37 protein-coding genes and 1 pseudogene (1 of these 38 cut by a window edge) are annotated in these 57,671 nt (G+C 69.7%); 21 read left to right on the top strand and 17 right to left on the bottom strand.

Annotation, left to right across the window (positions count from 1 at the left end; genetic code table 11):
* Positions 1-176 precede the first annotated feature (176 nt).
* Positions 177-2,894 (top strand): aconitate hydratase AcnA, encoded by a 2,718-nt coding sequence (acnA, locus tag IE153_RS18635; protein WP_189590803.1) that lies wholly within the window; start codon positions 177-179, stop codon positions 2,892-2,894.
* Positions 2,895-2,980: 86 nt separating this feature from the next.
* Here the strand turns inward: acnA and IE153_RS18630 are convergent, their stop codons facing one another.
* The 7 genes and pseudogenes from IE153_RS18630 to IE153_RS18600 all read right to left on the bottom strand — a co-directional run bounded on the left by IE153_RS18630 (position 2,981) and on the right by IE153_RS18600 (position 13,912).
* Positions 2,981-4,336, bottom strand: a complete 1,356-nt coding sequence (locus IE153_RS18630) for an ABC transporter substrate-binding protein (RefSeq protein WP_189590802.1) — start codon at positions 4,334-4,336, stop codon at positions 2,981-2,983.
* Positions 4,337-4,443: 107 nt separating this feature from the next.
* Positions 4,444-5,742 carry a sugar ABC transporter permease gene (locus IE153_RS18625; protein WP_189590801.1) on the bottom strand — a complete coding sequence of 433 codons (1,299 nt, stop codon included), beginning with the start codon at positions 5,740-5,742 and terminating at the stop codon, positions 4,444-4,446.
* On the bottom strand, positions 5,739-6,518 hold the full coding sequence (locus IE153_RS18620) for an ATP-binding cassette domain-containing protein (RefSeq protein ID WP_189590800.1): 780 nt from the start codon (positions 6,516-6,518) through the stop codon (positions 5,739-5,741). Before IE153_RS18620 ends, IE153_RS18625 begins: the two co-directional genes overlap by 4 nt.
* A 14-nt stretch (positions 6,519-6,532) precedes the next feature.
* Positions 6,533-7,615 carry a sugar ABC transporter substrate-binding protein gene (locus tag IE153_RS18615; RefSeq protein ID WP_189590799.1) on the bottom strand — a complete coding sequence of 361 codons (1,083 nt, stop codon included), beginning with the start codon at positions 7,613-7,615 and terminating at the stop codon, positions 6,533-6,535.
* A gap of 488 nt (positions 7,616-8,103) precedes the next feature.
* Positions 8,104-10,683, bottom strand: a pseudogene (locus tag IE153_RS18610) (SpoIIE family protein phosphatase); the annotation flags it as partial.
* A 317-nt stretch (positions 10,684-11,000) separates the two neighbouring features.
* On the bottom strand, positions 11,001-12,689 hold the full coding sequence (murJ, locus tag IE153_RS18605; RefSeq protein ID WP_189590798.1) for a murein biosynthesis integral membrane protein MurJ: 1,689 nt from the start codon (positions 12,687-12,689) through the stop codon (positions 11,001-11,003).
* 131 nt (positions 12,690-12,820) lie between these two features.
* Complete coding sequence (locus tag IE153_RS18600; protein ID WP_425912871.1) at positions 12,821-13,912, bottom strand: lytic polysaccharide monooxygenase auxiliary activity family 9 protein; 1,092 nt, start codon at positions 13,910-13,912, stop codon at positions 12,821-12,823.
* Between the two features lie 198 nt (positions 13,913-14,110).
* On the opposite strand from IE153_RS18600, the gene IE153_RS18595 reads away from it, so the two are divergent.
* Both IE153_RS18595 and IE153_RS18590 read left to right on the top strand, forming a co-directional pair.
* Positions 14,111-14,515: a hypothetical protein gene (locus IE153_RS18595; protein WP_229829044.1), complete on the top strand. Its 405-nt coding sequence runs from the start codon at positions 14,111-14,113 to the stop codon at positions 14,513-14,515.
* Between the two features lie 113 nt (positions 14,516-14,628).
* Positions 14,629-15,039 (top strand): MmpS family transport accessory protein, encoded by a 411-nt coding sequence (locus IE153_RS18590; RefSeq protein WP_189590797.1) that lies wholly within the window; start codon positions 14,629-14,631, stop codon positions 15,037-15,039.
* A 110-nt stretch (positions 15,040-15,149) separates the two neighbouring features.
* Here the strand turns inward: IE153_RS18590 and IE153_RS18585 are convergent, their stop codons facing one another.
* On the bottom strand, positions 15,150-16,229 hold the full coding sequence (locus IE153_RS18585) for an acetylxylan esterase (RefSeq protein ID WP_189590796.1): 1,080 nt from the start codon (positions 16,227-16,229) through the stop codon (positions 15,150-15,152).
* Between the two features lie 234 nt (positions 16,230-16,463).
* Here IE153_RS18585 and IE153_RS18580 point away from each other — a divergent pair, with 234 nt between their 5' ends.
* The 5 genes from IE153_RS18580 to IE153_RS18560 are packed head-to-tail and all read left to right on the top strand — an operon-like array spanning position 16,464 to position 22,742.
* Positions 16,464-17,456, top strand: a complete 993-nt coding sequence (locus tag IE153_RS18580; protein WP_189590795.1) for an ABC transporter permease — start codon at positions 16,464-16,466, stop codon at positions 17,454-17,456.
* Positions 17,450-18,322, top strand: a complete 873-nt coding sequence (locus IE153_RS18575; protein WP_031104941.1) for a carbohydrate ABC transporter permease — start codon at positions 17,450-17,452, stop codon at positions 18,320-18,322. The genes IE153_RS18580 and IE153_RS18575 overlap by 7 nt, the downstream gene beginning before the upstream one ends.
* 45 nt (positions 18,323-18,367) lie before the next feature.
* The gene (locus IE153_RS18570) at positions 18,368-20,023 is read left to right on the top strand and encodes an ABC transporter substrate-binding protein (RefSeq protein ID WP_189590794.1); all 1,656 of its coding nucleotides are present in this window, start codon (positions 18,368-18,370) and stop codon (positions 20,021-20,023) included.
* Positions 20,020-20,751: a hypothetical protein gene (locus IE153_RS18565; protein WP_229829043.1), complete on the top strand. Its 732-nt coding sequence runs from the start codon at positions 20,020-20,022 to the stop codon at positions 20,749-20,751. The genes IE153_RS18570 and IE153_RS18565 overlap by 4 nt, the downstream gene beginning before the upstream one ends.
* Positions 20,748-22,742, top strand: a complete 1,995-nt coding sequence (locus tag IE153_RS18560) for a beta-galactosidase (protein WP_189590793.1) — start codon at positions 20,748-20,750, stop codon at positions 22,740-22,742. Before IE153_RS18565 ends, IE153_RS18560 begins: the two co-directional genes overlap by 4 nt.
* Here IE153_RS18560 and IE153_RS18555 read toward each other — a convergent pair.
* Positions 22,736-24,715 (bottom strand): alpha-glucuronidase, encoded by a 1,980-nt coding sequence (locus IE153_RS18555; RefSeq protein ID WP_189590792.1) that lies wholly within the window; start codon positions 24,713-24,715, stop codon positions 22,736-22,738. The genes IE153_RS18560 and IE153_RS18555 overlap by 7 nt on opposite strands.
* Before the next feature lie 20 nt (positions 24,716-24,735).
* Entirely contained in the window at positions 24,736-28,533 is a 3,798-nt protein-coding gene (locus IE153_RS18550) for a GH92 family glycosyl hydrolase (RefSeq protein WP_189590791.1), read from the bottom strand.
* Between the two features lie 368 nt (positions 28,534-28,901).
* Between IE153_RS18550 and ngcE the strand changes: the two genes are divergently transcribed.
* From ngcE to IE153_RS18505, 9 genes are all read left to right on the top strand, one after another.
* A complete protein-coding gene (ngcE, locus tag IE153_RS18545) occupies positions 28,902-30,356 on the top strand; it encodes an N-acetylglucosamine/diacetylchitobiose ABC transporter substrate-binding protein (protein ID WP_031104948.1) in 1,455 nt (484 codons plus the stop codon).
* 42 nt (positions 30,357-30,398) lie between these two features.
* Positions 30,399-31,325, top strand: coding sequence for a carbohydrate ABC transporter permease (locus tag IE153_RS18540; protein ID WP_189590790.1), 927 nt, complete (start codon positions 30,399-30,401; stop codon positions 31,323-31,325).
* Positions 31,326-31,328: 3 nt separating this feature from the next.
* On the top strand, positions 31,329-32,252 hold the full coding sequence (locus tag IE153_RS18535) for a carbohydrate ABC transporter permease (RefSeq protein WP_189590789.1): 924 nt from the start codon (positions 31,329-31,331) through the stop codon (positions 32,250-32,252).
* Between the two features lie 489 nt (positions 32,253-32,741).
* Entirely contained in the window at positions 32,742-33,953 is a 1,212-nt protein-coding gene (locus IE153_RS18530; RefSeq protein WP_142158439.1) for an ROK family transcriptional regulator, read from the top strand.
* 133 nt (positions 33,954-34,086) lie between these two features.
* Positions 34,087-35,187 carry an ABC transporter substrate-binding protein gene (locus IE153_RS18525; protein ID WP_189590841.1) on the top strand — a complete coding sequence of 367 codons (1,101 nt, stop codon included), beginning with the start codon at positions 34,087-34,089 and terminating at the stop codon, positions 35,185-35,187.
* A 188-nt stretch (positions 35,188-35,375) separates the two neighbouring features.
* Positions 35,376-36,167, top strand: coding sequence for an ATP-binding cassette domain-containing protein (locus IE153_RS18520; protein WP_031134513.1), 792 nt, complete (start codon positions 35,376-35,378; stop codon positions 36,165-36,167).
* A complete protein-coding gene (locus IE153_RS18515) occupies positions 36,164-37,456 on the top strand; it encodes a sugar ABC transporter permease (protein WP_189590788.1) in 1,293 nt (430 codons plus the stop codon). Before IE153_RS18520 ends, IE153_RS18515 begins: the two co-directional genes overlap by 4 nt.
* Positions 37,457-37,637: 181 nt before the next feature.
* Positions 37,638-39,569 (top strand): 1-deoxy-D-xylulose-5-phosphate synthase, encoded by a 1,932-nt coding sequence (dxs, locus tag IE153_RS18510; protein ID WP_189590787.1) that lies wholly within the window; start codon positions 37,638-37,640, stop codon positions 39,567-39,569.
* A gap of 163 nt (positions 39,570-39,732) precedes the next feature.
* Positions 39,733-41,247 (top strand): amino acid permease, encoded by a 1,515-nt coding sequence (locus IE153_RS18505; RefSeq protein ID WP_189590786.1) that lies wholly within the window; start codon positions 39,733-39,735, stop codon positions 41,245-41,247.
* 362 nt (positions 41,248-41,609) lie between these two features.
* Here IE153_RS18505 and IE153_RS18500 read toward each other — a convergent pair whose 3' ends face one another.
* The gene (locus tag IE153_RS18500) at positions 41,610-41,981 is read right to left on the bottom strand and encodes a PIN domain-containing protein (RefSeq protein ID WP_189590785.1); all 372 of its coding nucleotides are present in this window, start codon (positions 41,979-41,981) and stop codon (positions 41,610-41,612) included.
* Between the two features lie 82 nt (positions 41,982-42,063).
* Here IE153_RS18500 and IE153_RS18495 point away from each other — a divergent pair, with 82 nt between their 5' ends.
* The 3 genes from IE153_RS18495 to IE153_RS18485 all read left to right on the top strand — a co-directional run bounded on the left by IE153_RS18495 (position 42,064) and on the right by IE153_RS18485 (position 46,339).
* Complete coding sequence (locus tag IE153_RS18495) at positions 42,064-43,083, top strand: hypothetical protein (protein WP_189590784.1); 1,020 nt, start codon at positions 42,064-42,066, stop codon at positions 43,081-43,083.
* 230 nt (positions 43,084-43,313) lie between these two features.
* Positions 43,314-44,585 carry a nucleotide sugar dehydrogenase gene (locus tag IE153_RS18490; RefSeq protein ID WP_189590783.1) on the top strand — a complete coding sequence of 424 codons (1,272 nt, stop codon included), beginning with the start codon at positions 43,314-43,316 and terminating at the stop codon, positions 44,583-44,585.
* Positions 44,582-46,339 carry a glycosyltransferase gene (locus tag IE153_RS18485; protein ID WP_189590782.1) on the top strand — a complete coding sequence of 586 codons (1,758 nt, stop codon included), beginning with the start codon at positions 44,582-44,584 and terminating at the stop codon, positions 46,337-46,339. The genes IE153_RS18490 and IE153_RS18485 overlap by 4 nt, the downstream gene beginning before the upstream one ends.
* A 75-nt stretch (positions 46,340-46,414) precedes the next feature.
* Here the strand turns inward: IE153_RS18485 and IE153_RS18480 are convergent, their stop codons facing one another.
* From IE153_RS18480 to IE153_RS18455, 6 genes are all read right to left on the bottom strand, one after another.
* Complete coding sequence (locus IE153_RS18480) at positions 46,415-47,839, bottom strand: polysaccharide deacetylase family protein (protein ID WP_229829042.1); 1,425 nt, start codon at positions 47,837-47,839, stop codon at positions 46,415-46,417.
* Between the two features lie 59 nt (positions 47,840-47,898).
* A complete protein-coding gene (locus IE153_RS18475; RefSeq protein ID WP_189590780.1) occupies positions 47,899-49,350 on the bottom strand; it encodes a cellulose binding domain-containing protein in 1,452 nt (483 codons plus the stop codon).
* 162 nt (positions 49,351-49,512) lie between these two features.
* Positions 49,513-51,642: a 3-hydroxyacyl-CoA dehydrogenase NAD-binding domain-containing protein gene (locus IE153_RS18470; protein ID WP_189590779.1), complete on the bottom strand. Its 2,130-nt coding sequence runs from the start codon at positions 51,640-51,642 to the stop codon at positions 49,513-49,515.
* Positions 51,639-52,856, bottom strand: coding sequence for a thiolase family protein (locus IE153_RS18465; protein ID WP_189590778.1), 1,218 nt, complete (start codon positions 52,854-52,856; stop codon positions 51,639-51,641). Before IE153_RS18465 ends, IE153_RS18470 begins: the two co-directional genes overlap by 4 nt.
* Positions 52,857-52,976: 120 nt before the next feature.
* Complete coding sequence (locus tag IE153_RS18460; RefSeq protein ID WP_189590777.1) at positions 52,977-54,014, bottom strand: LacI family DNA-binding transcriptional regulator; 1,038 nt, start codon at positions 54,012-54,014, stop codon at positions 52,977-52,979.
* Complete coding sequence (locus tag IE153_RS18455; RefSeq protein ID WP_189590776.1) at positions 54,011-56,398, bottom strand: glycoside hydrolase family 2 protein; 2,388 nt, start codon at positions 56,396-56,398, stop codon at positions 54,011-54,013. The genes IE153_RS18460 and IE153_RS18455 overlap by 4 nt, the downstream gene beginning before the upstream one ends.
* Before the next feature lie 163 nt (positions 56,399-56,561).
* On the opposite strand from IE153_RS18455, the gene IE153_RS18450 reads away from it, so the two are divergent.
* On the top strand, positions 56,562-57,671 hold the 5' portion of the coding sequence (locus IE153_RS18450) for an ABC transporter substrate-binding protein (RefSeq protein WP_189590775.1). Its footprint extends 204 nt past the window's final position; 1,110 of the gene's 1,314 nt are visible here — the first part of the coding sequence; its start codon is at positions 56,562-56,564; the stop codon falls past the right edge of the window.

Genomic DNA, 57,671 nt, shown 5'->3' with positions numbered 1-57,671 from the left:
TGACCATCCGGCGCTCGTGTACTAGAGTTATCTCGACATCGAGATATCTGCCGAGAGAGCACTCCAGCCGCCACCCCGGTAAGGGTTACCTAACTTAGCCTTACCTTAGCGGATCGGCCAAGATGCCGTGGCGGCAGGATCGTGGTGGTACGCGCACATCAATGAAGGAGACTGTCGTGTCGGCGAACAGCTTCGACGCCCGCAGCACGCTGCAGGTGGGCGACGAGTCGTACGAGATCTTCCGGCTGGACAAGGTGGAGGGCTCGGCTCGCCTGCCCTACAGCCTCAAGGTCCTGCTGGAGAACCTGCTCCGCACGGAGGACGGCGCGAACATCACCGCCGACCACATCCGTGCCCTCGGCGGATGGGACTCGCAGGCCCAGCCCAGCCAGGAGATCCAGTTCACGCCGGCCCGCGTGATCATGCAGGACTTCACCGGCGTTCCCTGTGTCGTGGACCTCGCGACCATGCGTGAGGCCGTGAAGGAGCTGGGCGGCGACCCGGCGAAGATCAACCCGCTGGCGCCGGCCGAGCTGGTCATCGACCACTCCGTCATCGCCGACAAGTTCGGCACGAACGACGCCTTCAAGCAGAACGTCGACCTGGAGTACGGCCGCAACAAGGAGCGCTACCAGTTCCTGCGCTGGGGCCAGACCGCCTTCGACGAGTTCAAGGTCGTCCCGCCCGGCACCGGCATCGTCCACCAGGTGAACATCGAGCACCTGGCCCGTGTCGTGATGGTCCGCGACGGCAAGGCCTACCCGGACACCCTGGTCGGCACCGACTCGCACACCACCATGGTCAACGGCCTCGGCGTGCTCGGCTGGGGCGTCGGCGGCATCGAGGCCGAGGCCGCCATGCTCGGCCAGCCGGTCTCCATGCTCATCCCGCGCGTCGTCGGCTTCAAGCTGACCGGTGAGCTCCAGGCCGGCACCACCGCCACCGACCTCGTCCTCACGATCACCGAGATGCTGCGCAAGCACGGCGTCGTCGGCAAGTTCGTCGAGTTCTACGGCGAGGGCGTCGCCGCCACCTCGCTGGCCAACCGCGCCACCATCGGCAACATGTCGCCGGAGTTCGGCTCCACCGCCGCGATCTTCCCGATCGACGACGAGACCATCAACTACATGCGGCTCACCGGCCGCAGCGAGCAGCAGCTCGCGCTGGTCGAGGCCTACGCCAAGGAGCAGGGCCTCTGGCTCGACCCGGCCGCCGAGCCCGACTTCTCCGAGAAGCTCGAGCTCGACCTGGCGACGGTCGTCCCGTCCATCGCCGGCCCGAAGCGCCCGCAGGACCGCATCGTCCTCGCGAACGCCGCCGAGCAGTTCAAGACGGACGTACGCAACTACGTCGACACCGTGGACGAGGCCGGCCAGGAGTCCTTCCCGGCCTCCGACGCCCCGGCCGTCGCGCCGAACGGCGCGCCGTCCAACCCGGTCACCGTGACGGCCCCCGACGGCACGTCGTACGAGATCGACCACGGCGCGGTGACGGTCGCGGCCATCACGTCCTGCACCAACACCTCCAACCCGTACGTCATGGTCGCCGCCGCGCTGGTGGCCAAGAAGGCGGTGGAGAAGGGCCTGACCCGCAAGCCCTGGGTCAAGACCACCCTCGCCCCGGGCTCCAAGGTCGTCACCGACTACTTCGAGAAGGCGGGCCTGACCCCCTACCTCGACAAGGTCGGCTTCAACCTCGTCGGCTACGGCTGCACCACCTGCATCGGCAACTCCGGCCCGCTGCCGGAGGAGGTCTCCAAGGCCGTCAACGACCACGACCTCGCGGTCACCTCGGTCCTCTCCGGCAACCGGAACTTCGAGGGCCGTATCAACCCCGACGTCAAGATGAACTACCTGGCGTCCCCGCCGCTGGTCGTGGCCTACGCGCTCGCCGGCTCCATGAAGGTCGACATCACCCGGGACGCCCTGGGCGCCGACCAGGACGGCAACCCGGTCTTCCTGAAGGACATCTGGCCCTCCGAGGCCGAGGTGAACGACGTGGTCGCCAACGCCATCGGCGAGGACATGTTCGCCAAGTCCTACGCGGACGTCTTCGCGGGCGACGCCCAGTGGCAGGCGCTGCCGATCCCGACCGGCAACACCTTCGAGTGGGACGCCGAGTCCACCTACGTCCGCAAGCCCCCGTACTTCGAGGGCATGGCCCACGAGCCGGCCCCGGTCGAGAACATCTCCGGCGCCCGCGTGCTCGCCAAGCTGGGCGACTCGGTCACCACCGACCACATCTCCCCGGCCGGCGCCATCAAGGCCGACACCCCGGCCGGCAAGTACCTCACCGAGCACGGTGTGGAGCGTCGTGACTTCAACTCCTACGGCTCGCGCCGAGGCAACCACGAGGTCATGATCCGCGGCACGTTCGCCAACATCCGCCTGCGCAACCAGATCGCGCCGGGCACCGAGGGCGGCTACACCCGCGACTTCACCCAGGCCGACGCGCCGGTGTCGTTCATCTACGACGCCTCGCAGAACTACCAGGCCGCCGGCATCCCGCTGGTCGTCCTGGCCGGCAAGGAGTACGGCTCCGGCTCGTCCCGCGACTGGGCCGCCAAGGGCACCGCGCTCCTCGGCGTCAAGGCCGTCATCGCCGAGTCCTACGAGCGCATCCACCGCTCGAACCTCATCGGCATGGGCGTGCTCCCGCTCCAGTTCCCGGAGGGCCAGTCGGCCGCGTCCCTCGGCCTCACCGGTGAGGAGACCTTCGACTTCACCGGCGTCGAGGAGCTCAACAACGGCACCACCCCGCGCACGGTGAAGGTCACCACCGACACCGGCGTCGAGTTCGACGCGGTCGTCCGCATCGACACCCCCGGCGAGGCGGACTACTACCGCAACGGCGGCATCATGCAGTACGTGCTGCGCAGCCTGATCCGCAAGTAAGCGGACCGCCACGGCAGTTCGAGGGCCGCGTTCCCGGGTGACCGGGGGCGCGGCCCGCGCCGTTCACTCGTCGCGTTGTGGGCGGGTCACCCGCCCCGGTACTTCGCCGCCGCGGCCTGGGCCAGGTCCTGGGACTTGTCCAGGGCCGCGTCCACCGACTGCTGCCCGGCGATGGCCGCGGCGATCTGTTCGGAGACCGCCGTCCCCAGCACGGCGAACTCGGGGATGCCCAGGAAGCCGATGCCGTCGTAGGGGCGGGGGCCGACGCCCGGGTTCTTCGGGTCGGCGGAGTCCGTCGCCGCCGTGAACTCCTGCCGGTACCAGGCACCGGCGGCCTGCTGGTACTCGGGCTTCTCGTAGAGCGACATGCGGTTACCGGCGGGCGCCGAGGTCCAGCCCACCTCCTGGCCGACCAGCTCCTGGAACTCCTTGGAGGAGGCCCAGGAGATGAACTCCCAGGCGGCGTCCTTGTGCTCGGACGCCTGCTGGATACCCCAGGCCCAGGTCCACAGCCAGCCGGCCTTGTCGGTCCTGTCGTGCGGGGCGGGGACGTAGCCCACCTTGCCCTTGACCGAGGAGCTGTCGGCCTCGATCGACGAGGCCAGCGACGTGGCGTCGTACATCATGGCGCACTTGCCCTCGACGAAGCGGTCCAGGATCTCCAGCACGCCCATCCGCTCGGCGCCGGGCTGGCCGTGGGTGCGGAGCAGGTCGACGTAGAACCCGACGGCCTTCTTGAACTCCGGTGAGGTCAGACGGGCGTTCCAGTCCATGTCGTACCAGGCGCCGCCGAAGGTGTTGACGACCGTGTTGATCGGGGCGAGGTTCTGGCCCCAGCCGGGCAGGCCACGCAGGCAGATGCCGCTCGCGCCCTCGGAGCCGTCGACCCGGGCCGCGAGGTCGGCGACCTGTTCCCAGGTCGGGTCCGGCGGCATGGTCAGCCCGTCCTTGCGGAAGAGGTCCTTGCGGTACATCAGGAAGGAGCCCTCGCCGTAGAAGGGTTCGGCGTAGAGCTTGCCGTCCTCCCCGGTCAGCGAGGACGCCAGGTTCGGGAAGACGTCGCCCTGGTCGAAGTCCGCGTCGGCCTTCACATAGGAGTCCAGCGGGGCTAGCCAGCCGTTGTCCGCGTAGATCGGCACCTCGTACGCGCTGACGCTCGCCACGTCGTAGGTGCCGGCCTGGGTGGCGAACTCGCGGTTCATCTTCTCCCGCGCCTCGTTCTCCGGCAGCAGCGTGTAGTCGACGGTGATGCCGGTCTCCGCCGTGAAGTGCTTCTTGGTGAGCTTCTTGAGGGTCTGGATCTGCGGCACGTCCGTCGCGAGCACACTGAGGTCGGCCTGCTCCTCGCCGCCGGACAGATCGGCGTCGCCGCACCCGGCGAGGACCAGACCGGCGGCGGCCGTGAGGGCCACGGCCGCCTGGGTGAGGCGGCTGCGTTTCATGACATCTCGGCCCTTACCCACCTTTGCCATTTGTTAGGCATTTCGTATGAAATGGAATCTTGGGTGAATTTCGGTGTGTCTGCGCTCAAGGTCGGCCGCGTCCGGGCTCAAGGTCGGCCGCGTCTGGCCTGAGCGCGCCGCGACAGCGCGTCGGCCGCCACGGCGGCCAGCAGCACCCCACCGGTGATCATGAACTGCACGGCGTCCTGGACCCCCAGCAGCCCCATGCCCGAGGCGATCGACTGGATGACCACCACACCGAGCAGCACCGACCAGGGCGAGCCCCGCCCGCCGAACAGACTCGTCCCGCCGATGACGGCCGCCGCGATCGCGTTGATCAGCAGCATCCCCGAACCGGCGGCACGCGCCGTCGTGGGGCTCGCCGAGGTCAGCCCCGACGCCACGAACAGCCCGCCGAACGCGGCCAGCGTCCCCGACACCATGAACATGGCGACCCGCACCCGCTCCACCCCGATGCCGGCCCGCCGCGCCGCCTCGACCCCGCCGCCGAGCGCGTACACCCGCCGCCCGTAGCGGGTGCGGCGCAGCACGTAGTCCGAGACGACCAGGATCACCAGGAAGATCAGCAGCGCGAGCGGCAGTCCCTGGAACCGGTTGAGGGTGTGGGCCCCGGCGAAGGCGACCACCGCGAGGAGACCGGTGCGCAACCAGATCTCGCCCCCGGGCCGGTAGGGCATCCCGGTCGCCAGGTGGCGGCTCCGCCGGCGGCGGGCGGCCAGGAAGTACCCGCCCGTGCCGAGCGTCGCGACCGCGTACGCCGCGAGGTCGCTGCCGAAGTGCCGGCTGGTCAGTGAGGCGACCAGGCCCTCCTCGTCGATGTTGATCGTGCCGCTCGCCCCCAGCAGGTAGAGCGTCAGGCCGTTCCAGATCAGCAGCCCGGCCAGCGTCACCACGAACGCGGGCACGCCGAGCCAGGCGTGGAAGAACCCGTGGAAGGCGCCCACCGCCGTGCCCGCGGCCACCGCCACGATCACCGCCAGCCACTCCGGCACCCCTTGGTTCACGTTCAGCACGGCGAACGCCGCCCCCGCCAGGCCGCTGACCGAGCCGACCGACAGATCGATCTCCCGGATCAGCAGCACGAACACGATGCCGACGGCGACCAGCCCGGTCCCGACGATGTCCACGCTGAGGTTGGACAGGTTGCGCGGCGAGAGGAACTTGTCGTCCAGCCCCTGGAAGACGATCCAGATCACGATCAGACCGGCGATGACCAGCAGCGGCCCCCGCTCGCCGTCGCGCACACCACCGCGGAGGTCCCGGACGTACTCCCGCACGCTGTCCTGCCAGCCGTGGGCGGCGCGTCGCTCGCGGGTGGTGGTGACCGGCCCGGCACTGCCCGGCCCGGCGGGCCCGCCGTCCCCGTGCGGCCCGCCGCGGCTCACGGCCACGCCTCCTCGCCGCCCTTCGAACGGTGGGCCACGGCGTTGTCCGCCGCCCCGGTGACCGAGGAGATGATCTGCTCCTGGGTCACGGTGCTCACGTCGAACAGACCGTTGTTGCGGCCCAGCCGCAGCACGGCGACCCGGTCAGCGACGGCCTTGATGTCGCCCATGTTGTGACTGATGAGGATGATCGCCATCCCGCGGTCGCGCACGCCCTCGATCAGGTCGAGCAGATGACTGGTCTGCTCCACCCCCAGGGCGGCGGTCGGCTCGTCGAGCAGCAACACCTTGGGCGCGCCCATCAGCGAGCGGGAGATCGCCACGGCCTGCCGCTGCCCGGCCGACAGCGCGGCGACCGGCATCCGCACGTCGGGGATGCGGATCGACAGGGCGCGCATCAGATCGCGGGCCCGGCGCTCCATCTCGACCTCGTCGAGGACGCCCACCCGGTCGATCTCGCGGCCGAGGAAGAGATTGCCGACGACGTCCAGGTTGTCGCACATGGCGAGGTCCTGGTAGACGGTCGCGATGCCCAGGGCGTGGGCGTCGTGCGGGCGCTTGACCTGCACCGGGCGCCCCTCCCACTCGATGATGCCCCGGTCGGCGGGGCTGACTCCGGAGATCACCTTGACCAGCGTGGACTTGCCTGCTCCGTTGTCGCCCGCCAGGGCCACGACCTCCCCGGCCCGGACCTGGAGGTCGACGTCCACGAGCGCCTGGACGCCGCCGAAGCGCTTGGTGATGCCGCGCAACGCCAGTACGGGGGGATGAGCCACGGTAACCACCTCGCTCACCGGGTGAGCCCGGCCCGGTCGCAGGCCGGGCGGAGCTTGGGGGTGCAGATCTGGTCGATCGTGTAGACGCCGTCCCGCACGAGCGTCCGGCCGATCGTCTCGCGCGTCACGGCGGTCGGGGTGAGCAGGATCGCCGGGACGTCCTCGGTCGTGGGGCTGTCCACCTTCGTCGTGACCAGGGCGTCGATGTCGTTGCCGCGCGCCAGGGCGACGGCCATCGCGGCGGCCGCCTCGGTCTCCAGCTGGAACGGCTTGTAGACGGTCATGTACTGCTCGCCCTTGACGATGCGCTGCACGGCGTCGAGGTCGGCGTCCTGCCCGGTGACCGGGGGCAGCGGCGAGACACGGGCGCTCTTGAGGGCCGAGACGACACCGGCCGCGATCGAGTCGTTGGCCGCGAGCACCCCGTCGATCCGGCTCGGGCCGAGGTCGCTGATCGCGGCGGACATGTGGTCGTGCGCGTTCTCCGTGCGCCACCCCAGGGTCTTGTACGACTTCAGGATCCGCACCTCGTCCTGGAGGACGGACCGGGCTCCGCCCTCGTACCAGGCTGCGTTGGGGCTGGAGGGGTCGCCGTTCATCATGACGACACCGCCGCCGTCGGCCCGGGCCCCCATGCCCTCCAGGAGCGCCTGGCCCTGGAGCCTGCCGACCTGGGCGCCGTCGAAACTGACGAAGCCCGAGATCGGCCCCTCGGCGAGCCGGTCGTAGGCGACGACCGGGATGCCCTCGCGCTGTGCCGCGCGGACCGACGAGCGCAGGGCCTTGGGGTCGACGACGTCCAGCATCAGGACCGAGACCCCCCGGGTGATCATGGAGGTCATCTGCTGCCGCTGGCTCGCCGCGTCGTTCTCGGCGTTGGCGTACACGACCGTGCACTCGGCGCACAGCTCCTTCACCCGCTTCTCGATCAGCGGCTTGTCGGACTTCTCCCAGCGGGGCACGGCCCGGCTCGGCAGCAGCAGCCCGATGGTCAGCTCACCCTCGCCCTCCCCGCCGTTGTCGGTACACCCGGCGAGGGAGACGGCCAGGAGGACCGCCAGCAGTCCGGCGACGCCGCGCAGGCCGACGCCACGCATCAGGGACCTCCCTCGTGGGTCCGGGCCCGGCGCGAGGACGGGGGAGGGTCCTCGACGCCGTCGCCGATGTGCTCCATGGCCCGGTCGAGCCCCACGGCCTGCTCGCCCCTGCGGCCAGCCTCCCGCTCGCCGTTGCGGCCCGGCGCTCGCTCGCGGTCGGGGTCGGGGTCCGTGGCGCGGTCGTCGTCGCGGTCGGCAGCTGAGCCGCTGTCGGGGTCCGTGGCGCGGTCGTCGTCGCGGTCGGCAGCTGAGCCGCTGTCGCGGTCCGTGGCGCGGTCGTCGGCGCGGTCCGCTGCTGATCCGCCGTCGCGGTCCGCCGCCCGGTCGTCGTCACGGTGCCGGCCCTGGTCGCGGGCCCTGCGGCGGTCCCGGTTCCGGCCCAGCCCCCAGCTCCGGTCGCGGCCCAGGCCCCAGCCGCGGCCCGGCTTACGCTCCTCTTCCGGCTCAGGCACCTCGTCCGGCTCCTCGCCGTCCTCCGTCTCCCGTTCCGAGCGGGTGACGACGATCTCGCTCCACACCTGCTTGCCGCCGCCCACCGGCACCGACCCCCAGGCCGCCGACACGGCCTCGACCAGGAAAAGCCCCCGGCCGCCCGTCGACTCCCAGTCCACGACCACCGGCTTGGCCGGCGCCCGGGGCGAGGAGTCGCTCACGGTCACCCGCAGCCGGTCCGCCGCCAGGGTCAGCTCCACCCGGACCGCGCCCTGCGTGTGCACCAGCGCGTTGGTGACCAGCTCCGACACCACCAGCAGGACGGTGTCGGCCTCGTCCGCGATGCCCCACGAACGCAGCGTGCGCGCACTGAACCTGCGGGCGTGCATCACCGCGTCCGGCAGCCGCCAGACCACCCAGCCCGCCCGCACCGGCCGTACCCGCATCCCGTCGTAGCGCAGCAGCAGGATCGCCACGTCGTCCTCACGGCGCCCGTCCTCGCCGAGCAGCGCGTCGGCCATCCGCCCGGGGTCGGCGGGATCGGCCGCGGCGAGCGCCAGACGGACGAGCCGCATGCCCTCGTCCACCTGGAGATCCGCCGACTCGACCAGGCCGTCCGTCACCAGCGCGAGCACCGAGCCCGGGGCGAGCGCCAGTGCCGTGAGCGGGAACTCCGCGTCCGCCAGGACACCCAGGGGGAGCCCGCCCTCGACGGCGATCTCCGCGGTGCTGCCGTCGGGATGCCGTACGAGCGGGGCCAAATGCCCGGCCCGGACGAACAGCGCGTTGCCCTCCTCCATGTCGAGCTCGACGTAGCAGCAGGTGGCGAACAGGTCCGTCTCCATGCCGACGAGCAGCCGGTTGGCGTGCGCGACGACCACGTCCGGCGGATGCCCCTCGACGGCGTAGGCCCTGACCGCCGTACGCATCTGGCCCATGATCGTCGCGGCCCCGGCGCTGTGCCCCTGCACATCCCCGATGACCAGGGCCACCTTGCTCTCCGACAGCGCGATCACGTCGTACCAGTCGCCGCCCACCTGGAGCCCGCGCCGGGCCGGCAGATAGCGGGCCACCGCGGTGCCCCCGGGCAGCCGGGGGAGCCGGCGGGGCAGCAGGCTGCGCTGGAGCATCGTCGCGAGTTCCTGCTCGGCGTCGTAGGCGTGCGCGCGCTTCAGGGCCTGCCCGACGAGCCCCGCGGTCGCGGTCAGCAGGGCCCGCTCCTCGGGGGCGAACTCGTGCGGGGTGTCCCAGCCGACCAGGCACACCCCCGCCACCCCGCTCTTGGCCGGCAGCGGCAGCACCGCCAGACCGCCGGGGCCGATCCCCGCGAGCCCGGCCTCCAGCACGGAACCCGCCGGCCACAGGCTCATCCGCCCGTCCCGCAGCGCCGCCTGGAGTGTGGGCAGGGCGGTGACCGGCGCGTCGGGCCACTCCGAGCGCCACTCGCGCCGCCACAGCTCCGGCCAGGCACCGGCACTCGGCGGATCGAGCACGGTGACCGCCAGCCGGTCCTCCAGCAGTTCGGCGAGTGCCACCCGGTCGGCACCCAGCGGCTCGCGCAGCGCGGCGACCACCACACGGCTGACGTCTCGCACGGTCGTGGCGTCGTCGAGCGCGGCCGTCAGCCACTGGATCCGGGCGACGTCGCTGGCGCTGCGGCGCAGCACCGGCGCCGCGCTCACCACGCCCAGCACCCGCTCAGGGGTGCCGTCGGGCCTCTTCAGCACGCGGCAGTTCAGCCGCAGCCAGCACAGTTCCCCGGTCGGCCGGCGGATCCGGAACTCCATTTCACGGCGGCCCGGGGTCTGCGCGGACGGCTCGATGACCGACATCAGCGCGGGGACGTCCTCCGGGACGCTGCAGGAGAGCAGGGTGTCGGTCTTGCCGTCGAAACCGCCCTCGGGGATGCCGACGAGCTCGAGGAGGGCCGGATCCGTCTCGACCAGCCCGGTGCCGGGCGACAGGGCGAAGGAGCCGACCCCCATGGCGCGCAGGGCCGAATCCAGCAGTGGTGCGGGCGCCGACCGGTCGGCCTCGCCGCGCAGCCGCTCGGCGACGGCTTCGGCGTAGCGCTCCAGGAACTCCCGCTGTTCGGCGCCGAACCCTTCGCCGGCCTCTCCCACCACGACGAGACAGCCCAGCCACCCGCCCGCGGCCCCCAGCGGCAGCGCTCCCAGCGGGACGGCTGCGGCCGCGGCTTCCCCTCGCCCGGGAAGCACCACACCCGCGAGCCACACGGCCCGCCCGCGCAGAAACGCCTCGACGACGGCCGGACAACCGTCCCCCGAGCCGGTCGGGCCCGACGGCACCGAGGTGGGAGCGTCGTGCGGAGCGGCAGGTGAGTCCGCCCCGGGGGAGGCGCTCGGCCCCGCGCCCGGAGCTCCCGCGGAATCCGAGACCGCCACCCGCCCCGGCAACTGATACCGCTGCCCGGACTCGGCCCCGGCCGACTCCACCAGGCAGAGCTCCGCGCCGTCCTCACTGCGCACGTACACCGCCGCCAGCGTCACCCCGGCGAACGCCAGCAGCCGCGCTCGCGCGGCCGTCTCCGGAGCGGGACGAGGCGGATCGGTGCCCCCGTTCCCCGGCGCCCGAAGACCGGGGACCGCGGCCCGGGCATCGCCGTGATGGGGCATGTCCGCATCCACCTCCCGTCCATGCCGCAGCCACCGGCAGGTGGGAGTCCCCGGAACTCAGGCGACGACGACGCGGGCACGGGACCGGCGGCGCGGGGTCGCGCCTCCCATGGCGGATCCACGCCGCTCATGAGCGGCAGGGCACCCAACAACAGCTTCGCACACCTGGATATCAGCGACATATGGGACGCCCCGGCCGGCTCGGCCGACGTCTCCGACGGGTTCCGATCACGCACCCCGGCGAGCCGGGACGCCGCTCGGCCGAACTGACGCGGCACGGCCCAACCCGCACGAAGATCGAGATCACCACGCCACCGTCACCGCCGGCCGACGAGACCGCCCAGCTCGCCGACCTTCATCAGGCGGCCCAGGGCCAGGTATCCCGCCGCCAGCACGGCCGTCCCCGCGGCAAGACTCACCGCGGTGGGCCAGATGCCCGTACCCAGCGAGGCGGTGCAGGCCCGTGCGGTGCCCCAGGCGGGCCCCGCGGCGAGAGCGGCAGCGCACAGCAGCTTCGTGTACGTGCGCCGAAGCTCCCCGTCGTCGAGGCGGCCGCCCAGCCTCCCGCGCAACCGCCGCGCCGTGACGGTCAACCCGGCCAGGTACGACAGGGCGTAGGCGCCGGCCATGCCGGTCACGGCCCAGCGCGCCGGCAGCAGCAGGTGGCAGACGGTGACCAGCGCGATGTTCACGGTGGCGATCCACGTGGCCATGAAGAACGGGGTGCGGGTGTCCTCGAAGGCGTAGAAGCCCCGCAGGAGGAGGTACTGCGCCGAGAACGGGATCAGCCCGAGCCCGAACACCTGGAGCATCTGCCCCAGCGGCCGGGCGGTGGCGGCGTCGGCCGCGCCGTGGGCGAACAGCAGCGTCGAGATCCAGGGGCCCAGTGCCAGGAAGAGGAAGCCGGCCGGGACGATGACGACACCGGAGGCGCGAAGCGCCCGTGAGAGATCGGCACGCAGCTCGGGGACCCGGCCCTCGGCGGCGGCCCTGCTCATCCGCGGCAACAGGGCGGTCACCAGGGAGACGGTCACCATCGACTGCGGCAGCATCCAGATGGTCTGGGCGTACATGTAGGCCGTGTATCCGGCACCGGCATCCGGCAGGGCCTGGTCCGCGGCGTTGGCGAGGTTCGTCACCACGGTCAGCGCGACCTGATTGACCAGGACGAACAGCAGTGTCCACTTCGCGGCATGGACGCTCTTGCCCAGGCCGGTTCCCCGCCAGTCGAAGCGCGGCCGGAACCGGAAGCCCGTGGCGCGCACGAAAGGGATCAGCGCGAGGGCCTGCACCGCGATCCCGGCCGTCGTCCCCAGACCCAGCAGCCGCACCTGCGCCGCGGTGATGTCCTCCACCCGGTCCGGGACCGTCATCAGCCCCAGATACGCGCCGAACATGCCGACCAGCACGATGTTGTTCAGCACGGGCGTCCACATCATCGCGCCGAACTTCTCCCGGGCGTTGAGCACTTGCCCCAGGATGCCGAACAGGCCGTAGAAGAAGACCTGCGGCAGGAGGAACCGGGCGAAGACCACGGTCAGTTCGAACGCCTCGTGGCTGTCCGCGGTGTCGCGCATGTACAGGCCCACGATCTGCGGCGCGGCCCACACGGCCAGTGCCGTCCCCGCGGCCAGCACGCACAGCACGAGCGTCACCAGCCGTTGCTCGTAGGCCCGTCCGCCGTCGGAGTCGGTGGCCCGTGCCCGGACCAGTTGCGGCACCAGCACGGCGTTGAGCGCGCCGCCGATCACCAAGGTGTACAGACTGGTCGGCACGGTGTTCGCCGTGTTGTACGTGCTCGCCAGCAGCCCTGTGCCCAGTGCCGCCCCCTGAAGCACCTGCCGGATCAGCCCCGACGCCCGGGACACCACCGTGCCCAGTGCCATCAGCAGGGCGGAGCGGGCCGGCCCGGCCTTCTCCGCCGTGCCGTTCCGCGCCGGCTGTCGCCCGCTGGTCCGCTCGCTCATGGCCGCCGACTCGGCCGCGGCCTTCGCCCCCTCCATCATGGCGGCCAACCTATGCGCTCAAGATCCGGAAGGGGTAGGAGGCCGGTGATCTCCGGCCGGATACGGCCGTACGGCACGACGGGCCCGGTGATCGCCGATTTCGGCTCACCGGGCCCGCCCCGTACGGCGGTTCAGCCCACCCGGCAGGGCGGACTGCTCGTGCTTTCAGCCCCCGAACCGGAGACGACGTAGCCGAACGTCGTGCTCTTGCCCGGGGCCAGGGAGCCGTTCCAGTTGGCGTTGTGGACCATCACCGCCTGGCCGTTGTAGGTCGCGCTGCCGCTCCACAGGCTGTCGACCTTCTGGCCCGCCGGGAGCGTCCAGTCGACCATCCAGCCGAGCATCGGGACGGTGCCGGTGTTGGTGACGGTCACCTCGGACTGGTAGCCGCCGTTCCAGGTGCCGGTCGTCCTGCGGGTGGCCGTGCAGGTGCCGGGCACCGGCTCGGACGGGTTGCCCGGCTCCTTGATGCCGGTCACCTCGCCGTTGCCGCCGTCGAAGACGACGTCGGAGCAGGAGTAGAAGGTCTCCTGGCTGTCGGAGCGCTGCCAGACCATGTAGATGATGTGGCGGCCCGACTTGGCGGCCGGGAGCTTGCCGGTCCAGGAGTAGTTGGCCTCGACCGTCCCCGGGGAGCCGTTCAGCGGCGGGTGGTCGACCGAGAGGAAGGGCTGGGCCTCCATGTCGTTCCAGGTGAGCGTCTTGGTCGGGTCGAAGCCGTCCTTGGTGATGTAGACGTAGAACCAACCCGGGTGCGCCGCCCAGGCGTTGTACGAGAAGTCGACCGTCGCTCCCGAGGTGAGATGGGTCAGCGGCCAGTCCTTGCTGGGCGTGTTGAACCCGGTGAAGTTGGTGTTGCCGCCGCTGCACAGCTCGCCGTCCGGCACGAAGCCCCGGGTGCGGCCGGCGCCGTCCGAGCGAAGCACCGAGAACCAGTTGTAGAACGGCGTGGTGCCGCTGACCTGCTGCGCGCCGCGGCACGCGGGGTTGACCGGCTTGATCTCACCAGTGTCGGTCAGCCCGTCCTGCCAGCACAGGAACGTGCGGCTGCCGGGCTTCATGGGGGTGCCGTGCGCTTCCGCCTCCCCACCGGCCGTCATGACCAGGCCGAGGGCCGGGACGGTGACGAGGAGGGAGAGCAGCACGAGGAAGAGGGCTCTGGCCCGGGTGGGGAGCGCTAATCGGGGCATCGTGGATCCTCCCGGCTTGCTTGTCAGGATCATGACAGCATCATCCGTTCGTGGGGGTGTCGGGCCTGCGGATGCGTGTGCCTGGATGCGCGGGATGGGAGCGACTCGAGGGCGGGTTCCGGTCCACCGTTATGGGAGCGCTCCCACCCCGCCTGTTGCGGAAGTTAGCGCTCGGCGGCAGAGAAGTAAACGGCTCGGGCGAAAGGGTGGGGGCCGGGGAAGCGGCGACCGGTGACGACGACCCGCCTGCCGGGTGGTGCCGGGCCCGTTCGGGTGGCGCCCGCGCGCGCGGGCGTCGAGGTGATCGCAGACTTCGGATACGTGGACGGCTCGTCAAGTGGAAAGCAGGAGGCGGTCATGGCGTGCATGCCGACCGAGGACGTGGAATTTCACGACGCGATCAAGGAGGTCTTCCGCAGGTATCCGGAGGCGCAGGGCAAGTACGCGCTGGCCAGTCTCGACCTGGAAAACGAGATGAAGATCAACTTCGATGAGAAGGTCGGAGTCTCCCGGATCGAAGGCGACAAGATCATCACCGAATTCAAGGACCGGAAATCGGTGATCAGAATGCAGATCTGTCTGAAGTGGAACTTCGACTACACCGAATGTCTTCACTGGAAAGAGGCGGAGGAGTAATCGGCGGTCATCGTCCGCGATCTGCCCAAGAGGCAGCAGGTCGGCGCAAGTTGACTTTACCTTCCCTTTGCGGTTGGCTGCGGATCCGACCATCATGATCCGGGGGGATCCACGTGAACCGCACACTTCGTGCAGCCGTCTGCTCCGTCGCCGTCGGCGGTCTCGCGCTCGGCCTCAGCTCCTGCTCCGAGGCGGTCGACCAGGTCGACAAGGCGGTGAACGAGACGTACGAGGTCACCTACGAGGTCACGGGGAAGAACATCGACTCGATCGACTTCCACGGCGGCGGTGGCAAGGCCATGGAGCCGAAGATCGAGTCGGTGTCGAAGCCGGAGCTGCCCTGGAAGAAGACGGTTACGCTGCGCGGCATCATGCCCGCGGCCGTCATGCCGGTCGCCACGGACCCCGAAGGCGCCCAGGTCACCTGCAAGATCACCTACAAGGGCAGGGTGCTCGAGGAGCAGAGTGCCGAGGGCCTGGTGACCGCCGGCGGTTGCACCGCGGAGTCCCCGATCACGGAGTGACGGCCCGGGGCCTCGTGGTCTCGGGCGCCTCACGGTCTCGGGTGCCTCGCGGGCCCCGGGCGCGTAACGACCCAGGACGCCCCGCCGTAGGGCCGACACGCCCCGGACGGCTACCGCGAACCCCTGCCGACGTCACTCGCCTCGTCCAACACCCTTCGCAGCCACTCCAGTTGCCGCCGCACCTGTACCGCCTCACCCCCCTCGTGCCCGTTGAACGGATACGCGTGGATCTCCTTGTGCGGGTCCGTGCCGGTCAGTTCTGCATAGCGGTTGAAGGCGGCGTACACCCCGCTCGGCGGACACACCGTGTCGCGCAGCCCCACCCCGAAGTGCGCCGGGGCCTGCGCCCGCCGGGCGAAGGAGACACCCTCGACGTAGGAGAGGGTGCGACAGGCCGCGTCCTCGGCGCCCCGGTGGACGGCGAGGTAGGCGGCGATCTCGCCGTACGGGCCCGCGTCGGTGAGGTCCAGGGCACGCCGGATGCCGCACAGAAGCGGGGCGGTGACCAGGACGGCCGTCAGGTCCGGGACGAGCCCCGCGACCGCCAGGGCCAGCCCGCCGCCCTGGCTGTTGCCGACCGCCGCGGTCCGCTGCGGATCGACGCCGGGCAGCGCCCGTACCGCCGCGACCGCGCGCACCGCGTCCGTGATCAGGCGCCGGTAGTGGTAGTCCTCGGCGGCGAGCAGCCCCCGCACCGCCGGCCCGGGGCCGCCCGGCGCGGCGGTGTGCGGATCGGGTGTGTCACCGCCGCACCCGTACTGGTCGCCCTGGCCGCGGTTGTCCATGAGCAGATGCGCGTACCCGGCGTTGACCCACGTCAGGCGCTCGTGCGGAAGGCCGCGTCCGCGCCCGTACCCGGCGAACTCGACCACGGCAGGGAGGAGTTCGCCGGGTCGTCCCGAGCCGTGCGGTGACGCCGAGACCCCGGCAGGCGGCAGCTCACCTGGTCCGCCCACCCCCGCGGGCCGGCTGAACCACGCCCGTACCGGGTCACCCCCGAAGCCCCGGAACGTCACGTCCCAGGTCCGCGTCAGCCGGAGACCCGTCTCCACCGGCCGCACCGACACCAGCGGGTCCGTCTCCCCGGCCGCCTTCAGGGTGTTCCGCCAGAACGCGTCGAAGTCGGCGGGCTCCTCGATGTGCGGGCGGTGGCGCTCCAGTTCTGGCAGAGGCAGGTCGAACGCGGGCACGGCGACACCTCGCAGGAGTCGGTGGTCATCCAGAAACTTGCGGGGGGGGGTAGGGGCATGTGGCTCAGGGGGCATACCCAGCTCAGGCGGTGTTCCAACGTGCCCCAGGTGTCCCGTACGAGTGCCGCAGTACCCATTGACAGCGCTTTCTGGTGCCCTTAGGTTGCCGCGAAGTTACCGGTAGAAGCTCGAAAGTTTCGGTTCCGCGTCCCATGCCCACGGGAGGCCCGAGCAATGAGCACGTCCACCACATCGGCCCCGCCGGGCACCCAGGACCAGCCCCCGGCCCGGGCCGCCCCACGGCGCGGCAAGCGGGCGAACGCCCGGACCGGTTGGCGGCGGGCGCTGCGCCGCGACTGGCAGTTGTACTCGCTGGCGATCCTGCCGCTGCTGTTCTTCCTGGTCTTCCGCTATCTGCCGATGATCGGCAACATCATCGCCTTCCGGCGCTTCGAGCCCGGCGGTTCGCTCTTCGGCGAGGAATGGGTGGGGCTGCGCTATGTGCGGATGTTCCTCAGCGATCCCACCTTCTGGCAGGTGTTCCGCAACACCCTCTGGCTGGGCGGACTCACCCTCGTCTTCTGCTTCCCGATCCCCATCGTGCTGGCGCTGCTGCTGAACGAGGTGCGCCGGCGTTCCCTGAAGCGGTTCGTGCAGTCGGTGTCGTACCTCCCGCACTTCCTGTCGATCGTGATCGTCGCGGGCATCACCCTGCAGATGCTGGCGAGCGACGGCCCGGTCAACCACGTCCTCGGCCTGCTCGGCCACGACCCGGTCCGCTTCGTCCAGGAACCGGAGTGGTTCCGCGCCCTCTACGTCGGCTCGGAGGTCTGGCAGACCGCCGGCTGGGGCACGATCCTCTACCTCGCCGCGCTCACCACGATCGACGAGGACCTGTACGAGGCCGCCCGCATCGACGGCGCCAACCGCTGGCAGCAGATCTGGCACGTCACCCTGCCCGGCATCCGCCCCACCATGATCACGCTGCTGATCCTCAACGTCGGCACGTTCATGGCGGTCGGCTTCGAGAAGGTGCTGCTGCTGTACAACCCGCTGACGTATCCGACCGCGGACGTGATCTCGACGTACGTCTACCGCTCCGGCGTCGAGTCCAACAGCTTCAGCTACGCCGCTGCCATCGGGCTGTTCGAGGCGATCATCGGCCTGGTCCTCATCACGTCCGCCAACCAGCTCTCACGCCGCACAGTGGGGACGAGCCTGTGGTGAAGCCGAGCCGCGCGTACCGGGTCTTCCAGGGCGTCAACGGGGTGGTCCTCACGCTCGTCGTGCTGGTCACCCTCTACCCGTTCGTCAACATCCTCGCGCGGTCCTTCAGCGGGGAGCGGCAGATCCGGGCCGGTGAGGTGACCCTGCTGCCCAAGGGCTTCAACCTCACCACGTACGAGATCGTGTTCCAGGACGCGATGTTCTGGCGGAACTACGGCAACACCGTGCTCTACACGGTCGTGGCGACGGCGGTCGCCATGGTCCTGACGACCTGTTACGCCTACGTCCTGTCGAAGAAGCACCTCAAGGGCCGTGGCCTGCTCGTCGGCATCGCCGTGTTCACCATGTTCTTCACCGGCGGCCTGATCCCGAACTACATCCTGGTCACCAGCCTCGGCCTGAAGAACAGCGTGTGGGCGATCGCCCTGCCCAACGCGATCAGCGTCTTCAACCTGCTCGTGATGAAGGCCTTCTTCGAGAACCTGCCGACGGAGCTGGAGGAGGCCGCGCAGATCGACGGCCTGAGCACCTACGGCGTCCTGCTGAGGATCGTCCTGCCCCTGTCCAAGGCGGTCGTGGCGACGATGGTGCTGTTCTACTCGGTGTCCTTCTGGAACTCCTGGTTCAGCGCGTTCCTCTACATGGACCGGACCGAGCTGATGCCGGTCACGGTCTACCTCCGCAACCTCATCCAGGGCGCCACCGGCGGCGGCAACGCCGGTGCCGGAACCGAGCAGCTCAGCCAGGTCGGCGCGAACATCCAGTCGGTGACCATCGTCCTCACCGCTCTGCCCATCCTCTGCGTGTACCCGTTCGTCCAGCGCTACTTCGTCTCGGGCGTGATGCTCGGCGCGGTCAAGGGCTGACCGCCGCACTTTTCCTCAACTGACTTACGGAACAAGGGAGTTCCCGTGAAGAACGCAGGACAGCTGTCGCGGCGCCAGATGCTCGCCGCGGCCGGCTTCATCGGTCTCGCCACGATCACCGGCTGCGGCGGCGGGGACGACGGCGGCGACGGCAAGGACCTGTCGAAGAAGCAGGACGGGGCCATGAAGAACTACCGGGCCGGCCAGCGGTTCAAGGCGTCCCGGCCGCTGTCCTTCTCGGTGCTGCACAACAACAACCCGGTGTATCCGATGAAGAACGGCTGGCTGTTCTGGAAGGAGGTCACCAAGCGCACCGGGATCACCCTCAAGCCCCTCGACGTCCCGCTGGCCGACTACGAGAAGAAGCGCAGCGTCCTCATCGGCTCGGGCGACGCCCCCTTCATCATCCCCAAGACGTACCACCCCGGCGAGGTCGCCTTCGTGTCCTCGGGGGCGATCCTGCCGGTCAGCGAGTACGTCGACCTGATGCCCAACTTCCGCGACAAGGTGAGGAAGTGGAAGCTGGAGCCCGAGCTGGACTCCATCCGCCAGTCCGACGGCAAGTACTACCTCCTGCCGGGCCTGCACGAGAAGCCCAGGTCCGGCTACTCCCTGTCCTTCCGCACGGACATCCTCGCCAAGCACGGACTCACCCTGCCCACGACGTGGGACGAGGTGTACGACGTCCTCAAGGCGCTCAAGGCGGAGTACCCGGACAAGTACCCGTGGACCGACCGCTGGAGCACCAACACCCCGTTCCCCTGCGGAGCGCTGTTCCAGTACCTCGGTCAGGCCTACGGGGTGAAGGCCGGCTGGGCGTACGACAACATCAGCTTCGACACCAAGGCGCAGACGTTCGTCTTCACCGCCGCCCAGGACGCCTACCGGGACATGGTCGAGTATCTGCGCGGACTGGTCTCCGAGAAGCTCCTGGACCCGGAGAGCTTCACCCAGCAGGACGACCAGGCCGTGCAGAAGCTCCTCGCGGAGAAGTCGTACGCGATCAGCGCCAACCCCCAGGAGCTGGTGCAGAACTACCGCTACAACCTGTCCAAGCAGGTCAAGGGCTCGAAGATCGAGATGGTCCCGGTGCCCCTCGGCCCGGCCGGGCCGGTCCTGCTGAGCGGTATCCGGCTGGAGAACGGCGTCATGATCTCCAGCAAGGCCCTCAAGAGCGACACCTTCGTCGCGATGATGCAGTTCGTGGACTGGCTGTGGTACTCCGACGAGGGCCAGAAGTTCTGCAAGTGGGGCGTGGAGGGAGTCACTTACACCGAGTCCGGATCCGCGTACACGCTGGAGCCCGGAATCTCCCTCATGGGATCCGACCCGGACGCCCCGAAGGACCTCCAGAAGGACTACGGCTTCTTCAACGGCGTGTTCACCTACGGCGGCAGCTGGGAGCTGGTCTCCTCCAACTTCAGCCCGGACGAGAAGAAGTTCCAGGACGTGATGTCCGAGCGCAAGGAACTCCCCGTCGACCCGGCGCACCCGCTCCAGTCCTTCGAGCAGGAGCAGGCGACGCTCTGGGACACCCCGCTCAAGGACACCGCCATCCAGAACACCCTCCGGTTCGTCCTCGGCAAGCGCCCGATGTCCGACTGGAACGCCCATGTCGCCGAGCTGAAGTCGAAGAACATGCAGCAACTCGTCGACCTGCACAACAAGGCGTACGAGCGGTTCAGGAAGGAGAACGGATGACCCCCGGCGGCCGAACGGCGACCGTTCGGCCGGAAGGGCCCCACAGGAGTGCCGCGCGCACCTCCGGCTTCGGCACCGGCCCCCTCTCCCGCGCCTCCGCCCTCATCCACACCCTCCTGACCGTCGAAGCACTGCTCCTCCTCGCCGCCTCCCCGGGCCTGGCCGGACTGCTCCTGCTCGGCCCCGACCCGGCGAACCTCCCCCTCGCGGCCCTGTGCCTGCTGCCCCTCGGACCGGCCCTGTCCGCCGCGCTCTACGCCCTCCACCACCGCAGCCGCGACCTCACCGAACTGCACCCGGCCCGCGCCTACCTGCGCGGCTGGCGGCTCAACGCCGGACCGGCACTGAAGCTGTGGACACCCCTGCTGGCCTGGCTGACGGTCATCGCCTTCACCCTCACGCACTTCTCCGCCACCGGCCTGCCCGGCTGGTGGGCACTGCTGCTCGGGGTGATCGGCGTGGGATCCCTCCTCTGGGGCGCGCACGCCCTCGTCCTCACCTCCCTCTTCGCCTTCCGGGCCCGGGACACCGCCCGCCTCGCCGCCCGCTTCCTGTTCCGGCACGGCCGCGCCACCCTCGCCGCCGCCTCCCTGCTGGTCCTGACGGCCACGTCGGCCGGCCTGCTGACCGAGGCCCTGCCCGCCCTGCTGGCAGCCCCGCTGCTGCTGTCCCTGCTGCACGGCAGCCGGACCGTGATCGGCGAGACGCGGAAGGACTTCACCGCATGACGCACAAGATCCGCTACGGCGGCGACTACAACCCCGAGCAGTGGCCGCGGCAGGTCTGGGACGAGGACCACCGGCTGTTCACCCGGGCCGGCATCGACACGCTCACCGTCGGCGTCTTCACCTGGTCCGTCACCCAACCGGCCGTGGACACCTACGACTTCACGGTCCTGGACCGCATCCTCGACGGGGCCGCCGCCGAGGGACGCCGGGTCTGCCTGGCCACCGGAACCGCCGCCCTCCCGCCCTGGCTCGCGACGGGACACCCCGAGGTCAACCGCACTGACTTCGAGGGCCGCCGGCACCGCTACGGCCAGCGCCACAACTTCTGCCCCAGCTCACCGGCGTACCGCGAGCACGCCACCGCGTTCGTCTCGCGCCTCGCCGAACGGTACGCCGGCCACCCGGCCCTGCTCGCCTGGCACGTCAACAACGAGTACGGCGGCACCTGTTACTGCGACCTGTGCGCCCAGGCGTTCCGGGACTGGCTGCGAGACCGGCACGGCACCCTCGACGCCCTCAACGACGCCTGGTGGACCACCTTCTGGTCCCACCGCTACACCGGCTGGGACCAGATCCAGCCGCCGAACGCCCTCACCGAACACTGGCGCGGCCCCGACCACACCGCCTTCCAGGGCATCACCCTCGACTGGTTCCGCTTCACCACGGACGCCCTCCTCGGCTGCTTCCTGGCCGAGAAGGAGGTGATCCGCGCCCACGACCCCGACACGCCCGTCACCACCAACCTCATGGGCCTCTACCGCCCCCTCGACTACCACCGCTGGGCGCCCCACCTGGACTTCGCCTCCTGGGACAACTACCCGCCCCTCGACGCCCCGCCGACCCGGCCCGCCCTCGCCCACGACCTGATGCGCGGACTGAAGGACGGCGCCCCCTTCTGGCTGATGGAGCAGACCCCCTCGACGACGGCCTGCCGGGACGTCAACCCGCTCCGGCGGCCCGGCGAACTCCGCCTCGCCACCTTCCAGGCCGTCGCCCACGGCGCCGACGCCGCCCTCTACTTCCAGATGCGCGCCTCCCGCGGCGCCTGCGAGAAGTACCACGGGGCCGTCATCGGCCACGCGGGCCGCGACGACACCCGCGTCTTCCGCGAGGTCGCCGAACTGGGACGGGAGCTGGAGCTCCTGGGCGACCGGACGCTCGGCGCCCGCACCCCGGCCCGCACCGCCCTCCTCTTCGACTGGGACAGCTGGTGGGCCCTGGAGATCTCCGACGGCCCCTCCCGGCTGGTCACGTACCCGGACGTGGTCCACGCCTACTACCGGGCCGCCCGCGAGGCCGGCGCCGACGTCGACGTCGTCCCGCAGACCGCCGACCTCACGCCCTACGACGTGGTCCTCGCGCCCGCCCTGCACCTGGTCAAGGGCGACCTCGCCACCCGCCTGGAAGCCGTGGCCGCCCGCGGCGGCACGGTCCTGGCGACCTTCCTCTCCGGCCGCGTCGACGAGCACGACCGCGCCTTTCTCACCGACGTCCCCGGCCCCCTCGCCCCCCTCATGGGCGTCCGCGTCGACGAATGGGACGCCCGGCCGCCGGAGTTCGCCCAGCCCGTGCCCGAACTGGGCACCGAGGCCCGCCTCGTCTTCGAGATCGTGCTCCCGCGCGGCGCGGAACCGGTCGCCACCTACGGCACCGACTTCTACGCGGGCACCCCGGCCGTCACCCGCAACCGGTACGGCGACGGCGAGGGCTGGTACATCGCCACCGCCCTCGACCAGCCGGGCGTCGACGAGGTCGTCCGCCGGATCCTGACCCGCCACGACCTGCTCGGCCCGTACGCGGACCACCCGGCGGTGGAGACGGCCACCCGTGTCGCCCCGGACGGCACCCGTCTGCTCTTCCTCCTCAACCACTCCCCGGAACCGGCCCACCTGACCGCCCACACCACCGCCACCGACCTGCTCACCGGCAAGCGGGTGGACCAGGGCGAACCCCTGGTCCTCGACCCCTTCGGCGTGGCGATCCTTCAGTAGATGCGCCGGCCCCGCCCGTCCGGCACCCCGGACTTGCGGAGGAAGTAGCTGTTGACCTGGTCGCGCCACTCGCGGGCGCTGCGGAGCTGCTCCTCGTAGCGCTCAGCCACCCGGGCGTGGCGCGCCGGGTCCACCAGGCCGGCCAGCGCATCCCACACCGCCCGGGCCTCCTCCACCTCCTCGACACCCTCGAAGTGGGTGTCGTAGATGTGCTGGATCACGGTCTTCCCGCTCGTCAGCACATGTCCGTACGGCACGTGGTGGAAGAACAGCAGCAGCTCGTCCGGGCAGGTGTCCGGCGACTCGTACAGCTCGGCCCACGGCGTGCCGTACTGCCCGGCGTAGCCGGTGCCGCTCGCCGCACTGCGGTCGACGCCGATGCCCTCCCGGTCGGCGAAGTGGTACGTCCCCCACGGGCTGTACTCGTAGCCGTCCACGCTCGGCCCGTAATGGTGCCCAGGCTGAACCATGAAACCCACGCCCAGGGGAGCGGTGTACTTCTCGTACGTCCGCCACGAACCGTCGAGCACGGAGTGCAGCCCACCGGTGAGCTCCTCCGGGGCGTCCGGGAAGCCGAGCCCGATCCACTCGTCGAGCACCGCGCCCGGCTCGGCGTCCGGCTGCCAGGCCAGCCGCCCGAAGGTGTAGAGGTTGGCCTGCGCCAGCGGATGCCCCGTCCAGAACGGGTCGTCACCGACGTTCGACACGGCCACGAGTCCGCCCCGGGCGAGGCCGCCGACACCGGTGTCCTCGGGCCGGAACCGCAGCACCTCGCTCCACATCGGCCCCAGCCAGCACACGTGCCGCTGCTGTCCGGTGTACTCCTGGGTGACCTGCAGCTCCACCGCGAGGCGGGTCCGGGGCATGGCCCCGAGCAGCGGCGACACCGGCTCCCGGACCTGGAAGTCCATCGGCCCGTGCTTCACCTGGAGCACGGCGTCGGCCGCGAACTCCCCGTCCAGCAGCACGAAATGGTCGTACGCGGCCCGGGCCCGGTCCGTCGTGCGGTCCCGCCAGTCCTGGCGGTGGTCGTAGACGAACGCCCGCCAGTGCACGGTACCGCCGAACGGTTCCAGCGCCGCCGCCAGCAGGTTCGCGCCCTCGGCGTGACTGCGGCCGTACGCGAACGGCCCCGGCTGCCCCTCCGAGTCGGCCTTCACCACGTACCCGCCGAAGTCGGGGATCGCCTCGTACACCCGCCGGGTCGCCTCCGCCCACCAGTCGCGCACGGACTCGTCCAGCGGATCGGCCGTGGGCAGTCCGCCGAGCGTGATCGGCGCGGCGAAGGAGACCGACAGGTGGGTGCGGATGCCGTAGGGGCGCAACGCCGCGGCGATCTCGGCGACTTCACCGATGCGGTCGGTCAGCAGACGCGCCTCGGTCGCGTGCACATTGACGTTGTTCACGGAGATCGCGTTGATCCCGCACGCCGCGAGCAGCCTGCCGTACGCCCGCACACGGTCGAGTTCGCGCCGCGCCCTCCCGTCCTGCCAGAACAGCGAGCCGCCCGCGTACCCGCGCTCCACCTGGCCCATGACCGGGTGGACGGCCACGTTGTCCCAGTGGTCCAGCATGCGCAGGGCGAGCGCGGGGCGGTGGATCTCCCGCGCCCACGCGCCGGTGAAGGCCGCCTCCCCGCGCCGGACGACGTGGAACAGTCCGTAGAGCAGCCCGCGTCCACCGGAGGCGGTGACGGTCGTCGTGCCGTCCTCACGCGCGAAGGCGAAGCCCTCGTCGCCGAGGTCGTCGCCGCCGAGGTCGAGCACCAGGTCGTACGCGCCGTCGGGCACGGCGTCCCGTACGACCCGACCCCCGAACCGCCGGCAGGCCTCGGCCACCTCCCCGTGCACCGTCTCCACCAGCGGACCCGATCCCCGGATCAGGGTCCGCCGGCCGCCGACCGCCCGGAAGGCGGCAGGCGGCAGCCAGGCCGGGTCGACACCCTCGGGCAGGACGGGCACGGAATGCGGCATCGGACCCCCGACTCGGTTGCTCAGGAGAGCAGTTCGACCTCCGCCAGGGTTGCCTCGCCGTCGAGAACCAGGCGGTACCTCTCGTACGTACCCGGCGACCTCACGGAGAACGCGCGGGTCTGCCGGTCCCAGGCGAAGGACTCCCCGGAGCGCCGGTCCAGCGTCCGCCAGATGGTGCCGTCGGAGGAGCCCTGGAGCGTCCATCCGGCCGGGGCCTTCGCCCGGTCCGCCGACGAGGTCAGCGTGTACTGGACCGCCTCGGCGCCCTTCTGGACCGGCAGGTCCACGGAGGTCACCGAGGCGTCCGTCGCCGACGTGTCGTCGAACAGGGCGCCGTCACCCTTCAGCACGTCCGCACGGGGCGTCGGCACCTCGTCGTCCCGGGTGATCGACACGGGCGCGGCGTTCTCGCCCGTGCCCCAGGACGACGGCCGTGAGCCCATGGCGAACTCCAGGACACCGCCCTTGGCGATCAGCGAGTGGGGCAGCGAGGTCTTCGTCCAGGTCCGGCCGTTGACCTTCAGCCCCTGCACGTAGACGTTCTTCGCGCTGTTCCGCGGCGCCTTCACCACCAGCTCGCGCCCGTTCTCCAGGTGCACGGTCGCCTTGGTGAACAGGGGTGAGCCGATCGCGTACTCGCCGCTGCCCATCACCAGCGGGTAGAAGCCGAGCGAGGAGAACAGGAACCAGGCCGACTGCTCGCCGTTGTCCTCGTCACCGTGGTAGCCCTGCCCGATCTCGCTGCCCGTGTACAGCCGGGAGAGCACCTCGCGGACGTTCTTCTGTGCCTTCCAGGGCTGCCCGGCCGCGTCGTACATGTAGATCGCGTGGTGGGCGACCTGGTTGGAGTGCCCGTACATGCCCATCCGGACATCGCGCGCCTCGGTCATCTCGTGGATGACACCGCCGTACGAGCCGACGAACTGGGGGGAGGCCGTCTCCGGCGTGGAGAAGTAGTCGTCGAGCTTGTCTCCCAATCCCTTCCGGCCGCCGTACAGGTTCGCCAGACCCCGGCTGTCCTGCGGGGCGGTGAAGGCATAGCCGTACCCGTTGGTCTCGGTGTAGTCGTGGCCCCACACGCGCGGGTCGTACTTCGAGGACTCCACCCGCCAGTCACCCTTGGCGTTCCGGCCCTGGAAGAACCCGGCCTTCGCGTCGAAGAGGTTCACATAGTCCCGGGCGCGGTTCAGGAAGTACTCCGACTCCTCCTTGTAGCGCCGCTCGCCGGTCTCCTCGTAGAGCTTCCGGCCCATACGGGAGATGCCGTAGTCGTTGAGGTACCCCTCCAGCGCCCAGGAGAGGCCCTCGTGGGTCTCGGTGCTGGTGTAGCCGAGGAAGGGGGAGGTGGCCATGCCCTTGCGGCCGACGCCCGAGTTCGGCGGCACGACCGTGGCGTTCTTCACCGCCGCCTCGTAGGCCGCCTTCGCGTCGAAGTCGACGCCCTTGACGTACGCGTCCGCGAACGCCACGTCCGACGAGGTGCCCGTCATGAGGTCCGCGTACCCGGGGGAGGACCAGCGCGAGGTCCAGCCGCCGTCCTTGTACTGCTGCACGAACCCGTCGACCAGCTCACCCGCCCGGGACGGAGTGAGGAACGAGTACGCCGGCCAGGTCGTCCGGTAGGTGTCCCAGAACCCGTTGTTCACGTACACCTCGCCGTCGACGATCTTCGCGCCGGTGTGCGTCGGGGTGTCCGGGTTCGGCATGGGGGAGAAGGGCGAGGCGTACTTGTGCCTGCCGCCGACCTTCTCGAAGCCGGAGTTCGGGTACAGGTAGAGCCGGTACAGGCTGGAGTACAGCGTCGTCAGCTGGTCGGGGGTCGCGCCCTCGACCTCCACCTTGCCGAGCAGCCGGTCCCACTGCCGCTGGGCGCTCTTCTTGACGGCCTCGAACGACCTGCCCTCCGGGATCTCCTGGCGGAGGTTGTCCTTCGCCTGGTCGAGGCTGATCAGCGAGGTCGCCAGGCGCAGGGTGACGGTCCGGTCGTCGGCCTTGAAGCGCAGATAGCCCTTCACGCCGGCCGACGAACCCTCACTCACCGGCTTGTCGAACTCGCCGTAGACGAACAGCCGGGTCGCCCCCGTCGACAGCCCGGACTTCACGTCCGAGTAGCCGGTGACGACCCCGTTCTCCTTGTCCAGGGTCAGCCCCGCCTGGTCGGTCACGTTGTCGAAGAGGACGCTCGCGTCGTCGCCGGGGTAGGTGAAGCGCAGCGCCGCTGCATGGTCCGTCGGCGCCATCTCGGCTTTCAGCCCGTTCTCGAACCGCACTCCGTAGTAGTACGGCCGCGCGGTCTCGTTCTCGTGCCGGAAGGCCAGCTCCCGGGCCTCCCGGCCCAGCTCCGGAGTGCCGGAGGCGAGGGACGGCATCACCTGGAAGGTCTGCCGGTCGCCCATCCAGGGACTCGGCTCGTGGCTCGCGCTGAACGCCTGGATCGTCGGCAGGTTGTCCGCGTTGTTCGCACGTGCGTAGTCGTACAGCCAGCTCAGCGAGCCCGCGTTGGTCACCGGCGTCCAGAAGTTGAAGCCGTGCGGCACCGCCGTCGCCGGGAAGTTGTTGCCCCGGGAGAAGCCGCCGCTGGAGTTGGTGCCCCGGGTCGTCACCGCGTAGTCCGACAGATGCGCCTTCGGCCGCTCGGGGGCGACGGACTCGATGCTCACGTCGTCCAGCCAGCCCCGGAACTTCGCCGGGCCCTTGGGGGAGTCGTAGGCCACCAGGATCCGGTCCACGGTCTTCCCGGCCGCGACCGAGCCGATCCGCGAGGCCACGTTGTTCCACTGGTTGACGTAGAGGATCTTCGCCGCGCCCTGCCCCTGCGGGGTCAGCGGGAAGCCGTGCTGGTCGGTGGCGCGCAGGTCGCTCAGGTGGGTGCCGTCGGTGAAGGCGAGGTCGACGGAGACGTTCGTCGCGTCGTAGTCGAGGTCACCGTCCGCCATGGACGGGAAGACGCGGTAGGCCAGCCGCGTGTTCCGGCCGACGGCCACGTTCACGTCGAAGACCTTGTTGTACGAGTACGCCCGGCCCTCGGCGGTGTGCCGGCCGGCGTAACGCAGAGCGCGCTTTCCGGTGAACCCGGCGCCCGCCTTCGCGGTGGGGGAGCCGCTGGGGCCGCGGTCGACGAGCGAGAGCATGTCCTGCGGGACGGGCCCGTCGGCGCCGCCCGTGGACAGCTGGACGTCGGCGAGCTGGAGGATGTCGCCGCCGTTGTTCCCGGTGACGTCCAGCCGGAAGTGCCGGTACTCACCGGGTTCGGCGAGGTCGTACGTCTTCGTCTGGAAACGCTCGGAGAAGGCCTCGCCGGAGCGGGTGTCGAGCGTCTTCCACTCCTTCCCGTCGGCGGAGCCCTTCAGGGTCCAGTCCTTCGGGTCGCGCTCATCGTGATCATTGGCCGACGTCAGCGCGTAACGCGCGAGTCTGACTGGTTTGTCCAGGTCGAACTCGACCCAGCCGGTGGGCTCGAAGGTGAGCCACTTGGTGCTCGGCTCGCCGTCGACCAGGTTCTCCTTCACCTCGCCGCCGCCCGTGTTCTCGGCGCCGGCCCGGACGTCGGTGACCTGGTCGGTCACATTGCCCGGTATGCCGCTGCTGTAGCCGCCGTCGACTCCCGAGGCCCGTTTGCCGCCGTCGGGGGTGGTGTCGACCGTGTTCAGCCAGTCCGGAACCGGGTCGTCCGCCTCGAACGAGGACGCGAACTCCCGGTCGGGGCTCTCGGGGGCTTCGGGCCGTGCGACCGCAACGCCCTGTGAACTCAGGGCCAATGCGAAGGCGGTCGCCGACACGACCGCCGAACCCCATCTGTGCCGAGCTTTCCGCTGCATCAACGGGTACCCTCCCTGCGCAGTGGACAACGTTGTCACCTTCGATGCGCAAGGACCAGTAGTTGCCCAAGTGGCCGGGAGTGTCAAGGGTGTTGCCTGTGGCATTCGGGCGTGGTGACCGGGATATTTCCGGCGGAGCACCCACAGGTCACTCATACTTCCGCGAGGTCTCAACTCGGATAAGACCCACGGCCAACCCTGTGTTCGATGTTGATCCGCTGGCGGGAAGTGGACTATACCTGTCGCACGCTTCACCCGATCCGCACATCACCACCCGCACTTTCCTGCACGACCCAGCTTGACCCGATCGCGGTGCCGGGAAGGATCCGGTTCACCGCCTGAGTCCTGGAGAAGGCGAGGACTTGAGCATGGGATCCACTTCCGCCGAGAACCACGGCACCGAAGGTGTCGGCCGCCGTGATCTGATCAAAAGGTCTGCTGCGCTCGGGCTGATCTCCGTCCCCACCATGAGTTTCCTGTCCGCCTGCGCCAGCAGCGGCGGCGACGACAGTGGCGACAAGGCCAAGGCCGGCAAGAAGACCGCGAAGAACCCGCTCGCCGTCAACGACACGGCCGGCATGGAATTCGTCCTGTTCGACGGCGGCTTCGGCAAGGAGTACGCCGAGGACGCCGTGAAGATCTACGAGAAGAACTTCCCCAAGGTGAAGGTGAAGTTCTCCGCCACCCAGAAGATCCAGTCCACGCTCCAGCCCCGCTTCAACCAGGGCACCCCGCCGGACCTCATCGACAACTCCGGCGCCGAGCAGATGGACATGGGCGTCCTGGTCGGCAAGAACCAGCTCACCGACCTCACCCCGCTGCTCGACGCGCCCTCCTACGACGACCCGAACAAGAAGGTCCGCGACACGCTGCGCCCCGGCATCGTGGAGATGGGCCAGTTCGACGGCGAGAAGGTCTGGATCCTGTACTACGCCTACACGGTGTACGGCGTCTGGTACTCGCAGAAGGCCCTGGACTCGCTCGACGAGCAGTACCCGGAGACCTGGGACCAGATGCTCGCGGTCTGCGCGAAGGCCAAGAAGAAGGGCATGGCGGGCTGGACATATGCGGGCAAATACCCGTACTACATCCCCTTCTCGCTCTACCCGATGATCGGCAAGGTCGGCGGCCGCGAGGTCCTCGACGCGATCGACAACCTGGAGCCGAACGCCTGGAAGCACCCGGCCGTCAAGGCCTGCTTCGAGGCGTACTACGAGCTCTACAAGAAGGGCTACGTCCTCAAGGGCACCCCGGGCCTGGACCACATCCAGTCGCAGACCGCCTGGGCCGAGGGCAAGGCGCTGTTCATCCCGAACGGCTCCTGGGTGGAGAACGAGTCGGCCAACGTCATCCCCGACGACTTCAACCTGGCCGTCTCCGCGCCCACCGGCCTCGACTCCTCCGACAAGATGCCCTTCGGCACCATCTGGGCCTCAGGCGGCGAGCCCTTCATCGTCCCGGCCAAGGCCAAGAACGCGGCCGGCGGCATGGAGCAGCTGCGCATCATGCTCAGTGAGGCGTCGTCCAAGAACTTCACCGGCAAGGTGAAATCACTGACCGCGTACAACGGCGGCACCGACGGCATCTCCCTCACCCCCGGCCTCACATCCGGCGTCGCGGCACTGGACAAGGCGGGCGAGAACGTGGTGAATCCCCGTCTGCAGGACTGGTACGTGCAGTTGCAGAAGGAGAAGATCGGTGTGTCCGGTCTGGGCGAGATGATGGCCGGCCGCCTCACCCCGGCCGAGGCCATCAAGAAGATCCAGGGCTTCGCCGACGAGGCGGCCAAGGACGACTCCATCAAGCACTACAAGCACCAGTAACAGCAACGGAAACCCAATTTCCGCAACGGCACCGGAGTGGCGATGCAGCACGGCAAGTACCGGTTCATCGTGGGCTTCCTAGCGCTGCCCCTGGGACTGTACGCGCTCTTCGTGGTCTGGCCGTTCATCCAGTCCATCTACTACTCGTTCACGGACTGGACCGGCCTGAGCCCCGAATTCAAGATGGTCGGTTTCGACAACTACAGCCGGATGCTCGACGACGACATCTTCTGGAAGTCGTTGCAGCACAGCCTGCTGTTCGCCCTCCTGCTGCCGGTGGTGACGATCGGCCTCGCGCTGTTCTTCGCCTTCATGATCAACGTAGGCGGCAGAAAACGGAGAAACGGGCCCGTCATCACCGGCGTCCGCGGCTCCGGTTTCTACAAAATCGTCTACTTCTTCCCGCAGGTCCTCTCGATCGCCATCGTCGCGCTGCTGTTCGCGTTCGCGTACAACCCGGACAGCGGCGCGATCAACTCACTCCTGCGCGGCATCGGCCTGGGCGACGTCCAGCCCCTCTGGCTGGGCGACCCCGATCTGGCCCTCTGGGCGGTGATGGGGGTCCTCGTCTGGTCCACGGTCGGCTTCTTCGTGGTCCTCTTCTCCGCGGGCATGGCCTCCATCCCGGCGGAGATGTACGAGGCCGCGCTCCTGGACGGCGCGAACCGCGTCACCACGTTCTTCCGGGTCACCCTGCCCCTCCTGTGGGACACGGTGCAGTCCGGCTGGGTCTACATGGGCATCCTCGCCCTGGGCGCCGAGTCGTTCGCGGTCGTGCAGATCATGACGACCGGGCCGGGCGGTCCCGACTACTCGACCACCGTCATGGTCCTGTACGTGTACCAGAAGGCGTTCCGTGACGGGCAGGCCGCCTACGCCACCACCATCGGTGTCGCCCTGCTCGTCGTCACGCTGGCCTTCGCCGCCGTGGTGATGCGGCTGGGCCGTCGCGAGCGGCTGGAGTACTGACCGATGAAGACGACCGAAACCCCCGCGCCGCTGCCTGCCGAGTCCGGCGCACCGATCACCAAGACGGACGTCCCGCCGCCCGCGCCCCCCAAGGAGAAGAAAGAGGGCACCGTCCTCAACGTCTTCTCCCACGGAGTCCTGGTCATCTGGGCGTTCATGGTGGTCCTGCCGCTGCTCTGGGCGGTCATGACGTCCTTCAAGGACGACCGCTCCATCTTCAGCTCCCCCTGGTCGCTCCCGGACTCCCTGCACTTCGACAACTGGTCGCGGGCGTGGACCCAGGCCAACATGAGCGACTACTTCCTCAACACGGTCCTCGTGGTCGGCGGTTCGCTCATCGGAACGCTGGTCCTGGGCTCCATGGCGGCCTACGTCCTGGCCCGTTTCGACTTCCCGGGCAACCGCTTCATCTACTTCCTGTTCATCGGCGGCATGAGCTTCCCGATCATGCTCGCCCTGGTCCCGCTGTTCTACGTCGTGAACAACATGGGCCTGCTGAACACCATCCACGGCCTGATCCTGGTCTACATCGCCTACTCGCTGCCGTTCACGGTGTTCTTCCTCACGGCGTTCTTCCGCACCCTGCCGACGTCGATCGCCGAAGCGGCCTTCGTGGACGGCGCGTCCCACAGCCGCACGTTCTTCCAGATCATGCTGCCCATGGCCAAGCCGGGCCTGATCAGCGTCGGCATCTTCAACTTCCTGGGCCAGTGGAACCAGTACATGCTCCCCACGGTCCTCAACACCGACCCCGACAAGCGGGTCCTCACCCAGGGCCTGGTCCAGCTGGCGGTCAGCCAGGGCTACAAGGGCGACTGGTCGGGCCTCTTCGCGGGCCTCGTGATGGCGATGCTGCCGGTGCTGGCGGCGTACATCATCTTCCAGCGACAGGTGGTGCAGGGGCTGACGGCGGGTGCGCTGAAGTAGCGCAGCCGAGCCACGTGGCCGGGTGCTCGGCGTTTCTGCTGAGGCCGGGGTGGGTCCGCAGCCCGGCGTAGCGGGGTGCCGCTGCGCCCACCCGTGCCGCCCTTAGCGGCACGCATGCCCGCAGCTGGGGCGCTGCACGACGCTCCCGCACCCGCCGTCGTGCGTAAGGGGTCGTGTCGGGGGGTGTCCGCCCGCAGCGGTTGGCGCGTCAACGCCAGTCAGTCGGTATCGAGGTCCATCGCGCCGTTCCGAGGACGGACACCCCCCGGCGCGGCCCCGACCCACCCCCCACGCGAAGGCGAAACGAACGCGCACCCCCACCACCCGGCGTCACGCGAAGCCCTCGCGTAGCCGTCCGCGACGACACGCACACACCCCGGAATCAGTTCAACCTCTTGACGGGAGGCAACCCGAACGGCTCAGCTTAGAGTTCACTAGTTGGACATAGACGGGGTCTCATCGAAGCGGCCCCGCGCGCAGGAGGTCGTCGTGGAGACTCCGGGGTCGCAGTCATCGCTGCACCGAGCCAACCTGGAGCGGGTCGTACGAGCCGTGCGCCTGGCGGGCTCCCTCACCCAGGCCGAGATCGCCCGGACGACGGGTCTGTCCGCCGCGACGGTCTCCAACATCGTCCGGGAGTTGAAGGACGGCGGCACCGTCGAGGTCACACCGACCTCCGCCGGCGGCCGCCGTGCCCGCAGCGTGTCGCTGAGCGGCGACGCCGGCATCGTCATCGGCGTCGACTTCGGTCACACCCACCTCCGCGTCGCCATCGGCAACCTTGCCCACCAGGTCCTCGCCGAGGAGTCGGAGCCCCTGGACGTGGACGCCTCGTCCACCCAGGGCTTCGACCGCGCGGAACAGCTGGTCACCCGCCTGATCGAAGCCACCGGCGTGGACCGCTCCAAGATCGCCGGCGTCGGCCTCGGCGTCCCCGGCCCCATCGACGTCGAGTCCGGCACCCTCGGGTCGACCGCCATCCTCCCCGGCTGGACCGGCACCAAGCCCGCCGAGGAGCTGCGCGGCCGCCTCGGCGTCCCCGTGCACGTGGACAACGACGCCAACCTCGGCGCCCTCGGCGAGATGGTCTGGGGCAGCGGCCGAGGCGTCCGCGACCTGGCGTACATCAAGGTCGCGAGCGGTGTCGGCGCCGGTCTGGTGATCGACGGCAAGATCTACCGGGGACCCGGCGGCACCGCCGGAGAAATCGGACATATTACACTCGACGAATCCGGCCCGGTCTGCCGTTGCGGAAACCGCGGCTGCCTGGAGACCTTCGCGGCCGCGCGCTACGTGCTCCCGCTCCTCCAGTCCAGTCACGGCACCGATCTGACCATGGAGGGCGTCGTACGGCTCGCGCGGGACGGAGACCCGGGCTGTCGTCGGGTGATCGCCGACGTCGGCCGCCACATCGGCAGTGGAGTGGCCAACCTCTGCAATCTGCTGAACCCGAGCCGCGTGGTCCTCGGTGGTGATCTCGCCGAGGCCGGTGAGCTGGTCCTCGGGCCGATCCGGGAGTCTGTCGGCCGCTATGCCATCCCCAGTGCGGCACGCCAGTTGTCCGTTCTCCCCGGTGCCCTCGGCGGCCGTGCGGAGGTGCTCGGAGCGCTCGCCCTCGCCCTCAGCGAAATGGGCGATTCGACCCTTTTGGACGGCACCGCTCCCGGTGCACTCCAGGCAGTCACCCCTGCCTTCACTTAGAGAACGGATGGCACCGTTGCCATCTCGTTAAGGATTTACTTCTTGACGTCGCACGTGTGGCCGAGTTGACTTCCAGCCACCTCGGCCGCAATGTCGCGGCCTCGTCAGGGAGGTTTCTGAAGTGAACACGCGTATGCGTCGCGCCGCTGTTGCTATTGCCGCCGGTGCGATGGCCGTTTCGCTTGCTGCCTGTGGCAGCGCCAAGGAGTCGGGTGACAACGCCGACTCCACCGGGTCCGCCAAGAAGGGCAACGACATCAAGGTCGGCCTGCTTCTTCCGGAGAACGCGACCGCCCGTTACGAGAAGTTCGACCGGGTGCTCATCGAGAAGAAGGTCAAGGAACTCACCAACGGCAAGGGCGAGGTCGTCTACGCCAACGCCAAGCAGGACGCCAGCACGCAGAACCAGCAGGTCGACACGATGGTGACCAACAAGGTCGACGTGCTGATCGTGGACGCGGTGGACTCCAAGGCCATCGCCGGCTCGGTGAAGAAGGCCAAGGACGCGGGCATCCCCGTCGTCGCCTACGACCGCCTGGCCGAGGGCCCGATCGACGCCTACACCTCGTTCGACAACGTCACCGTCGGCAAGACCCAGGGCGAGGCCCTGCTGAAGGCGCTGGGCGACAAGGCCAAGGACGGCCAGATCGTCATGATGAACGGGTCCTCCACCGACCCCAACGCCGCCCAGTTCAAGCAGGGCGCCCACGACGTGCTCGACGGCAAGGTGAAGGTCGGCCGCGAGTACGACACCAAGGAGTGGAAGCCGGAGAACGCCAACTCCAACATGGAGGGCGCCATCTCCGCCCTCGGCAAGGACAAGATCGTCGGCGTCTACTCCGCCAACGACGGCATGGCGGGCGGCATCATCACCGCCCTGAAGGCCGCCGGCATCGCCGACATCCCCGTCACCGGCCAGGACGCCGAACTCGCGGGTGTGCAGCGCATCGTGACCGGTGAGCAGTACATGAGCGTCTACAAGCCCTACCCGCAGGAGGCGGACGTCGCGGCCGAGATGGCCGTCGCCCTCGCCCAGGGCAAGTCGCTCGACTCGATCGCCAAGGACAAGGTCGACAGCCCGACCACCAAGGCCATCCCGTCCGTCCTCGTCCCGGTCGTCTCGCTGACGAAGGACAACATCAACGACACCGTCATCAAGGACGGCATCTACACCGTCAACGAGATCTGCACGGGCAAGTACAAGGCCGCCTGCGACAAGATCGGTCTCAAGTAAGCAGCCGCCAAGTCCCCTGAGGGGCACGGGAGCCCGCACCGGGCTCCCGTGACTCCGTGCGGGGACCGGTTGCCCCCGAGTTCCTCCGGCGCCCCGCCACATCAGCCCCGCAAGCTCCGCGGGGCGCCGGACGGATCACCCCTTCCACACTTCTGCACAACCTCCCGCCGGGTCAGGCGGCGAAGGAGATGGTTCACGTGTCCGCTACGCCCGTGCTGGCGTTGCGCGGGGTCTCCAAGCGATTCGGTGCCGTTCAGGCGCTCACCGACGTAGAGCTTGAGGTCCACGCCGGTGAGGTGGTCGCCCTGGTCGGCGACAACGGAGCCGGAAAGTCCACGCTGGTCAAGACGATCGCCGGCGTGCACCCCATCGATGAGGGCGTCATCGAATGGGACGGCAGGTCCGTCCAGATCAACAAGCCGCACGACGCCCAGAACCTGGGCATCGCGACCGTCTACCAGGACCTCGCGCTCTGCGACAACATCGACGTCGTCGGCAACCTCTACCTGGGCCGGGAGATCCGCAAGCGCGGCATCCTGGACGAGGTGGAGATGGAGCGCCGCTCCCGCGAGCTGCTCGACACGCTGTCGATCCGCATCCCCAGCGTGCGCATCCCGATCGCCTCGCTCTCCGGCGGTCAGCGCCAGACCGTGGCCATCGCCCGTTCCATGCTCGGCGAGCCCAAGCTGGTCATCCTCGACGAGCCCACCGCCGCCCTCGGTGTCGAGCAGACCGCTCAGGTCCTCGACCTGGTCGAGCGGCTGCGCGAGCGCGGCCACGCCGTGATCCTCATCAGCCACAACATGGCCGATGTGAAGGCCGTCGCGGACAAGGTCGCCGTGCTGCGCCTCGGGCGCAACAACGGCGTCTTCGAGGTCAAGTCGACCTCGCAGGAAGAGATCATCTCCGCCATCACCGGCGCCACCGACAACGCCGTGACCCGCCGTGCGGCGCGCACGAACGGGGAGGTTTCCAAGTGAGCATCGACAAGACCTCCGCGGCTCCGGACGACCACGTCGTGGAGAACCCCGAGGCGGCCAAGGCGGCCGTCACGGTGGTCGACCCCCGGCTGCTGGTCCGCGAGCAGGGCCTCAAGGGCTACGTCACCGAGTTCAAGCGGAAGATGAAGTCCGGTGACCTGGGCTCCATCCCGGTCGTCATCGGCCTGGCGATCATCTGGCTCATCTTCACGAGCCTGAACTCCAACTTCCTCACCGCGGGCAACCTGTCCGACATGTCCGTCGCCATGGTCGGTACGGGCATGATCGCCGTCGGCATCGTGTTCGTGCTGCTGCTCGGCGAGATCGACCTGTCGGTCGGCTCGGTGTCCGGTGTGGCGGGTGCGTCGTTCGCGGTGCTGAACGTCACCAACGGCATGAACGAGTGGCTCGCCTTCGTGCTGGCCATCCTCACCGGCACGGTCGCCGGCGTGCTGCACGGCTTCTTCTTCGCGAAGATCGGTGTCCCCGCGTTCGCCGTCACCCTGGCCGGCCTGCTGTTCTGGAACGGCTTCATGCTCCAGATCCTGGGCGACAACGGCACCATCAACCTCGACCCGGACGGGGTCGTGGCCAAGCTGACCAGCTACTACTTCTCCGATGTGGCCGCCGCGTACGCGCTGGCCGCGGTGGTGACCGCCGGGTTCTTCCTCAGCTCCTTCTTCGGCAACCGGCGCCGCGAGGCCGCGGGTGTGCCGTCGAGGCCGCTGAGTGAGACCATCGTGCGGACGGTGCTGCTGGCGGTGCTCGCCTTCACCGTCGCCATCGTCTTCAACCAGTACAAGGGCCTGCCGCTCGCCGTGGTGATCTTCATCGCGGTGCTGCTGGTGACGGACTTCGTGCTGCGCCGCACGTCCTACGGCCGGAAGGTGTTCGCGCTCGGCGGCAGCGTCGAGGCGTCCCGCCGGGCCGGTATCAACGTGGAGATGGTCCGGATCTCGGTGTTCGCGATCTCCGGCACCTTCGCCGCGGTGGGCGGCCTGTTCATCGCCTCCAAGATCGCCGCGGCCAACCAGGGCGCCGGTGGCGGTGACCTGCTGATGAACGCGATCGCCGCGGCGGTGATCGGCGGCACGTCGCTGTTCGGCGGCCGTGGACGCACCTGGAACGCCCTGCTCGGTGTGCTGGTGATCGTGTCCATCCAGTACGGCCTCGCGCTCGAGGGCATCGCCTCCCCGGTGCAGTACATGATCACCGGTGGTGTGCTGTTGGCCACGGTCGTCATCGACGCCGTCACCCGCAAGACGCAGAAGACGGCCGGGCGCGCGTAACGCCCGAGAACCCGCCTGTGCCCGGTACCTCCCAGGTACCGGGCACAGCTGTGTCGTGGGTGTGGCACAAGATGGGTACAGCCGAACGCGTGACGTACGACGCAAGGCCACGGCGCCGCCCGCAAAGGCGGAACATTAGACTCGACAAGCCCGGCAACAGCTCTACTGCAAGGAGGCACGGGTGCCGCTGCTGACCCGTATCAGGGGACCGCGCGATCTGGACCGGCTCAACCTGGAGGAGCTGAACCAGCTGGCGGAGGAGATCCGGAGCTTCCTTGTCGAAGCGGTCTCCAAGACCGGCGGTCACCTCGGCCCCAACCTCGGCGTGGTGGAGCTCACCATCGCCCTGCACCGGGTCTTCGACTCGCCCCGGGACAAGGTGCTCTGGGACACCGGCCACCAGTCCTACGTCCACAAGCTGCTCACCGGCCGCCAGGACTTCTCGAAGCTGAAGATGAAGGGCGGCCTGTCCGGCTACCCCTCGCAAGGAGAGTCCGAGCACGACGTCATCGAGAACTCGCACGCCTCGACCGTCCTCGGCTGGGCCGACGGCATCGCCAAGGCCAACCAGATCCTCGAGCGCGACGACCATGTCGTGGCCGTGATCGGTGACGGCGCGCTGACCGGCGGCATGGCCTGGGAGGCCCTGAACAACATCGCCGACGCCAAGGACCGCCCGCTCGTCATCGTCGTCAACGACAACGAGCGCTCCTACGCGCCGACCATCGGCGGCCTCGCCAACCACCTCGCGACGCTGCGGACGACGGACGGCTACGAGCGCTTCCTCGCCCGCACCAAGGAGGTCCTGGAGCGCACCCCCGTGGTCGGCCAGGCGCTCTACGACACCCTGCACGGCGCCAAGAAGGGCCTGAAGGACTTCATCGCCCCGCAGGGCATGTTCGAGGACCTCGGCCTGAAGTACGTCGGCCCGATCGACGGGCACGACCTGGAGGCCCTGGAGTCCGCGCTCGCCAAGGCCAAGCGGTTCGGCGGGCCGGTCATCGTGCACTGCCTCACGGAGAAGGGCCGCGGCTACCAGCCCGCCCTCCAGGACGAGGCGGACCGCTTCCACGCCGTCGGCAAGATCCACCCCGACACGGGCCTGCCGATCGCCAGCTCCGGCGCCGACTGGACCTCCGTCTTCGGCGAGGAGATGGTCAAGCTCGGCGAGGAGCGCGAGGACATCGTGGCCATCACGGCCGCCATGCTCCAGCCCGTGGGCCTGGACAAGTTCGCCAAGCGCTTCCCCAAACGGGTCTACGACGTCGGCATCGCCGAGCAGCACGGCGCCGTCTCCGCGGCCGGCCTGGCCACGGGCGGCGTGCACCCGGTGTTCGCCGTCTACGCCACGTTCCTCAACCGCGCCTTCGACCAGGTGCTGATGGACGTGGCCCTGCACAAGTGCGGCGTCACCTTCGTGCTCGACCGGGCCGGGGTCACCGGCACCGACGGTGCCTCCCACAACGGCATGTGGGACATGTCGATCCTCCAGGTCGTACCCGGACTGCGGCTGGCCGCACCGCGTGACGCCGACCAGGTCCGTGCCCAGCTGCGGGAGGCCGTCGCCGTCGACGACGCGCCGACCGTGGTCCGCTTCTCCAAGGGCGCCGTCGGCCCCGCCGTGCCCGCCGTGCGGCGCGTCGGCGGCATGGACGTCCTGCGCGAGCCGGGTACCGACCGGCCGGACGTCCTGCTGGTCTCCGTCGGCGCCCTCGCGCCGATGTGCCTGGAGATCGCCGGCCTGCTCGACAAGCAGGGCATCTCCACGACCGTCGTCGACCCGCGCTGGGTCAAGCCCGTCGACGAGGCCATGGCCCCGCTCGCCGAGCAGCACCGCGTGGTCGTCACCGTGGAGGACAACAGCCGGGTCGGTGGTGTCGGCTCGGCGATCGCGCAGGCGCTGCGTGACGCGGGTGTGGACGTGCCGCTGCGCGACTTCGGCATCCCGCCGCGCTTCCTCGACCACGCCTCGCGTGCCGAGGTCCTGGCCGAGATCGGTCTCACCGCGCCGGACATCGCCCGGCAGGTGACCGGACTGGTCGCCAAGCTGGACGGACGCTTCGAACGCGGTGCCGCGGATGCCGTGGAGTCGGTGGAGAGCGCGCGCGACTGACACGGCCGATGCGGCCGCACGGCCGAACGGGTTCGAAATGGGCCGGTTTCCCCACCATGAGGGTGGTGTAACCGGCCCATTGGCGTGAATCCGTCCGTGCCGGGGCATACGGATGGTGCCACCTCTCGATCATGTCGAGGACGACAAGCGTGGGAGGTACCCCGTGAGCAGTACCCTCTTCCGGACGAAGAAGGTCGAGCAGTCCATCCTCGACACCGAGGAACCAGAGCACGCGCTCAAGAAGTCCTTGTCCGCGCTGGATCTGACCGTCTTCGGCGTCGGTGTGATCATCGGTACCGGCATCTTCGTACTCACCGGCACGGTCGCCAAGGACAACGCCGGGCCCGCGACGGCTCTGGCGTTCGTGGCGGCCGGCGTCGCCTGTGCGCTGGCCGCGCTCTGTTACGCCGAGTTCGCCTCCACGGTTCCGGTCGCCGGGTCCGCCTACACGTTCTCGTACGCCTCCCTCGGAGAACTGCCCGCCTGGATCATCGGCTGGGACCTGGTCCTGGAGTTCGCGCTGGGGACGGCGGTGGTGGCCGTCGGCTGGTCCGGCTACATCCAGTCGCTCCTGGAGAACGCGGGCTGGACGATGCCCGCGGCCCTGGGCAGCCGGGAGGGCGCCGACATCTTCGGCTTCGACATCCTCGCCGCCGCGCTCGTCCTCGTCCTCACCGCCATCCTCGTGATCGGCATGAAGCTGTCCGCCCGGATCACGTCGGTCGTCGTCGCCATCAAGGTGACGGTCGTCCTCGTGGTGATCGTCGCGGGTGCGTTCCTCATCGAGGGGAAGAACTACGACCCGTTCATCCCGAAGGAGAAGCCGGTGGAGGCGGGGGCGAGCCTCGACTCCCCACTGATCCAGTTGATGTTCGGCTGGGCGCCCTCCAACTTCGGCGTGATGGGCATCTTCACCGCCGCCTCGGTCGTGTTCTTCGCCTTCATCGGCTTCGACGTCGTGGCCACGGCCGCGGAGGAGACCAAGAACCCGCAGCGCGACATGCCGCGCGGCATCCTCGGCTCCCTCGTGATCTGCACGACGCTGTACGTCCTCGTGTCGATCGTCGTCACCGGCATGCAGCACTACAGCCAGCTGTCGGTCGACGCGCCGCTGGCCGACGCGTTCAAGGCGACGGGACATCCGTGGTTCGCGGGCTTCATCAGCTTCGGCGCCGCGGTCGGCCTGACGACGGTGTGCATGATTCTTCTGCTGGGGCAGACCCGGGTGTTCTTCGCGATGAGCCGGGACGGGCTGCTGCCGCGGTTCTTCTCGCACGTTCACCCGCGGTTCAAGACGCCGCACCGGCCGACGATCCTGCTCGGTGTGATCATCGCGGTCCTCGCCGGGTTCACGCCGCTGACGGAGCTGGCGGCGCTGGTGAACATCGGCACGCTGTTCGCGTTCGTGGTCGTCGCCATCGGTGTGATCATCCTGCGCAAGAGCCGCCCCGACCTGCCCCGGTCCTTCCGCACGCCGTGGGTGCCGGTCATCCCGATCCTGTCGGTGTGCGCTTCCCTGTGGCTGATGATCAACCTGCCCGCCGAGACGTGGGTCCGCTTCGCCATCTGGATGGCCGCCGGCTTCCTCGTCTACTTCCTGTACGGCCGTAATCACAGCCTTCTCGCACGCCGCGAAGCGGGCGAGGAGCAGCCGAGCGCGGGCGGCGGCACGGCTTAGGCTCCGCCTGACCGTTGGGTGTGGGTCGGGGCCGCGCCGGGGGGGGTGTCCGTCCTCGGAACGGCGCGATGGGGTCGGACGCCGACTGACTGTCCGTTGACGCGCCAACCGCTGCGGGCGGACACCCCCCGACACGACCCCTTACGTGGTCCGGCGGGTGCGGGAGCGTCGTGGCCCGCCCAGCTGCGGGCATGCGGGCCGCCCCCGCTGCGGGCATGCGTGCCGCTGGGGGCGATGGGGGAGGGTGGGCGCAGCGGCACCCCGCTACGCCGGGCTGCGGACCCACCCGGCCCCAGCACCGCCGCCGAGTACTCCACTACGCCCGCTGCGGACCCACCCGGCCCGAGCGGCAACAGGGCACCCTACGGACGAACAGATCGCGGTCCCGCCACGTCCGCCCCCAGCTCCGCGACCCGCCTCCGCAGCTCCCGGTCCGCCGTGATCACCAGGACGGGACGGTCACCGGCCGAGGCCACCACCTCGACGATGTGGTCGTCTCCGCTGCCCGCGGCGGACGACACCCGTACCCCGGGCACGGACTCCACGCCGCGCGCCGCCCCCTCCACGACCAGGACGATCTCCACCGGGCCGGAGACGGCCGGAACCCCCTCCGACGCCAACCGGTCACGCAACCGCTCCGCCGCGCCCCGACGGTCCCGCCACCACCCGTCCGGCACCGAACCGACGACGTTCGCCGCGTCGACGACGACCAGGACAGGCACGGTGGCGTTCATGTGGCCAGGGTCGCACGGGAGATGGGCGCGAGGCAGGGGTGGGCGGGCGCACCGGGCCCGGTCGGCCGCATAAAGTGAACACGTGAACGGCGACTGGCTCATCCGCGGCCGCGACGGCCGCCTCACTGTCTATCTGCCCTCCGGCGACGCCGTCCTGTGCCGTGCGGAACGCGGCCCGGCGGGCCCCTGGGAGGACGCTCCGCGCATCGTCGGCGGCAGCCAGAAGCTGCACCCGGGCGCGGCGGTCGGCCAGGGCCGCGACGGTTACGCGCACCTGGCCGCCTGGCGGCCCACCGTGTCGGGGGAGTCGGGGCTCGTGCACTCCACGCACTTCCGGCCCGGGCTCGCGGCCCTGGACTGGGTCCCGATCGGGCACCCGGACCAGAAGGGCGACCGGACGGGCGCGCCGGCCGTCGCCGTCGACGGCGTGGGGCGCGGCTACGTCTTCGTCCGGAACAAGGGCGGCGGGGTGAGCCTGCGCAACCAGAAGGTCAAGGGCGGCTGGGGTGGCTGGCTGGACCTGGGAGGGCATGACGTCGAGGGGGAGCCGACCGCCGTGGCGGCGGAGTCCGGGCTCGTGGAGGTGTACGCCTGCGTGCCCGGCGGGATCCTGCGCTGGCGACAGGAGGGGGACGGGAAGAAGCCGGTGCAAGCCGAAGGCGTCGATGTCCCCGTCCGTCCGGGGACCCTGCGCGCGCTCGCCACGTCCGCCGAGCACACCACCCTGTTCTTCACGAACCTGTCCGGAGACCTGTGCGCCTGGCGTCCCGGTGAGAAACCGGTGACCCTGCTGGCGTCGGCCGGGCCGGGGCCGGTCTCCGCGGTGCGGTGTGTCATCGAGGGGCACGACTGCACCGTGCTCGCGCAGCGGTCGGCGAGTGGCCGGGTCGCCTTCGCCGCGTATCCGACCGAGCGGGAGTCGGCCGGTGCCTGGTGGACCGAGTCCGGGCCCCAGCTGCCCGCCGACGCCATGGTGTCGGTGGCGCTCGACGAGCACGACGAGGTCGTCGCCGCCTCCCTCTCGCCGTCGACCGGGACCGTGCTGCTCACCCGCCGCAAGGACGAGCCGGGGCTCGCGCTGGAGGCCTGGCGGGAGATCTGACCGCCTTCAAGAAGCGGAACTGATCCCTTCATCTTGAGGCTCTTGACGCACCAGACACATGAGATGTGTCAAGGGTTGTACAGATGTGTGCGTGACAAGGCGCACCTAGGGTGAACATGGTCAAAAAGTGAAGGTCTTGTTAACCTCCTCGGACTTGTTCGATTTTGCTCGGGGGGCCGGTTGCTACTGCGTCTGGCCGACGCCGTGGCAACGGGGTTGGGGATGAATTCGTGAGCAGATCCTCCACGGTGGATCTTGTCGTTGTCGGACTCGGTTACGTGGGGCTGCCGTTGGCCAGGTCCGCAGCCGCCGCGGGCCTGAAGGTGGTCGGTCTCGACCGCAGCCGACGGGTGGTCGAGGGACTGAACGCCGGCCGTTCGCATGTCGACGACATCTCCGACGCCGACGTGCGCGCCATGCGCGAGCAGGGCTTCGAGGCCGTCGACCGGGCCGACGTGATCGCCGGCGCCGCCGCGGTCGTGGTGTGCGTTCCCACGCCGCTCACCGAGCACGGCGCCCCGGACCTCGGTGCGGTGCACGCCGCCGTGGACGACATCGCCGCCCACCTCAGCGCCGGCACGCTCGTGGTCCTGGAGTCGACGACGTACCCGGGCACGACCGACGAGGTCGTCCGGCCGCGTCTGGAGGCCGGGGGCCTGCGCGTCGGCATCGACTTCCACCTCGCCTTCTCGCCCGAGCGCATCGACCCGGGCAACCCCTCCTTCGGCCTGGAGAACACCCCCAAGGTCGTCGGCGGCATCACGGCCGACTGCACCAAGGCCGCCCGCGCCCTCTACGAGCGGTTCGTGAACCGGGTCGTCGAGGCCAAGGGCACCCGCGAGGCCGAGATGGCCAAGCTGCTGGAGAACACGTACCGGCACGTCAACATCGCGCTCGTCAACGAGATGTCGATGTTCTGCCGCGAGATCGGCGTCGATCTGTGGGACGCCATCCGGTGTGCTTCCACGAAGCCGTTCGGGTTCGCGCCGTTCTACCCGGGTCCCGGCGTCGGCGGGCACTGCATTCCGATCGACCCCAACTACCTGTCGTACAAGGTACGTTCGCTGGGCATCCCGTTCCGGTTCGTGGAGCTGGCGCAGGAGATCAACCAGCGCATGCCCGTGCACGTGGTGAACCGGGCCGCCGATCTGCTCAACGACCAGGGCAAGGCCGTGCGCGGCTCCCGGGTCCTGCTGCTCGGCGTGACCTACAAGCCGGACATCTCCGACCAGCGCGAGAGCCCGGCCCTGGCCGTCGCGGAGAACCTCCTCGCACGCGGTGCCGAGCTCGTCTACTTCGACCCGCGGGTCGAGGACTGGCGCGTCGCCGGTGCGCCCGTCGAGCGGGCCGAGGACTACCTCGCCGCCGCCGAGGCCGCCGACCTGACGATCCTGCTCCAGCCGCACCGCGAGATAGACCTCGACGAGCTGGCCGACCGCGCCCGGGCGCTCTTCGACACCCGGGGCAAATCCGCCGACCACCCGCGGGTGGTCAAGCTGTGACTGCCGACGATACGTACATACCGGGAGCCGTCGACTCCGGTGGCCGTCGGGCCCACCGCAAGCGACGGCACCTGAAGGTCTCGTACTTCGTCTTCCTGGGCCTCGCCGCACTGATCGCCACCCGGCTCGACGCCGGTTCCCTGCACCTGTACTCCATGGGTGCCATGGGCCTGCTGGCCCTGAAGATGTTCGGCGCCCTCTTCTACCGTCCGGCCAAGGCCGGGCGGGAGGAGCTGGAGTACCTGGAGAACGCCTGGGTCACCGCGGTCATCCCGATCTACAACGAGGACCCGGTGATGTTCGAGCAGGGCATGCGCAGCCTCCTCGCGCAGAGCCGCCTGCCGAACGAGATCCACATCATCGACGACGCCAGCGCCAACGACTCCGGCATCCGGGCCGCGAAGAAGATGCGCCGGGAGTTCGAGGCCAAGGGCGTCAAGTACACCGTCAGCGTCCAGCCCGAGAACAAGGGCAAGCGCGAGGCGCTGGCGCTGGGCTTCGAGGCGGCGCCCTACTCCGACATCTTCCTGTGCGTCGACTCGGACACCGTGCTGTCCCGGGACACCGTGCGCGAGCTGCTGCTGCCGCTGGCCGACGAGAAGATCATGGCCTCCACCGGCATGGTGCTGGCGCTCAACCACGACAGCAACATCTTCACCCGCCTCCAGGACCTGCGCTACGGCAACTCGTTCCTGTTCGAGCGGGCCGCCTACTCGCGGCTGAAGTCGGTGCTGTGCTGCTGCGGCGCGCTCTCCGCGTACCGCGGCACGCTGGTGCGCAAATACCTGCCGGACTTCCTCAACCAGCAGTTCCTGGGCAAGCCGGCCGTCTTCGGTGACGACCGCCGCATGACCAACTACTGCCTGATGGAGGGCCAGGTCGTCTTCCAGGAGACCGCCGTCGGCTACACGGCGGTCCCCGAGAAGCTGCCGCACTTCCTGCGCCAGCAGGTGCGCTGGAACAAGTCCTTCTTCCGCGAGTCGCTCTGGGCGTTCCGGCACCAGAAGAAGTACCGGCCGGCCTTCTGGCTGACCTGCATGGAACTCGCCCTGTGGCTGGTCTTCGGCTCGGCGATGTTCTACTCGATGGTCATCCTGCCCATCATGAAGCCCCAGCAGTTCGTCAACCACATCGGCGACTACCTGGTCTTCATGGTGCTGATGGGCTATCTGCGCAATGTGCGCTACCTCGACTTCCCGCGGCGCGGGATGGGCTTCATCAAGCGTTTCGGCATGTTCCTGCTCGCGCCGATCTACGGCGTGATCCAGCTGACGCTGCTGACCCCGCTGCGGTTCTACGCCCTGTTCACCCTCCACAAGGGCAGTTGGGGCACCCGCCAGGGCGGCGTCGAGGTGTCCGTGGCCGGAGATCACGAGAGCGATGTGACGGAGATCTTCGAGGAAGAGGACCCGTACTCCGACAAGAAGGTCACCGAGACGCTCCAGTTGATGCGTCTGGAGGGCGTGGCGCTGCGCACCAGGCCCCGCCCGACGGGCGGCATCCCCTCCCAGCCGCAGCCGATCCCCGGCTATGACGAGGAGCACCACGCGGGCGTCCCGCAGCAGCGCGTGAGCTGGGGGTCGCCGGCCCCGGCCGGTCAGCAGCAGTGGCAGGGCGGGCACCCCGGTCACCAGGACCCGTACCAGCAGCAGTACCCGGGGCAGGGCTACGGGCAGGGCGGATATCCGCCCCAGGACCCGTCGTGGCAGCAGGGCCAGGGACAGGGCCAGGGGTACGGGCAGGGCGGCTGGTAGAGCCGCGGGAGAACGAAGAGAGGGGCGGCCGGGGGGCCGCCCCTCTCTTGTGTGTCCGGGCCGGACGTCCGGGCCTCAGGTGTAGGAGGCCATGGCCTCCTCGACCGTCAGCACCGGGATGTCCCGGTCGTCGATCGCCTTCATCAGCGTCTCCAGACCCGCCTTGCCGATCTCGGTGCTCGTCGCGGGGGCGCCGTCGACGACCTTGTGCAGGCAGAGGATCAGCCAGTCGCCGCTGTTGACGCACCGGTCGAGCCGGCCGCCCGCGCCCGTCAGCTTCGACAGAGCCGTACCGCCGATCCCCGTACCGTCGTTGATGCCCGTCAGCGCCTTGAGGCGGTACGGCATCGCCGGCGCGAACGACTCGATCGTCTCGGAGATGATCGACCGGGCCGTGGTGAAGTGCCGGCTCGCGATCTGGTCGACCGGGACCCCGTCGGAGGTCTTCTGGAACGCGCCGTGCGGATAGGCGAAGTGCTCGCTGGTGAAGCCGTTGGACACCAGCCACTCGCGCAGCTTGCGGAAGTCGTCGTCGGCCTGCTCGGCGGTCAGCTTGGGGTAGCTGGCCGTGTGGACGGCGTTCGCGTACGAGTGGCCCCCCATCTCCCAGCCGGAGAAGTCCTGCATCGAGCGCATCTGGTCGAGCGTCAGGAAGCTGCCCGTACCGATGGCGTCGGCGATGTTGTAGACCGTGCCGGGGAAGCCGAAGCGGTCCATGACCGGCCGGGCCAGGTCGTGGATCGACTTGTGGGAGTCGTCGAAGGTGATGGAGACGACGCCCTTGGGGAAGACCGAGACGGTGTCCGGTATCAGCTCGACGGCCTGCAGCCGGTAGGTCACCGGACCGCCCGCGTCGTCGTACACGGCGAACGACATGTCGGTGAAGCCGGTCTTCGTGGACGGCTTGCCGTCGGCGCCGATGGAGTACGTGCCCGCCGCCGCGGCCACATCCGCCCACTGGAGGTGGACGGTCACCCACTCCCCGGACTGGACGTAGTTCGCGGACGTCTTGGAGTGGACGTGGTGCGTCCAGGCGAAGTGGTTCGCGAGGGAACCGCTGCCCAGGTAGAAGACGAGCTTGGCCAGGTTCGTCACGTCGTCGACGCGGAAGACCAGCCGGATCATCTTGCCCGTCAGGCTCATCGCCGGCAGGCCCGTCTTGCGGACGTAACTCTGCTTGCCGGTGCCGCCCGTGGTCACCCGGACCGACTGGGTGCCGCGCACGAAGACGGACTTGTCGTTCGCCTCGGCCGACGCGGTGCCCGCGCCCCCGGGCGTCCAGCCGTGGCCGGACTGGAACTGCTGGGACCACGTCGCCCGGCGGTACTTGGGGCGGCGGCCGGAGGGGGCGTAGAGGGGAGGCGTGGTGAGGCCCCCGATGCCTCCCGCGGCGACCGGGGCCGCGGCGGGCTGCGCCACCACCTTGCCCAGCCACGCGCCGCCGCCGGCCATGGCGACGCCTCCCGTACCGCCCATCAGCAGCGCGGAGCGCCTGCTCACCACCGGTTTGTCCTCCGTTGCCTCGGCAGCGTGCCTGTGGGCGCCGGACCGCCTTTTCCTCACCGGGACTCCCGAACCGTGTCGAAGTAGTTCATGCCCTCATCGGTGAAGCCGTCGACAGCGGACTGCACCTGCTTCGCCGAGAGGGTGTCGTTCGCGTTGTAGTAGAGCCAGTCCACCTTCATGTCCCAGGCGCGGTCGCCCTTGAACGGCAGATCGATGAACCAGTGGTTGAAGTTCACGGACATGTCCGCGCGAGGGGCGTACTTTCCGCTGCTGAGAAAGACCTTCTTGCCGTCGAGCCAGTAGGCGACGACGCCGTCCTTCACCCGGATCAGCACGGTGTGCCAGGTGTCGAGGCTCTTGTTCGTGGTCTTGTAGACCCGGTCGTTCGTCTTGTGGTCGAACCAGGTCACGGTGTCGAGCTTGGGACCGGGCCTGCCCCAGCCGCCGTTCGGCAGGTACTCGTTGTCCAGCTCGCTGTACTTCGAGCCCGTGCCGCCGATGGTGTAGAAGGTCTGGTTGACGTGGTCGCCGGAGTCCCCGGTGGCCGGCTCGTCGCTGAAGTGGATCCGGGCCGCGTAGGTGCCGTCGCGGAACTTGCTCGCGGCCGTGCCGAGGCTCGCCTGCTTCGTCCCGGCCTTGGTGCCGTCCGTGCTCGCCCGCAGGTTGAGCACCTGGCCGTCGGCGTGGGAGCCCTCGGCGGTGGGGAAGCTGACGCCGCTCGCGGACCAGGTGTTCTCGACGCCCGGGCCGCCCTTGCTGGTGCGGACCAGCCAGCCGTGCTTGAACAGGGCCGGGTCTTTGGGGCCCTGGTAGGTGAAGTCGTCGAACAGCACCCCGGCCGGAGGGGCCGGGACGGGGGCGGGTGCCGAAGCCTTCGCCGCCGCCTTCTTGTCGTCGCTCGCCTTGGTGCCGTCCGGCTCCTCGCCCCAGGCGAGGACGCCCCGCTTGTAGGCGGTGACCTTCTCCGCCTCCTTGTAGCTGGTCATCTCCGCGTCGAAGGAGCGGTCGTCGGACTGCTTCAGCTTCTTGTGGTCGGTGCGGAACAGCTGGAGGTCGATGCCCTTGCTGTTGGCGCCGGGCTTCAGGCTGCCCGCGGCGGCCGTGAACCGGACCTCCAGATAGTGGTCGGCGGTGTCGGTGGCCTTGTCCATCGCGACGACCCGCCCGGCCACGTTCGAGCAGCCGAAGACGACGTTGACACAGTTGAATGCGTACGAGGAGGCGCCCGCCGCGCCGTCGGCCGTGAACCAGTACCGGAGCGTCACATCGCTCAACGGCACTGACTTGTCCGTGTCGTTGAAGACCTCGAACGACGGCTTGGCCGCCGTGGCCGTCGCCGGGGTGTCGGTCCGGTAGCGGATCTTCAGCTCGGGCGGATCCGGGTTCGCCGCCTTCCACACGGGATACAGCGCCGTGCCGCCTGCGGCGACCACCGCCACGAGGAGCAGGAGCCTGATCTTGGGCCAGACCCGGCGTCGGGGTGTTCGGCGACGAGGGGACGCCACGCAGGACTCCTTCGAGGACACCCGGCGGTCTGGGGTGGAGACCGTCAGAGTCAGGTAAACAATGGTCGGATTGTGTGAGGATCCTATCTGTGGCGGCATGCAGAAAGGGGGGCGGGTGCACGGATTGTTACCGTACGCCCCACCCCCCTCAGGGGTAACGCGTTACGCCGGGACGCTCGCGACGCCCTGCGCCAGGAACCTCTTGCCGTTCACGCGCTCGGAGACACCCTCGCGGTCCAGGTACGGCGTGATGCCGCCCAGGTGGAAGGGCCAGCCGGCGCCCGTGATGAGGCACAGGTCGATGTCCTGCGCCTCGGCGACGACGCCCTCGTCGAGCATGATGCCGATCTCCTGCGCCACCGCGTCGAGCACGCGGTCGCGGACCTGCTCCTCCGTCAGGACGGTGTCGCCCTGCTTCAGCAGCGCGGCGACCTCGGGGTCCAGCTCCGGCTTGCCGGAGTCGTAGACGTAGAAGCCGCGCTTGCCCGCCTTGACGACGGCCGCGAGGTTCGGGGAGACGGTGAAGCGGTCCGGGAAGGCCCGGTTGAGGGTCTCCGAGACGTGCAGACCGATCGCGGGGCCGACCAGCTCCAGCAGGACCAGCGGCGACATCGGCAGACCGAGCGGCTCGACGCCCTTCTCGGCGACCTCGACGGGGGTGCCCTCGTCGATGATGTTCTGGATCTCGCCCATGAAGCGGGTCAGGATGCGGTTCACGACGAACGCCGGGGCGTCCTTGGTGAGGACCGCGGTCTTCTTCAGCTTCTTGGCGACGGCGAAGGCCGTGGCCAGGGAGGCGTCGTCGGTCTTCTCGCCGCGCACGATCTCCAGGAGCGGGAGGACCGCGACCGGGTTGAAGAAGTGGAAGCCCACGACCCGCTCGGGGTTCTTGAGCTTCGACGCCATCTCGGAGACCGACAGCGAGGAGGTGTTCGTCGCGAAGATGGCGTGCGCCGGGGCGACCGCCTCCACCTCCGCGAACACCTGCTGCTTGACGCCGATCTCCTCGAAGACCGCCTCGATGACGAAGTCGGCGTCCGAGAAGCCCTCGGCCTTGTCCAGCACACCGGACACCAGCGCCTTGAGGCGGTTGGCCTTGTCCTGGTTGATGCGGCCCTTGCCGAGCAGCTTGTCGATCTCGGCGTGGACGTAGCCCACACCCTTGTCGACGCGCTCCTGGTCGATGTCGGTCAGCACGACCGGCACCTCCAGGCGGCGCAGGAAGAGCAGCGCGAGCTGGCTGGCCATCAGACCGGCGCCGACGACACCGACCTTGGTGACCGGGCGGGCCAGGTTCTTGTCCGGGGCGCCGGCCGGGCGCTTGCCACGCTTCTGCACCAGGTTGAAGGCGTAGATGCCGGAGCGCAGTTCGCCGCCCATGATGAGGTCGGCGAGGGCCTTGTCCTCGGCGTCGAAGCCCTGCTGGAGGTCGCCGTTCTTGGCGGCGGCGATGATGTCCAGGGCGCGGTAGGCGGCCGGGGCGGCGCCGTGCACCTTGGAGTCCGCGATGAAGCGGCCCTTGGCGACGGCCTGGTCCCAGGCCTCGCCGCGGTCGATGACCGGGCGCTCGATCTCCAGCTCGCCCTTGAGGACGGCCGCGGTCCAGATCAGCGACTGCTCCAGGAAGTCCGCGCCCTCGAAGATCGCGTCGGCGATGCCGAGCTCGAAGACCTGCTTGCCCTTGAGCTGCTTGTTCTGGTTGAGGCTGTTCTCGATGATCACCGAGACGGCCTTCTCGGGGCCGATCAGGTTCGGCAGCAGGGCGCAGCCGCCCCAGCCCGGGACCAGACCGAGGAAGACCTCGGGCAGCGAGAACGCCGGGAGGGCCGCGGAGACGGTCCGGTAGGTGCAGTGCAGACCGACCTCGACACCGCCGCCCATCGCGGCGCCGTTGTAGTACGCGAAGGTCGGCACGGCCAGCTCGGACAGCCGCTTGAAGACCTCGTGGCCGCCCTTGCCGATGGCGAGGGCGTGCTCGTACTCCTTGAGGATCTCCACGCCCTTGAGGTCGGCACCGACCGCGAAGATGAACGGCTTGCCGGTGAGGCCGACGCCGACGATCTCGCCGTCCGCCGCCTCCTTCTCGACCTGGTCGATGGCGGCGTTCAGGTTCGCCAGCGAGGCCGGGCCGAAGGTGGTCGGCTTGGTGTGGTCGTGGCCGTTGTCCAGGGTGATCAGGGCGAAGCGCCCGGCACCGAGGGGGAGGTCGAAGTGGCGTACGTGCGCACTCGTGACGACCTCGTCCGGGAACAGCTCGGAAGCCTGCTTGAGAAGCTCGGCGGTGGTGCTCACTTGTCCCCCTCGAAGTGCGGGTTCTCCCAGATGACCGTCGCGCCCATGCCGAAGCCGACGCACATGGTGGTCAGGCCGTAGCGGACGTGCGGCTGCTCCTCGAACTGGCGGGCCAGCTGCGTCATCAGGCGGACGCCGGAGGAGGCCAGCGGGTGGCCGAACGCGATGGCGCCGCCGTACTGGTTGACGCGCTCGTCGTCGTCGGCGATGCCGTAGTGGTCCAGGAAGGCGAGGACCTGGACGGCGAACGCCTCGTTGATCTCGAACAGTCCGATGTCGGAGATCGACAGACCTGCCTGGGCCAGCGCCTTCTCCGTCGCCGGGATCGGGCCGTAGCCCATGACCTCCGGCTCCACGCCCGCGAAGGAGTAGGAGACCAGGCGCATCTTCACGGGGAGGTCGTGCTCCCGCGCGAAGTCCTCGGAGGCGATGAGCGAGGCGGTGGCGCCGTCGTTCAGGCCGGCCGCGTTACCGGCGGTGACCCGGCCGTGCACACGGAACGGGGTCTTCAGGCCGGAGAGGTTCTCCAGGGTCGTGCCCGGGCGCATCGGCTCGTCGGCGGTGACCAGGCCCCAGCCCGTCTCACCGGCCTCGGGGGAGGTGCGGCGTACCGAGACCGGCACCAGGTCGGCCTGGATCTTGCCGTTGGCGTACGCCTTGGCGGCCTTCTCCTGGGAGCGCACGGCGTACTCGTCGGCGCGCTGCTTGGTGATCTGCGGGTAGCGGTCGTGCAGGTTCTCCGCGGTCATGCCCATGAACAGGGCCGACTCGTCGACCAGCTTCTCCGAGACGAACCGCGGGTTCGGGTCGACGCCCTCGCCCATGGGGTGGCGGCCCATGTGCTCGACACCGCCGGCGATGGCGATGTCGTAGGCGCCGAAGGCGACGGAACCGGCGACCGCGGTGACGGCGGTCAGGGCGCCGGCGCACATGCGGTCGATGGAGTAGCCCGGCACGGACTGCGGGAGACCCGCGAGGATCCCGGCGGTGCGGCCGATGGTCAGGCCCTGGTCACCGATCTGCGTGGTCGCGGCGATGGCGACCTCGTCGATCTTCTTCGGGTCGAGTCCGGGGTTGCGGCGCAGCAGCTCCCGGATCGCCTTCACGACGAGGTCGTCGGCACGGGTCTCGTGGTAGATGCCCTTCGGGCCCGCCTTGCCGAACGGGGTGCGGACGCCGTCGACGAAGACGACGTCCCTGACGGTACGAGGCACGATGGCTCTCCTCCAGGGTCAGGATCTGCATTGCTGCTGCGATGCGCTGAGCGCGCGCTCAGGCCCATGCTACTTATGAGTAACGTAGCTGCACAGTCCTGACAGGGGGAGCGGTGAAGGTCACACCTTCGGCGGTGCCGTGGACCCCCGCGGCGTCAGCACAGGGGTCGGCACCGGGTGTGACCCGCCCTCACCCCCGGTGATCACCGAGAACAACGTCCGGGCCACCTCCGCCCCGAACCCGTGCACGTCATGACTCATCGCCGACAGCGTCGGATGCGTCAGCCGGCACAGCTGCGAGTCGTCCCAGGCCAGCAGCGACACGTCCTCCGGCACCCGAAGCCCCATCTCCGCCGCCACCGACAGCCCCGCCACCGCCATGATGTCGTTGTCGTACACGATCGCGGTCGGCCGGTCGGCCGGTGCCGCGGTCAGCAGCGACCGGGTCGCCCGCGCCCCCGCGTCCCCCGAGAAGTCCGTGGCCACCTGCCACGCCCCGGCCAGCGCGAGTGCCCCCGCCGCCTCGTCGAACGCCGCCGTCCGGATCGACGTGTGCCCGAGGTCCGCCGCCCCGCCGACCCGGGCGATCCGCCGGTGACCGAGCGCGGCCAGATACCGCACCGCCTCCGTCACGGCCGTGGCGTCGTCCGTCCACACCGAGGTGAGCCCCCCGGTCAGCGAGGGGTGCCCGACGGCGACCACCGGCATCCCGAGCCGCTCCGTCATGGCGACCCGCGGATCGTCCGCGCGGAAGTCGACGAGGATCGACCCGCCGATCTGCCGCCCCCGCCACCACGCCTCCTGGACGCCCACTTCCTCGTCCATGTTCCGTACGAGCCGCAGCAGCAGCGAGCTGGAATGCTCGGCCAGCACGCTCTCCACGCCGGAGACGAACTCCATGTACCAGGGCTCGAGGCCGAGCACCCGCGCCGGACGGCACACGGCGAGACCGACCACGTCCACCCGCGATCCGGCCAGCGTCCGCGCCGTGAGGCTCGGCGACCAGCCCAGCTCCCGCGCCGCGAGGAAGATCCGGTCCCGGGTGGCCTCCGACAGCCCGGGCTTGTGGTTGAAGGCGAGGGACACGGCACCCTTGGACACGCCGGCGCGCGCGGCGACGTCCTTGATGGTGACGCGAGGGGTCGGCGTTGCCGTCATCGGGTGGGCTCCACGCAGTACAGGGCCGAACGAGCAGTCTCCGCGTCCGGAGTCTTCCAGCCGCGCACCCCGATGGTCACCTCTTCGCCCGGCAGCAGTGTGACCAGCCCTCGGTCGGCCCGCGCCCCCGGCTCCATCCGGTCGGCCTGGAGCAGCAGGTCCCGGACCAGGGTGCGGGCTCTCACCGTGATCCCGCCCGGAGCGAGCGTGACCTCGAACCGCGGGGCCGGGTAGGGGACTTCACGGTCCGGTACGGGGAAGTGCAGCGCCCGCAGCCCCTCCGCCTCCGCGCCGGCGTCCGCGTCCGCGACCAGGAACTCCTTCGGCCCGACGGGCGTCAGCTCGCGCGGCACGTCCACCCGGGCCACGCTCCGGGCCCCGGCCGCCAGCTCCACATCCGCCTGCCCCAGCACCTCGCCCTCGACGGACATCCGCCGCAGGGTCAGCGCCCCCGTCCAGTCCTCGGCCGCCTGGTTCACGGCGGCCAGCACCAGCCGGCCGTCCCGCTCCCGGAACGTCAGCAACCGGTCCGCGTACAGCCGCCGCAGCTCGTGGTACAGCGGCTTCTCCCGGCCGTCCCCGTCGATCGCCGCCCAGGACGTCACCGGCCAGCAGTCGTTGAGCTGCCAGACGATCGTGCCCGCGCACACCGGCCAGTGGGAGCGCCAGTGCTCGATCCCGGCGGCGACCGCCCGCGCCTGGTTGAGCTGCATCAGGTAGTGCCAGCGGTCGAAGTCCCCGTCCGGCACGGCGAAATGCCGCTCGAGTCCCCGCTCCAGCTTGCCGTTGCCGTCGTCCGCCTTCTGGTGGTGCAGCATGCCGGGGGAGTCCGGCGCGAGCTCCTCCCCGGGCAGCGCCCGGCGCAGCGTGGTGTACGCGGGCGGCGCCTGCCAGCCGAACTCGGCGACGAACCGCGGCACGCTCAGCCGGTAGTCCGCGTAGTCCTCCCGGTTCCACACCTCCCACGAGTGGTGGGTGCCGTGCGCCGGGTCGTTCGGGTGGTGCTCCCAGGACCCGGACCACGGGCTGCCCGCCGTGTACGGCCGGGTCGGGTCCAACTCGGCCACCACCCGCGGCAGCACGCCCAGGTAGTAGCCCTCCCCCCAGGAGTCCCCGGCCAGCCGCGGCTCCCACTCCCAGTCCCGGAAGCCCCACAGGTTCTCGTTGTTGCCGTTCCACAGCACGAGCGACGGATGCGGCATCAGCCGTACGACGTTCTCCCGCGCCTCGGCCTCCACCTCGCCGCGCAGCGGCTGCTCCTCCGGATAGGCGGCGCAGGCGAACGGGAAGTCCTGCCAGACCAGCAGGCCCAGCTCGTCGCAGGCGTCGTAGAAGTCCTCGCTCTCGTAGATCCCGCCGCCCCAGATCCGGACGAGATCGACGCCCGCGCCGGCCGCCTGCTCCAGCCGCTCCCGGTAGCGCTCGCGGGTGATCCGGGACGGGAAGACGTCGTCGGGGATCCAGTTGACGCCCCGGGCGAAGAGCCGCTCGCCGTTGACGACGAGGGTGAAGCCGGTGCCGTGCGCATCGGGCCGCCGGTCCAGCTCCACGGTCCGGAAGCCGACCCGCCGCCGCCACACGTCCAGCGCGTCCTCGCCGTGCAGAAGCTTCAACTCGACGTCGTACAGCGGCTGTTCGCCGTACCCGCGCGGCCACCACAGCCGCGCGTCCGGCACTCGCAGCCGTACGGTCCCGCCCGCCCCCTCGATCTCCGCCCGCGCCCGCACCCCCGCGACGGTCGCCTCCACGGCGAGCGGTGCCTCGACGCGGGTCCGCTCGACGTCGACGGCCAGCTCGACGACGCCCGTGCCGTCCTCGACGGTGACCAGCGGGCGCACCCGGGCGATCCGGGCCGTCGACCAGTGCTCCAGGCGCACCGGCCGCCAGATCCCGGCCGTCACCAGGGTCGGCCCCCAGTCCCAGCCGAAGGAGCAGGCCATCTTGCGCAGGTACTGGTAGGGCTCGGCGTAGGCGGCGGGCCGTTCGCCGACCCGGCCCCGCACCGCCTCGGCCTCCGCGTAGGCGGAGACGAACCGCACGGACAGCCGCCCGGACAGGCCCGTCACGTCGAACCGGTACGAGCGGTGCATGTTGCGCACCGTCCCCAGCAGCCGCCCGTCCAGGGAGATCTCGGCGACGGTGTCGAGCCCGTCGAAGACCAGGTCGGTCTGCTCCTGCCCCCACGGGCCGCCGAGCTGCCGCTCGTACGTCCAGTCCCGGCGCCCCACCCACGCCACCTCGGTCTCGCCCAGGCCGAGGAACGGGTCCGGAATCACCCCGGCGGCCATCAGGTCGGTGTGCACGCACCCCGGCACGACGGCGGGCAGCGTGTCCGAGTCGTGGCGCAGGATCCATCCCTCGCCGAGCGGTGTCGCCTCCAGCATGCGCACTCCCTTAACCGGTCCAGTGAAGAGTCGAGTGACGGTTTCGCATCGTTGGCGGGATTGGGACTTTACCGGTTGAGTGCGCGCTGCCAGAGTTCCGAACCAGCCATACCGCACGTGCTCGTCCGTCCCGAGTTCCCCTCCGCGAACGGAGCTGATGCACATGAACCGCCGTACCCTCCTCGCCCTCGCCGTGGGCGCGGCCCTGCTGGCGTCCGGCTGCACCGGCACCGGAGGCTCCTCGAAGGGCGCCGACGCCGAGGCGCCCGACGATCCCTCCACAGTCGACGGGACCATCACCGTCCTCACTCACCGGACCGACCTCGTGCAGGACGGGACGATGAAGAAGTACGCCGCCGAGTTCAACAAGACGTATCCGAAGGTGAAGGTCGAGTTCGACGGCATCACCGACTACGAGGGCGAAGTCAAGATCCGTATGAACACGGAGAACTACGGCGACGTCCTCATGATCCCCGCGGTGATCGAGAAGAAGGACTACCCGAAGTTCTTCGCCTCCCTGGGCAGCAAGGAGGAGCGGAGCGAGAAGTACCGCTTCACCGACTACACGGCCGTCGGCGGCAAGGTCTACGGCCAGAGCCCGCTCGGCGCGGTCCCGGGGTTCATCTACAACAAGAAGGTGTGGAAAGAGGCCGGAGTCACCGACTGGCCCACGACCCCGGACGAGTTCCTCGCCGGCCTCAAGGCGGTCAAGTCGAAGACCGACGCGGTCCCCTACTACACCAACTTCAAGGACGGCTGGCCGCTCAGCCAGTGGACGGGAGTCAGGGGCTCGGTCAGCTGCGACGAGCAGGCCACCACCAGGTGGGCCGAGGGCAACCCCTGGGCCGAGGGCGGCGAACTGCGCGTGGCGGACCGTCTGCTGTACGACATCGTGCACGAGGGGCTCGTCGAGAAGGACCCGACCACCACCAACTGGGAGGCGTCCAAACCCAGGCTGGCCAAGGGCGAGATCGCCACCATGTGGCTCGGCTCCTGGGCGGTCATCCAGATGCAGGGCGCGGCGAAGCAGGCCGGCACCGACCCGGACGACATCGGGTTCATGCCCTTCCCCGCCCAGAAGGACGGCACCTTCTGCGCGGTGACGTCGCCCGACTACAACCAGGCCGTCAACATCCACTCCTCGCACAAGGGGGCCGCCCGCGCCTGGATCGACTGGTTCACCGACAAGTCCGGCTACGCGCAGGACAACCTGGCGCTGTCCCCGCTCAAGGACGCCCCGCTGCCCGACATGCTGAAGCCGTACGAGGAGGCG

It is taken from the genome of Streptomyces massasporeus (assembly GCF_014648995.1).
Lineage (GTDB): Bacteria > Actinomycetota > Actinomycetes > Streptomycetales > Streptomycetaceae > Streptomyces > Streptomyces massasporeus.
Note: the sequence above shows the minus strand (reverse complement) of the source record. Positions and strands in the feature narration are given on the sequence as shown.

Coding starts and splice junctions, on each gene's coding strand:
- IE153_RS18555 (WP_189590792.1), bottom strand. CDS start 24,715: ATGCCGCATTCCGTGCCCGTCCTGCCCGAGGGTGTCGACCCGGCCTGG.
- IE153_RS18615 (WP_189590799.1), bottom strand. CDS start 7,615: ATGCGTGGCGTCGGCCTGCGCGGCGTCGCCGGACTGCTGGCGGTCCTC.
- murJ (WP_189590798.1), bottom strand. CDS start 12,689: ATGATGGAGGGGGCGAAGGCCGCGGCCGAGTCGGCGGCCATGAGCGAG.
- ngcE (WP_031104948.1), top strand. CDS start 28,902: ATGGGATCCACTTCCGCCGAGAACCACGGCACCGAAGGTGTCGGCCGC.
- IE153_RS18455 (WP_189590776.1), bottom strand. CDS start 56,398: ATGCTGGAGGCGACACCGCTCGGCGAGGGATGGATCCTGCGCCACGAC.
- IE153_RS18580 (WP_189590795.1), top strand. CDS start 16,464: ATGAGCACGTCCACCACATCGGCCCCGCCGGGCACCCAGGACCAGCCC.
- IE153_RS18540 (WP_189590790.1), top strand. CDS start 30,399: ATGCAGCACGGCAAGTACCGGTTCATCGTGGGCTTCCTAGCGCTGCCC.
- IE153_RS18460 (WP_189590777.1), bottom strand. CDS start 54,014: ATGACGGCAACGCCGACCCCTCGCGTCACCATCAAGGACGTCGCCGCG.
- IE153_RS18600 (WP_425912871.1), bottom strand. CDS start 13,912: ATGATCCTGACAAGCAAGCCGGGAGGATCCACGATGCCCCGATTAGCG.
- IE153_RS18500 (WP_189590785.1), bottom strand. CDS start 41,981: ATGAACGCCACCGTGCCTGTCCTGGTCGTCGTCGACGCGGCGAACGTC.
- IE153_RS18525 (WP_189590841.1), top strand. CDS start 34,087: ATGCGTCGCGCCGCTGTTGCTATTGCCGCCGGTGCGATGGCCGTTTCG.
- IE153_RS18550 (WP_189590791.1), bottom strand. CDS start 28,533: ATGCAGCGGAAAGCTCGGCACAGATGGGGTTCGGCGGTCGTGTCGGCG.
- IE153_RS18520 (WP_031134513.1), top strand. CDS start 35,376: ATGGTTCACGTGTCCGCTACGCCCGTGCTGGCGTTGCGCGGGGTCTCC.
- IE153_RS18535 (WP_189590789.1), top strand. CDS start 31,329: ATGAAGACGACCGAAACCCCCGCGCCGCTGCCTGCCGAGTCCGGCGCA.
- IE153_RS18565 (WP_229829043.1), top strand. CDS start 20,020: ATGACCCCCGGCGGCCGAACGGCGACCGTTCGGCCGGAAGGGCCCCAC.
- IE153_RS18630 (WP_189590802.1), bottom strand. CDS start 4,336: ATGAAACGCAGCCGCCTCACCCAGGCGGCCGTGGCCCTCACGGCCGCC.
- IE153_RS18560 (WP_189590793.1), top strand. CDS start 20,748: ATGACGCACAAGATCCGCTACGGCGGCGACTACAACCCCGAGCAGTGG.